The sequence below is a fragment of the Streptomyces aurantiaciflavus genome (assembly GCF_049808595.1).
GTDB lineage: Bacteria > Actinomycetota > Actinomycetes > Streptomycetales > Streptomycetaceae > Streptomyces.
This window is the reverse complement of the sequence record NZ_JBNCAQ010000009.1, coordinates 245,303-289,685: the sequence shown is the minus strand read 5'-3', so window position 1 is coordinate 289,685 and position 44,383 is coordinate 245,303. Positions and strand designations below refer to the sequence as shown.

The 44,383-nt window shown below is 71.7% G+C and carries 34 protein-coding genes and 3 pseudogenes (1 of these 37 only partly in view); 19 read left to right on the top strand and 18 right to left on the bottom strand.

The window, feature by feature from the left end; genetic code table 11:
• Positions 1 to 35 precede the first annotated feature (35 nt).
• A complete protein-coding gene (locus ACPT94_RS13480; protein ID WP_360335152.1) occupies positions 36 to 1,142 on the top strand; it encodes a DUF5937 family protein in 1,107 nt (368 codons plus the stop codon).
• 38 nt (positions 1,143 to 1,180) lie between these two features.
• Here ACPT94_RS13480 and ACPT94_RS13475 read toward each other — a convergent pair whose 3' ends face one another.
• The 3 genes from ACPT94_RS13475 to ACPT94_RS13465 form a co-directional block, all read right to left on the bottom strand.
• On the bottom strand, positions 1,181 to 1,813 hold the full coding sequence (locus ACPT94_RS13475) for an AAA family ATPase (RefSeq protein ID WP_360335151.1): 633 nt from the start codon (positions 1,811 to 1,813) through the stop codon (positions 1,181 to 1,183).
• Between the two features lie 50 nt (positions 1,814 to 1,863).
• Positions 1,864 to 2,532, bottom strand: coding sequence for a response regulator transcription factor (locus tag ACPT94_RS13470; protein WP_360335149.1), 669 nt, complete (start codon positions 2,530 to 2,532; stop codon positions 1,864 to 1,866).
• A gap of 72 nt (positions 2,533 to 2,604) precedes the next feature.
• On the bottom strand, positions 2,605 to 3,807 hold the full coding sequence (locus ACPT94_RS13465) for a sensor histidine kinase (protein WP_360335147.1): 1,203 nt from the start codon (positions 3,805 to 3,807) through the stop codon (positions 2,605 to 2,607).
• Between the two features lie 118 nt (positions 3,808 to 3,925).
• Here ACPT94_RS13465 and ACPT94_RS13460 point away from each other — a divergent pair.
• A pseudogene (locus tag ACPT94_RS13460) lies at positions 3,926 to 4,715 on the top strand (SAM-dependent methyltransferase); the annotation flags it as partial.
• A 694-nt stretch (positions 4,716 to 5,409) separates the two neighbouring features.
• Here the strand turns inward: ACPT94_RS13460 and ACPT94_RS13455 are convergent.
• Positions 5,410 to 6,561, bottom strand: a complete 1,152-nt coding sequence (locus tag ACPT94_RS13455; RefSeq protein ID WP_360335143.1) for an NADH-quinone oxidoreductase subunit D — start codon at positions 6,559 to 6,561, stop codon at positions 5,410 to 5,412.
• Positions 6,562 to 6,592: 31 nt separating this feature from the next.
• Between ACPT94_RS13455 and ACPT94_RS13450 the strand changes: the two genes are divergently transcribed.
• The gene (locus tag ACPT94_RS13450) at positions 6,593 to 7,096 is read left to right on the top strand and encodes a PH domain-containing protein (RefSeq protein ID WP_360335141.1); all 504 of its coding nucleotides are present in this window, start codon (positions 6,593 to 6,595) and stop codon (positions 7,094 to 7,096) included.
• Positions 7,093 to 8,439 (top strand): PH domain-containing protein, encoded by a 1,347-nt coding sequence (locus ACPT94_RS13445; RefSeq protein ID WP_425245911.1) that lies wholly within the window; start codon positions 7,093 to 7,095, stop codon positions 8,437 to 8,439. Before ACPT94_RS13450 ends, ACPT94_RS13445 begins: the two co-directional genes overlap by 4 nt.
• A gap of 243 nt (positions 8,440 to 8,682) precedes the next feature.
• Here ACPT94_RS13445 and ACPT94_RS13440 read toward each other — a convergent pair whose 3' ends face one another.
• Positions 8,683 to 10,188 (bottom strand): prolipoprotein diacylglyceryl transferase, encoded by a 1,506-nt coding sequence (locus ACPT94_RS13440; protein WP_425245910.1) that lies wholly within the window; start codon positions 10,186 to 10,188, stop codon positions 8,683 to 8,685.
• 154 nt (positions 10,189 to 10,342) lie between these two features.
• Positions 10,343 to 11,467, bottom strand: a complete 1,125-nt coding sequence (locus ACPT94_RS13435) for an alpha/beta hydrolase (RefSeq protein ID WP_360335135.1) — start codon at positions 11,465 to 11,467, stop codon at positions 10,343 to 10,345.
• A 234-nt stretch (positions 11,468 to 11,701) separates the two neighbouring features.
• Here ACPT94_RS13435 and ACPT94_RS13430 point away from each other — a divergent pair, with 234 nt between their 5' ends.
• The 6 genes and pseudogenes from ACPT94_RS13430 (at position 11,702) to ACPT94_RS13405 (ending at position 16,998) form a co-directional block, all read left to right on the top strand.
• On the top strand, positions 11,702 to 13,513 hold the full coding sequence (locus tag ACPT94_RS13430; protein ID WP_360335133.1) for a phosphatidylglycerol lysyltransferase domain-containing protein: 1,812 nt from the start codon (positions 11,702 to 11,704) through the stop codon (positions 13,511 to 13,513).
• Positions 13,514 to 13,635: 122 nt separating this feature from the next.
• A pseudogene (folP, locus tag ACPT94_RS13425) lies at positions 13,636 to 14,493 on the top strand (dihydropteroate synthase); the annotation flags it as partial.
• Positions 14,494 to 14,708: 215 nt separating this feature from the next.
• The gene (locus ACPT94_RS13420; protein WP_360335129.1) at positions 14,709 to 15,212 is read left to right on the top strand and encodes a nuclear transport factor 2 family protein; all 504 of its coding nucleotides are present in this window, start codon (positions 14,709 to 14,711) and stop codon (positions 15,210 to 15,212) included.
• A 263-nt stretch (positions 15,213 to 15,475) separates the two neighbouring features.
• Positions 15,476 to 15,835 carry a dihydroneopterin aldolase gene (gene folB / locus ACPT94_RS13415; protein WP_360335127.1) on the top strand — a complete coding sequence of 120 codons (360 nt, stop codon included), beginning with the start codon at positions 15,476 to 15,478 and terminating at the stop codon, positions 15,833 to 15,835.
• Entirely contained in the window at positions 15,832 to 16,443 is a 612-nt protein-coding gene (gene folK / locus ACPT94_RS13410; protein ID WP_360335125.1) for a 2-amino-4-hydroxy-6-hydroxymethyldihydropteridine diphosphokinase, read from the top strand. The genes folB and folK overlap by 4 nt, the downstream gene beginning before the upstream one ends.
• A 69-nt stretch (positions 16,444 to 16,512) precedes the next feature.
• Positions 16,513 to 16,998 (top strand): DUF3180 domain-containing protein, encoded by a 486-nt coding sequence (locus ACPT94_RS13405; protein ID WP_360335123.1) that lies wholly within the window; start codon positions 16,513 to 16,515, stop codon positions 16,996 to 16,998.
• A gap of 21 nt (positions 16,999 to 17,019) precedes the next feature.
• Here ACPT94_RS13405 and folE read toward each other — a convergent pair whose 3' ends face one another.
• The 6 genes from folE to dacB all read right to left on the bottom strand — a co-directional run bounded on the left by folE (position 17,020) and on the right by dacB (position 25,147).
• Complete coding sequence (folE, locus tag ACPT94_RS13400; protein ID WP_360335121.1) at positions 17,020 to 17,625, bottom strand: GTP cyclohydrolase I FolE; 606 nt, start codon at positions 17,623 to 17,625, stop codon at positions 17,020 to 17,022.
• 144 nt (positions 17,626 to 17,769) lie between these two features.
• Complete coding sequence (gene ftsH, locus ACPT94_RS13395; protein ID WP_360335119.1) at positions 17,770 to 19,809, bottom strand: ATP-dependent zinc metalloprotease FtsH; 2,040 nt, start codon at positions 19,807 to 19,809, stop codon at positions 17,770 to 17,772.
• Between the two features lie 184 nt (positions 19,810 to 19,993).
• Positions 19,994 to 20,554, bottom strand: coding sequence for a hypoxanthine phosphoribosyltransferase (hpt, locus tag ACPT94_RS13390; RefSeq protein ID WP_189943676.1), 561 nt, complete (start codon positions 20,552 to 20,554; stop codon positions 19,994 to 19,996).
• Between the two features lie 60 nt (positions 20,555 to 20,614).
• Positions 20,615 to 21,652 carry a tRNA lysidine(34) synthetase TilS gene (gene tilS, locus ACPT94_RS13385; protein ID WP_360335117.1) on the bottom strand — a complete coding sequence of 346 codons (1,038 nt, stop codon included), beginning with the start codon at positions 21,650 to 21,652 and terminating at the stop codon, positions 20,615 to 20,617.
• Between the two features lie 223 nt (positions 21,653 to 21,875).
• Positions 21,876 to 23,006 (bottom strand): zinc-dependent metalloprotease, encoded by a 1,131-nt coding sequence (locus ACPT94_RS13380; protein ID WP_360335115.1) that lies wholly within the window; start codon positions 23,004 to 23,006, stop codon positions 21,876 to 21,878.
• Between the two features lie 494 nt (positions 23,007 to 23,500).
• A complete protein-coding gene (gene dacB / locus ACPT94_RS13375; RefSeq protein WP_425245909.1) occupies positions 23,501 to 25,147 on the bottom strand; it encodes a D-alanyl-D-alanine carboxypeptidase/D-alanyl-D-alanine endopeptidase in 1,647 nt (548 codons plus the stop codon).
• A gap of 79 nt (positions 25,148 to 25,226) precedes the next feature.
• Here dacB and ACPT94_RS13370 point away from each other — a divergent pair, with 79 nt between their 5' ends.
• Both ACPT94_RS13370 and ACPT94_RS13365 read left to right on the top strand, forming a co-directional pair.
• Positions 25,227 to 25,718, top strand: a complete 492-nt coding sequence (locus ACPT94_RS13370; protein WP_029394330.1) for an inorganic diphosphatase — start codon at positions 25,227 to 25,229, stop codon at positions 25,716 to 25,718.
• Between the two features lie 111 nt (positions 25,719 to 25,829).
• Positions 25,830 to 27,491: a threonine/serine exporter family protein gene (locus ACPT94_RS13365; RefSeq protein ID WP_360335111.1), complete on the top strand. Its 1,662-nt coding sequence runs from the start codon at positions 25,830 to 25,832 to the stop codon at positions 27,489 to 27,491.
• Positions 27,492 to 27,677: 186 nt separating this feature from the next.
• Here ACPT94_RS13365 and ACPT94_RS13360 read toward each other — a convergent pair whose 3' ends face one another.
• Positions 27,678 to 28,613: a DedA family protein gene (locus ACPT94_RS13360; RefSeq protein WP_425245908.1), complete on the bottom strand. Its 936-nt coding sequence runs from the start codon at positions 28,611 to 28,613 to the stop codon at positions 27,678 to 27,680.
• Positions 28,614 to 28,753: 140 nt separating this feature from the next.
• Here ACPT94_RS13360 and ACPT94_RS13355 point away from each other — a divergent pair.
• Positions 28,754 to 29,101 (top strand): annotated as a pseudogene (locus ACPT94_RS13355) (YbjQ family protein); the annotation flags it as partial.
• A 350-nt stretch (positions 29,102 to 29,451) separates the two neighbouring features.
• Here the strand turns inward: ACPT94_RS13355 and ACPT94_RS13350 are convergent.
• Positions 29,452 to 30,207 (bottom strand): GOLPH3/VPS74 family protein, encoded by a 756-nt coding sequence (locus ACPT94_RS13350; protein ID WP_360334627.1) that lies wholly within the window; start codon positions 30,205 to 30,207, stop codon positions 29,452 to 29,454.
• A gap of 238 nt (positions 30,208 to 30,445) precedes the next feature.
• Here ACPT94_RS13350 and ACPT94_RS13345 point away from each other — a divergent pair, with 238 nt between their 5' ends.
• Positions 30,446 to 33,436 (top strand): D-alanyl-D-alanine carboxypeptidase, encoded by a 2,991-nt coding sequence (locus tag ACPT94_RS13345; RefSeq protein ID WP_360334624.1) that lies wholly within the window; start codon positions 30,446 to 30,448, stop codon positions 33,434 to 33,436.
• A gap of 172 nt (positions 33,437 to 33,608) precedes the next feature.
• Entirely contained in the window at positions 33,609 to 35,489 is a 1,881-nt protein-coding gene (locus tag ACPT94_RS13340) for a DUF8823 domain-containing protein (RefSeq protein WP_360334621.1), read from the top strand.
• A gap of 90 nt (positions 35,490 to 35,579) precedes the next feature.
• On the opposite strand, the gene ACPT94_RS13335 is transcribed toward ACPT94_RS13340, so the two are convergent.
• On the bottom strand, positions 35,580 to 36,431 hold the full coding sequence (locus tag ACPT94_RS13335; RefSeq protein WP_360334618.1) for a hypothetical protein: 852 nt from the start codon (positions 36,429 to 36,431) through the stop codon (positions 35,580 to 35,582).
• Positions 36,432 to 36,526: 95 nt separating this feature from the next.
• On the opposite strand from ACPT94_RS13335, the gene ACPT94_RS13330 reads away from it, so the two are divergent.
• Positions 36,527 to 37,312 (top strand): SDR family oxidoreductase, encoded by a 786-nt coding sequence (locus ACPT94_RS13330; protein ID WP_425245907.1) that lies wholly within the window; start codon positions 36,527 to 36,529, stop codon positions 37,310 to 37,312.
• Positions 37,313 to 37,484: 172 nt separating this feature from the next.
• Positions 37,485 to 39,056, top strand: coding sequence for a sodium:solute symporter family protein (locus ACPT94_RS13325; protein WP_425245906.1), 1,572 nt, complete (start codon positions 37,485 to 37,487; stop codon positions 39,054 to 39,056).
• Between the two features lie 56 nt (positions 39,057 to 39,112).
• On the opposite strand, the gene ACPT94_RS13320 is transcribed toward ACPT94_RS13325, so the two are convergent.
• Entirely contained in the window at positions 39,113 to 40,231 is a 1,119-nt protein-coding gene (locus ACPT94_RS13320; RefSeq protein ID WP_360334610.1) for an ADP-ribosylglycohydrolase family protein, read from the bottom strand.
• 333 nt (positions 40,232 to 40,564) lie between these two features.
• Between ACPT94_RS13320 and ACPT94_RS13315 the strand changes: the two genes are divergently transcribed.
• Both ACPT94_RS13315 and ACPT94_RS13310 read left to right on the top strand, forming a co-directional pair.
• The gene (locus ACPT94_RS13315; protein WP_425245905.1) at positions 40,565 to 41,185 is read left to right on the top strand and encodes a DUF4352 domain-containing protein; all 621 of its coding nucleotides are present in this window, start codon (positions 40,565 to 40,567) and stop codon (positions 41,183 to 41,185) included.
• A gap of 146 nt (positions 41,186 to 41,331) precedes the next feature.
• Positions 41,332 to 41,844 carry a DUF2165 domain-containing protein gene (locus ACPT94_RS13310; RefSeq protein WP_425245904.1) on the top strand — a complete coding sequence of 171 codons (513 nt, stop codon included), beginning with the start codon at positions 41,332 to 41,334 and terminating at the stop codon, positions 41,842 to 41,844.
• A 37-nt stretch (positions 41,845 to 41,881) separates the two neighbouring features.
• Here the strand turns inward: ACPT94_RS13310 and ACPT94_RS13305 are convergent, their stop codons facing one another.
• Positions 41,882 to 42,463 carry a hypothetical protein gene (locus ACPT94_RS13305; protein ID WP_360334601.1) on the bottom strand — a complete coding sequence of 194 codons (582 nt, stop codon included), beginning with the start codon at positions 42,461 to 42,463 and terminating at the stop codon, positions 41,882 to 41,884.
• A 73-nt stretch (positions 42,464 to 42,536) separates the two neighbouring features.
• Positions 42,537 to 44,383 carry the 3' portion of a bifunctional FO biosynthesis protein CofGH gene (locus ACPT94_RS13300; RefSeq protein ID WP_425245903.1) on the bottom strand. The gene runs 766 nt beyond the window's last position, so the window shows 1,847 of its 2,613 coding nt (coding positions 767–2,613); its start codon lies off the right edge, out of view — the gene reads right to left on this strand; it ends in the stop codon at positions 42,537 to 42,539.

Here is a 44,383-nt window from a genome sequence, read left to right as displayed (position 1 = left end):
ACGGCGTTGTCAGTGGTGGGGTGCACCATGAGGGCATGAGCGTGAGCATCGACATCGCGGGGCTGCGGCCGGAGAGGGTCGCGATCGTGCCCTCGCCCCTGGCCGAGCTCGGTATGGCGCTGCACGCGCTGTCCGAGCCGGGGCACCACCCCGGCCTGCAGGGCTGGGTCACGAGCGTCACCGCGCGCCTGGACCCGCACCTGGCCGACCGGATGTGCGAGGCCGACTTCCTGTGGCGGACGTCGTTCTCCGACACCTTCCTGCCCTGCGCAGGCATTGCCGGCGGAAGCACGCTCCCCGGCGCGACGCTCGCCGAGGAGCTGGACCTCCTGGACAAGCTGACGGACGAACAGTTCGTGGACGCGGCCCTGGAGTTCACCTGCACGTTCGCCTACGACGCCCATGCGCCGAACGCCCTGTCGGACGAGGCCGTGCGCCGCCGCGCCCTGGAGGTCGCCGCCTCCCGCGGCCCCCAGCAGGTGCGGTTCACGCGGCGTCTCCTCGACGATCCGCCGAGCGTCCGCGGGTGGCTGAGACGCTTTCTGGAGGACTGCGACGAAGCCTTCTTCGCGGACACCTGGTCCCGGCTGAGCCACCAGCTCACGGCGGACGCCCGGCACAAGACGGAACTGCTGCGGCACCGGGGGCTCGCGGAGGCGCTGGCCGCGGTCTCCCCCGCGGTCACGCTGGACGAGGCCGCCGGGCGGATCGTCGTCGACAAGCTGATCGGGGGCCGCACCACCACCGCGGGCGGCGGCCTGCTCCTCGTCCCCACGAGCCTGGGCCGGCCGCATCTGAACGTGCTGCACCGCCATGGCTGGCAGCCGCTCCTGCACTATCCCGTCGGCGCCCCGGAGCCCGCCTCGCCGCCGTCCGTCGAGCAGCTCGCGCTGCGGATGACGGCCCTGTCCCACCCCGTCCGCATGCGGATCTGCCGCCACTTGGCCCGCAGCACGTACACCACCACCGAGCTGGCCCAGGTGCACGGCATGTCGGCCCCCGAGATATCCCGGCACCTCGCCGTCCTGAAGAAGGCGGGGCTGATCACCACCCGCCGACGCGGGCGGTACGTGCTGCACCAGCTCGACGTGTCGACAGTGGCGCGGCTCGGGAGCGACTTCCTGGAGGGAATCCTCAGATAGGCCCGGCGGGGGTTCCGGGTGGCGCCGCGCGGTGGCCGTCAGTCGAAGCGGATGTGTTTCAGGCCCACGCGGGCCTGGCGCAGCCGTGTCCGCAGAGTGCCCTCGTTGTTCGGCTCCAGTGTCAGACCGGCCAGGACGGCGATGCGGTCCGCCGTCTTCGGCACGGTCGAGTGGTCGGTCCACAGGTGCTCGGCGAACTCCGGTTCACGCAGCCGCTCCAGGCAGTGGTCGAGCTGCTGAACGGCCCAGCTCTCCCAGCGCAGAGGGGCGTTCTTTCCGGCGACGTACCGAAGGAGGTGTCCGAAGCCGCGCTCGCGCAGCCGCCGCAGGACGGTCTCCCGCTCGGCGAGAAGGGCGAAGTGCCGTACGTCGTGGCCGAGTGCGCGCAACCGGCCCACGGTCTCCTCGAAGTAGCCGGAGTCCGTGACCGTCATGGGCGCGATGACCACGCCGTCGTGACGGGTGAGGGCGAGGTCGAGGACCTCGACGACGCCCTGCCGCCAGGACGTCAGATCCTGGAAGTCACCACGGAGTCCGGGCGGCAGCATGCGGTGCAGGCCGAAGCCGACGTGCTCGGGGTCGCAGACGACGCTGCCGGGCAGGCGGCGCTGGATCTCGTGTGCGGTCTGTGTCTTGCCGCCCCCGAAGGGGCCGTTGATCCACAGGAGCATGCGCAGACCCTAGTGCGCGCCGGGCGCGCGCGGGGCGCGTTCCCCGCGGTTCAGTGCCCGCCGGCCCGCACCAGGCCCGTCTCGTACGCGAGGACCACGACCTGCACCCGGTCCCGCAACCCCAGCTTGGTCAGGATGCGGCCCACGTGGGTCTTGACGGTCGCCTCGGACAGCACCAGCCGGGCCGCGATCTCGCCGTTCGACAGGCCCTGGGCGACCAGCACCATCACCTCGCGCTCCCGCTCGGTGAGCCGCTCCAGCTCCTTGTGCTGAGGCTCCTTTCCGGTGCTGGGCAGCATCGGTGCGAACCGGTCGAGGAGGCGGCGGGTGGTGGAGGGGGCGACCACCGCGTCACCGCTGTGCACGGAGCGGATGGCGGCGAGAAGCTCGCCGGGCGGCACGTCCTTGAGCATGAAGCCGGAGGCGCCCGCCTTCAGCCCGGAGAAGGCGTACTCGTCGAGGTCGAAGGTGGTCAGGATCAGCACCTTCGGCGGGTCGGTCTCCGCACAGATGCGGCGAGTGGCCTCCACGCCGTCCAGCTTCGGCATGCGAACGTCCATGAGCACGACGTCGACCGCCGTCGAGCGCACGATCTGCAGGGCCTCGACGCCGTCACCCGCCTCCGCCACGACCTCCATGTCCGGCTGGGCGGCGAGCACCATCCGGAACCCGGTGCGCAGCAGCACCTGGTCGTCGACGAGCATCACGCGGATCGTCATCGGGTCCTCTTCCGTGGGTCCTGGTGGGGCTTTGGGGGCGTGACAGGTGTCAACAGGGGGCGTGCGTCGGCGTCAATGCGCCGGTTTGAGCGGGAGCAGGGCGCTGATGCGGAATCCTCCGCCGGGTCGTGGGCCCGCGTCCAGGGTGCCGCCGACCATGCCGACCCGCTCGCGCATACCGATCAGGCCATGGCCCTGGCCGTCGGCGCCGCCCTCCTCGTACAGCTCGTGCGGGGCGCCCTTGCCGTCGTCCTCGACGAGCAGACCGAGGCCGTCGTCGAAGTAGACCAGGCGCACGCTGGCGCCCGCGTTCGGCCCGCCGTGCTTGCGCGTGTTGGTCAGCGCCTCCTGCACGATGCGGTACGCGGTCAGCTCCACGCCGCTGGGCAGCGGGCGCGGGGTGCCCTCGATCTTGAAGTCCACGGGCAGTCCCGAGCCGCGGCACTGCTCGACGAGGTCCTCGATCTGCTCGACGTCCGGCTGCGGCACGTACTCCCCGCCCTCCTGGTGCTCGCCGGTGCGCAGCACACCCAGCAGGCGGCGCATCTCGGCGAGGGCCTGGCGACCGGTGGACGAGATCGTCTCCAGGGCCTTCTTCGCCTGGTCGGGGGCGGCGTCGAGGACGTAGGCGGCGCCGTCGGCCTGGACCACCATCACCGACACGTTGTGCGCGACGACGTCGTGCAACTCGCGCGCGATGCGGGCGCGCTCGGCGGCGACCGCGACCTTCGCCTGCGCCTCGCGCTCCTTCTCCAGGCGCGCCGCGCGCTCCTCCAACTGCGCGAAGTAGGCGCGACGGGTGCGGATCGAGTCGCCGAGCACCCAGGCCAGGGCGAACGGAATCGTCAGGAAGACCATCTGCGCGAGGTTGCCCAGCACGCTCGCGTCGTCGTTCGGCCAGCGCAGCTGCGCCAGGGGGGCCGCGCACAGGCCGATGCCCAGCGCGAGCCGGGAAGCCCAGCGGGCGCCGGTCGCGGCGACCGTGTAGACGATCACCAGCAGGGCGAAGTCGGCGGCCGTCTTCGTCACGTCCAGCACCAGCTGAGCCAGTCCGAGCACGACGGCCAGCAGCAGCATCTTCTCGGGCATGCGGCGACGCAGCGCGATCACCAGGCAGAGCAGGAACAGGATCGGGACGATCAGTGCCGGGGCGTCCGTGCCCGTGGCCTCCTGTCGCGCCGTCTCCGCGAGAAGCGAGAGCCCGAACAGGACGAAGGCCCAGAAGCCGTCGACCCCGGTCGGGTGTCTGCGAAGGAAGTCATAGAGGCGCTGCACGTAACCCAGCGTAGGGAAGCGGGATGCGTGCAGGGGTCAACCGGAGGGCCGATCCGGCGTCGCCGCGTGTACTCCGCAAGGTGGAGGCCGTGATCACCTGTACGCCTAGTCTGGCCGGGTGGTGAAAACGGTGACGGGCTCCGGCGAATGGCGCGGCTGGCGGGCGGCGACGGAGTCCGCCCTGTACGGAACGGACGGCTTCTACCGCCGCCCCGAGGGCCCGGCCGGCCACTTCCGCACGTCCGTGCACGCCTCCCCGCTCTTCGCCGACGCCGTGGCCCGGCTGCTGTGCCGCGTCGACCAGGCGCTCGGCCGGCCCGCGTCCCTCGACTTCGTCGACATGGCCGCCGGACGCGGCGAACTGGTCACCGGCGTCCTCGCCGCACTCCCCGCCGACGTGGCCGCCCGCACGCGTGCGTACGCCGTCGAGATCGCCGCCCGCCCGGAGGGACTCGCCCACCGGATCGAGTGGCTTCCCGAGCCGCCGCCGCAGGTCACCGGGCTGCTGTTCGCCAACGAGTGGCTGGACAACGTGCCCGTCGAGGTAGCCGAGGTCGACTCCGCGGGCGTGGTTCGGCTGGTGCTCGTCCGCGACGACGGCACCGAGCGGCTCGGCGAACCGGTGTCCGGCGCGGAGGCGCAGTGGCTCGCCCGCTGGTGGCCGCTCGCCCACGAGCAGGGCCTGCGCGCGGAGATCGGCCTCCCTCGCGACAGCGCGTGGGCCTCCGCCGTCTCCCGTGTCGCGCGCGGGCTCGCCGTGGCGGTGGACTACGCCCACACGGCGGATGCGCGCCCCCCGTTCGGGACACTCACCGGCTTCCGCGAGGGCCGCGAGACACCGCCCGTGCCGGACGGGTCGTGCGACATCACGGCCCACGTGGCGCTGGACGCGTGCGCGGAGGCGGGCGCGCACGCGACGCCGAACGCGCGCGCGGGAGCGGAAGCGGCGGTCAGGGGGGTGGGGGCGGACGCGGCACCCGGCGTCGGAGCCGGGACAGGCGCGGAGGTGGCGGGTGCGCCGGTGGGCGCGCGAGCCGATGCGCTGACGGGCGCGGAGGTCGGCACTTCCGCCGGCGCGCACGACAACGCCCCAGCTCGCGCGGAGCCCGATCCGGAAGCAGCGACGGGCGCACAAGCCGGCGCGGAGCCGGGCACGCCGGCGCGCGCGAAAACCGATGCGCTGGCGAGCACGGAGACCGGCGCGCCCCCCAGCGCGCACAACGACACCCCAGCCGGCGCGGAGTCGGACGCGCCGGCGGGCACACAAGCCGGCGCGGAGCCGGGCACGCCGGCGCGCGCGAGTGTCGACGTGCCGGCGGCCGGTGGTGATGGGACGGCGGGTGGGGCGGCATGTGCGCCTCCCGGCGTGCGGCTGCTCAGTCAGCGGGACGCGCTGCGCGCGCTGGGGATCGTCGGCGTGCGCCCCCCGCTCGCGCTCGCGGGCACGGACCCCTCCGCGTACGTGCGCGCCCTGGCGCGCGCCGGGGAGGCCGCCGAGCTCACGGCGCCGGGCGGGTTGGGCGACTTCGGGTGGCTGGTCCAGCTGGTTGGAATTCCGAACCCGCTCGGTCTGCCCGACCCGACCGGCTGACCTGCGTCTCCCTACTTGTCGATGTCCCCGACCACGAAGAACATCGACCCCAGGATCGCCACCATGTCCGCGACGAGCGTGCCCGGCAGCAGCTCGGTGAGCGCCTGGATGTTGTTGTACGAGGCCGAGCGCAGCTTCAGGCGGTACGGGGTCTTCTCGCCCTTGCTGACGAGGTAGTAACCGTTGATGCCGAGGGGGTTCTCGGTCCACGCGTACGTGTGCCCCTCGGGTGCCTTGAGGACCTTGGGGAGCCGCTGGTTGATCGGGCCGGGCGGGAGGTCGGCGAGGCGGTCCAGGCAGGCGTCCGCGAGGTCGAGCGCGTTGTGCGTCTGCTCCAGGAGGCATTCGAAGCGGGCCAGGCAGTCGCCCTCGGACCGGCTCACCACCTTCAGGGTGTCCTGCAGTTCGCCGTACGCCAGGTAGGGCTCGTCACGGCGCAGGTCGAAGTCGACGCCGGAGGCGCGCGCGATCGGCCCGCTCACGCCGTACGCGTGCACGGCCGCCGGCGTGAGGGTGCCCACGCCGCGCGTGCGGCCCCGGAAGATCTCGTTGCCCAGCACGAGGTCGTCGAAGACGTCCATGCGCGAGCGCACGGCGGAAACGGCGCCACGCGCGCGTGAGGCCCATCCGGCCGGCAAGTCCTCCTTGAGGCCGCCGACCCGGTTGAACATGTAGTGCATGCGCCCGCCGGAGACCTCCTCCATGACGTTCTGGAGGACCTCGCGCTCGCGGAAGGCGTAGAAGACCGGAGTGATGCCGCCCAGCTCCAGCGGGTACGAGCCCAGGAACATCAGGTGGTTGAGCACCCGGTTCAGCTCGGCGAGGAGCGTGCGTGTCCACACCGCGCGCGGGGGGACCTCCATGCCGAGCATCCGCTCCACGGCGAGGACCACGCCCAGCTCGTTCGAGAAGGCCGAGAGCCAGTCGTGGCGGTTGGCCAGCATGACGATCTGGCGGTAGTCGCGCGCCTCGAACAGCTTCTCCGCGCCGCGGTGCATGTAGCCGATCACCGGCTCCGCACGCATGATGCGCTCACCGTCCAGCACGAGCCGCAGCCGCAGCACACCGTGCGTGGAGGGGTGCTGCGGGCCGATGTTGAGCACCATGTCGGTGCTCTCCGCGGCACCGCCGATCCCGACCGTGGTCTCCGTCGTAGGAGTCATGGCCCCAGTCTCCCCTACGTACGCTGGCCGTATGGAAACGGGGAGCCCGGGGGGCGTGGAGACGACGGGGACCGAGGCGGCGTGGACCGGACTACCTCCGGGGCTGCTGCGGATGCGCCGGCTGTTGCTGGTGGTGTGGCTGGGGCCTGCGGCCGTGGGCCTCGGAGTACTGCTCGGCCTGTTCGCCGGCCCGGCGTGGTCCGCGTTCGCGCTGCTGCCGCTGGCGGGGATCGGCTGGGGCTGGGTCATGCTGGGCCGCAACTGGCGCTCCTGGCGGTACGCCGAGCGCGCCGACGACCTGCTGATCAGCCGGGGGGTGCTGTGGCGTGAGGAGACGGTGGTGCCGTACGGGCGGATGCAGCTCGTCGAGGTGACGTCCGGTCCCGTGGAGCGGCACTTCGGGCTGGCCAGCGTCCAGCTGCACACGGCGGCCGCCGCGACCGACGCGACCATCCCGGGCCTGGACCCGGCCGAGGCGGAACGGCTGCGCGACCGGCTCACCGAGCTCGGTGAGGCCCGATCGGCGGGGCTGTGACGGCGCCGGGCGTCGACGACGGCGTACGCGGCGACCTCCCGCAGCGGGCCGACGTCACCGAGCGCCGACTGCACCCCGTCACGCCGTTCCGGCGGGCGTGGGCGCCCGTCGCGGTGATCGTCGGCTGGGCGGCGCACGACCCGAACCAGACGCAGGAGCAGCTGACGCGGCTGACCACGACGACGCTGCTGATCGCGCTCGCCGTGATCGTCCCGGCAGCCGCCCTGTACGGGTTCCTGTCCTGGTGGTTCACGCACTTCGCGGTCACGGACGCCGAACTGCGCATACGGACCGGGCTGTTGTTCCGCCGCACCGCGCACATCAGGCTGGAGCGCATCCAGGCCGTCGACGTCACTCAGCCGCTGCTCGCGCGGATCACCGGTGTGGCGAAGCTGCGGCTGGACGTGGTCGGCGCGGACAAGAAGGACGAGCTCGCCTTCCTGGGCGAGGCGGAGGCGCGCGCGCTGCGGGCGGAGCTGCTCGCGCGCGCGGCGGGTTTCGCACCCGAGACGGCGCGCGAAGTCGGTGAAGCGCCGGCGCGCGAACTGGTCCGCGTACCGGCGCGCGAGCTGGCGATCGCGCTGGTGCTGACCGGCGCGACCTGGGGCACGCTCGCCGCCGCGCTCGTCGTACCGCCGGTGCTGTGGCTGGCCACCCACAGCGTGTGGACGGTTCTCGCGACCGGCGTGCCCCTGCTGGGTGCAGCGGGCGCGAGCAGCGTGGGGCGGTTCGTCGGCGAGTACGACTGGACGGTCGGCGAGTCGCCGGACGGGCTGCGGATCGACCACGGTCTGCTGGACCGCACGCATGAGACGGTGCCGCCCGGGCGTGTGCAGACCGTGCGCGTCGTCGAGCCGTTGCTGTGGCGGCGGCGCGGCTGGGTACGGGTGGAGCTGGACGTGGCCGGTTCGGCCAACTCGGTGCTCGTGCCGGTCGCCCCGCGCGCGGTGGCGGAAGCGGTCGTCGCGCGCGTGCTGCCCGGGGTGGCGGTGCCGACGGCGGCCGCCCTGTCCCGGCCCCCGCGCCGGGCCGGGCGCTGCCTCCCGCTGTGGTGGCGGGGCTACGGCATCGCCGTCACGGAGACGGTGTTCGCCGCCCGGCACGGACTGCTGCGCCGGAAGCTGGCGCTCGTGCCGCACGCCAAGGTGCAGAGCGTGCGCCTCGCGCAGGGGCCCTGGCAGCGGCTCTGGCGCCTCGCCGACGTCCACGTGGACACGGGGGCCAACCAAACGGTGACGGCCCGTCTACGGGACGTACAGGAGGCTGCGGACCTGCTGCGGGGTCAGGCGGAGCGCTCACGGACCGGGCGCCGCGACGCGCGACCCGATCGGTGGATGGCGTAACGCGGCCGGACGGAGGGAGCCGGCCTTTCGCGAACCGGCCTTTTCGCGAGCCGGCCTTTCGCGCGTCGGCCGGGAAGCCGCCGTGCGATGGTTCGCCGGACGTCGCACCGCGGCCCGCCGGACGTCGTTCGACGGCTCGCCGTCCCGTACCGGCCGCTCGCCTGCATGGCAAAGGGCCTGCCCGCCGTACCGGAGGCGGCGGGACAGGCCCTGTCGGAGCGTTCAGGAAGACCAGTGGGGCGTTCAGGAGGCGGCGGTGCGCAGGCTCTGGAGGTCGATCTGCTCGGTCTCGTCGTGCGCGGTCAGGTCGATCACCTGGCCGACGGCGCGCGCCTGCTCGTCCGCCGGCTTGAACTCCGCCTCTGACTCGGCCTTGTGCAGCGCGAGCGCCTCCTCGCCGACGACATCGGCGAGGTCCTCGTTCTGCACCGCCTCGAGCGCGTCGGACGCCGACGACTGCTTCGTACCGAAGAAGTCGAACCCGCCCTCGGCCGCCGGGGGCCGCACCGGCTGCGCGGCCGGTACGACGGCCACGGCGGTCGGCACGGTGAAGTGCCCGGAGGGGCGCTGCACGGGGGCGGCGGGGCGCGGGACGAGCGTTCCCGTCTCGGCGGCGGTGGGCTCGGCGGGCTGCGAAGCCCCTGCGGACCGCGCGGCTTCCGAGGCCTCCGGGGCCCGGTCGGCTTCCGCTTCCGGGGCCCGGGTGCCTTCCGGAGCTTCCGGCGTCTGCCCGGCGTGCGTGCTCTCCGCGTCCTCGGTCCGGGCGGTGGCCTCTTCCGGAGTGGCCTGCTGCGCCGGGGTCTCGTTCTCCTCGGTGGCCGTGTGGGGGGCGGCCGCGCGCGTGTGCTCGTCGACCGCCTCGGGCTTCCCCTTCGCCTCGTCCTCCTGCGCGGCCTCCGCGTCGCCGTCGGCCTGCGCGGGGGCGGCCTGCGCGGGCTCGGCCTCGGCGGGCTCGTCGCTCTTCACCGGCTTCGCCGGCTTGGCGGCGTCGACGTCGAACCGGGCCAGTGCCGCCTGGGCGCGCAGGTACAGCTGGGAGCCCTCCGGGGAGAAGGCCGCGGGAGCCTTCGGCTCGTCCTCGGCGGTCTCGGTGTCCGCAGTGGCGGCCTCGGCCTCGGCGAGCTCGGTCTCGGGTGCCTCGCCTTTGGGTGCCTCGCCTTTGGGTGCCTCGCCCTTGGGCGCCTCGGTCTCGGCGGTGTCGGCCGTGGTGGCCTCCCGCGTGGCGACCGCCCCCGTCTCCGCCTCGGACGCCTCCTCGGCGGCCCGCGCGGGCGGCAGGGCGCGCGAGGGGGTCGTGCTCTCTATCTCGAGCAGACGACGGCCTTCCAGGGCGCTCGCCCGCTCGGTCTCCGCCGTGGCGTAGCGGCGCAGCAGTGCCGCGTGCTCGTTGCGCAGGCCGGCCAGTTCGGTGCGCTTGGCCCGTAGGCGCTGCTCCAGCTTGACGCGCAGCTCACGCGACTCGTCGAGGTCGCTCTCCAGTTCGGCGACGCGCTCCTCGAAGCGCCACTCGTCGCCCGCACGCGCGCGCGTGAGGTCGGCGACCTGTTTGCCGGCCTGGATGTCCCAGCGGCGCATGACGACCGCGCCGACGATCGCCGTCACCGCGGCGGCCGCGGCCAGCACGCGGAGCACCAGTGGCTCCGTGAACACCCAGGGGCCGAGGGCGCAGACGAGGGAGACGCCTGCGATCGCCGAAGGAGGCAGCAGCCTGTGCAAAGGCGGGGAATGGCGGTGACGTCCACGTGGCATGGCCAGAAACTTACCGCGCGTAGGCGAATGTTGGCGCCCCGCCCCGTAAAAACACAGCCATACCGAAGCCTCCACAGGACATCAGGAAACAGACCGGTCGCCGAATTCCACCGGAATCAAGATCATTTCTGGCCGGTGCGGCCGTACCCCGACGTCACCGGCCGCTCAGCCGCCGGCTGATCCACTCCAGCGTCGGCGGTATCTCGCGCCGCCATGTGTTGAAGTTGTGTCCGCCGCTTTCGAGGGTGATCGACGAGATCCTGGTCCTGTTCGTCGCCTTCACCTGTTCTATGAACTTCAGCGTGGCCTTGTAGTTGGTTTCTCCGGCCTTGCTGCTGGTGACCAGTAGCGAGGTGTCCGGCGCGGGCCGGTGCTTCAGGAACCACCGCAGGTCGGCCTCGTTGCGCCGGGTCTGGTCGCCGTGGAAGAGGTCGCCGGTGGTCGGGTCGGTCGGCGCCTTGTAGTACGCCGACAGACCGGCGCCCGCTGCGTAGACGTCGGGGTGGTGCATCGCCAGCTTCAGCGCGCAGTAGCCGCCCGTGGAGTTCCCGATGATGCCCCAGCTGCCCGGCTTGCGGTCCACCCTGTAGTGGGCCGTCACGGCCTGGGGCAGGTCCTTGGCGAAGAACGACTCGGTCTGCGGCCCGCCCGGGATGTCCACGCACTCCGTGTCCCGCGGCGGCGCCACCGTCGGCCGCAGCATCACCAGGATCATCGGCCGCATCCGCCCGTCCTCGGCGAGCTCCCGCGCGGTGCGCGGGTAGTCCAGCTTGGTCACGAGCGCCTGCGCCGTACCGGGGTAGCCCGTGAGGATCACGGCCGCCGGGAACGTCCGCGTGCGGTAGCGCGGATCGAAGTACTCCGGCGGCAGGTACACGTACGCGGGCGTGGCGATCCGCGTCGTACGACCGGTGATGGCGACCTTCTGTATCTGCCCGCCGGACCGCGGTCCTCCGCCCGCGCCCTCCACGCGCCGTGTGTCGACCACCTGCAGCGGTCCAGCCGGGCCGCCACCCGCGGCGTGGTCGACGACGACGCCCTGGTCGGTCTCCCGACCGAAGAGGTCCGCCCAGCTGGCGTAGAAGCCGAAGGCCTGGTTGGCGGCCAGCCCGACGGCCGCGAATAGCGCCAACTGGGTGGCGAGCAGCAGGCCGACGCGCCCACTGACGGCCCGCCAGCCCCGCCCGGCGAGACGCGGCCACTGCCACACCGTGCCGGCGAACAGCAGTACGGCGGACAGGACTGCCAGCAGCAGCACTGTGTTGCTCGTGAGACCCATGCGGTGTTCCTGCCTGCGCTCTCCGCCCGGGATTCCCGTCTGCCTCGCTATCCTTCGCGAGGGCTTGTCCCGGACTTTCCTTGGCCTTTTCAGCGGCTTTGAGGAGTCGAGTGAACCTCTCTCCCCGAGACACCGTCCTAGAGGGCGCAATGTCGCCGGATGCCCGAATCGGCACCGGGTTCAAGGTCTCTCGCGGAACTACGGGATGCGATGTCTGTCACGGTAGATGGGGAAATGTCGGGCGGGGTTCCGAGCCGATCAAGCCGGGTGCGTCAGCTGGTCCGGGGCCCGCGCCCCGAATCCGTACCCGCCCTCGTCGGAAGAGCCTGCGCCCTCGTGGGACTGGTGGACGTCGCCGCCGGCGTCTTTCCCCGGTTCCGGCACAGCCGTATGCACACCATGGCCGAAGTGCTGCCCGGCGCGCTCGGCCCGTTCGCGGCCGCGCTCTCGCTCAGCGCCGGCGTCCTGCTGCTGCTTCTCGCGCACGGACTCAAGCGCGGCAAGCGGCGCGCGTGGCGCGCGGCGGTCGCACTCCTCCCGGCGGGCGCCGTCGCGCAGTTCACCTACCGGCACTCGATCGTCGGCGCGCTGATCTCCGTCGCGCTCCTGGTGCCCCTGCTGGTCCATCGCGACCAGTTCAGGGCCCTGCCCGACCCGCGCAGCCGCTGGCGCGCCCTCGCCAACTTCGTCCTCATGGGCGCCGGTTCGCTCGGCCTGGGGCTGGTCATCGTCAGCGCCCACCCCGGGCGCATGGTCGGCGACCCGAGCCTGGCCGACCGCATCACCCACGTCCTGTACGGCCTGTTCGGCTTCGAGGGACCGGTCGACTACCAGGGCAACACCTCCTGGACGGTCGCCTTCTCCCTCGGCGCCCTCGGCTGGATCACCGCGGTCACCACCATCTACCTCGCCTTCCGCCCCGAACACCCGGCCGCCCACCTCACCGAGGAGGACGAGACCAGGCTGCGGGCCCTGCTGGAGAAGCACGGCGGCCGCGACTCCCTCGGCCACTTCGCCCTGCGCCGTGACAAGGCCGTCGTCTTCTCCCCCAGCGGCAAGGCGGCCGTGACCTACCGCGTCGTCTCCGGTGTGATGCTGGCCAGCGGCGACCCCATCGGCGACGTCGAGGCCTGGCCGGGCGCCATCGAGCGCTTCATGGACGAGGCCAAGGCCCACTCCTGGACCCCCGCCGTCATGGGCTGCTCGGAGACGGGCGGCGAGGTGTGGACCCGCGAGACCGGCCTCGACGCCCTCGAACTGGGCGACGAGGCGGTGGTGGACGTCGCGGATTTCTCGCTCGCCGGCCGCGCGATGCGCAACGTGCGCCAGATGGTCAAGCGCATCGAGCGCGCCGGTTACGAGACCCGGGTCCGACGTGTCCGTGACCTCGGCGAGGCCGAACTGGAGCGCATCCGGCGCGCCGCGGAGGACTGGCGCGGCACCGACACCGAGCGCGGGTTCTCCATGGCCCTGGGCCGCGTGGGCGATCCCGCCGACGGCGACTGTCTCATCGCCACCGCCCACAAGGCCGACCCCGAACCCGGCCCGTACGGGGATCTCAAGGCGATCCTGCACTTCGTGCCCTGGGGCACGGACGGCGCCTCCCTGGACCTGATGCGCCGCGACCGCTCGGCCGACCCGGGCATGAACGAACTGCTGATCGTCGCCGCCCTCCAGGCGGCCCCGAAGTTCGGCATCGCGCGCGTGTCGCTGAACTTCGCGATGTTCCGCGCGGCGCTGGCGCGTGGCGAGAAGATCGGCGCGGGGCCGGTGCTGCGCGCCTGGCGCGGGCTGCTGGTGTTCCTGTCGCGCTGGTTCCAGATCGAGTCGCTGTACAAGTTCAACGCCAAGTTCCAGCCCCGCTGGGAACCGCGCTTCGTCGTCTACCGCGCCTCGGCCGACCTGCCCCGCATCGGCTTCGCCGCCATGCAGGCCGAGGGCTTCGTCAACCTCGCTCTCCCCCTGCCGCGGTTCCTGCGCCGCAAGCCCGCCGCCGCACGCGTGTGTGCCCACCAGGTGGCGGAGAGAGACGTACGGGCCGCCTAGCGGCGACGACCTGTGGACCGGGCCACCGAGACCGCCCGGGCGGAAACCTCGCCCCCTCAGCCCTGGGGCTTCCGCCCGGGCCGCACGGCATCGCGGCCCCCTCCTGGGCCTACGCTGAACGTATGAGCAAGCAGAGCGGACGCGGGCGCGTCGCCGGTCTTCCGGAATGGGACCGCTGCGCGGTCATGGGAGTCGTCAACGTGACCCCCGACTCCTTCTCCGACGGCGGCCGCTGGTTCGACACGACGGCCGCCGTCAAACACGGCCTCCAGCTCGTCGCCGAGGGCGCGGACCTCGTCGACGTCGGCGGCGAGTCCACCCGCCCCGGCGCGACCCGCGTCGACGAGGCCGAGGAACTCCGCCGTGTCATCCCCGTCGTCCGTGGCCTCGCCTCCGAGGGCGTCGTCGTCTCCGTCGACACCATGCGGGCCTCCGTCGCCGCCCAGGCCCTCGCGGCCGGCGCCGCCCTCGTCAACGACGTCAGCGGCGGCCTCGCCGACCCGGAGATGATCCCCGTGGTCGCCGACTCGGGGTCCCCCTTCGTCGTCATGCACTGGCGCGGCTTCCTCGACGGCGGCAACGTCAAGGGCGTGTACGACGACGTCGTCCGCGAAGTCGTCGACGAACTGCACGCGCGCGTGGACGCCGTCCTGGCCGGCGGCGTCGCCCCCGACCGCATCGTCGTCGACCCCGGTCTCGGCTTCTCCAAGGAGGCCGACCACGACCTCAGCCTGCTCGCCCACCTCGACCGGCTGCACGCCCTGGGTCACCCCCTGCTCGTCGCCGCCTCCCGCAAGCGGTTCCTCGGCCGCGTGCTGGCCGGCCCGCAGGGCGCACCGCCGCCCGCGCGCGAGCGCGACCCCGCCACGGCCGCCGTCTCCGCACTCGCGGCGCACTCCGGCGCGTGGGCGGTCCGCGTGCACGAGGTGCGCGCGACGGCGGACGCGGTACGGGTCGCGCGTGCCGTGGAAGGGGCGCGTGCGGGCGACAACACGCCGGGCACGCGCACTCAGCGCCAGGCGCGCACTTCCACGAACACACCCATGTCCGCCCCCGTGCCCGCACCGACACCGGCACCGGCGCCGGCACCCGACGCCACACCGGGGGCGCACGCCGCGACCGACACGCCCGGCGCGCACGGCCCTCACGACGCCCCCCGGCCCCCGCACACCCCCGACGGCGCAGAAGGAGCCCGGTGAGCGCCCCCCACACCGACGTCGAGCAGGTCGAGGCCGCCAACACCGCCTTCTACGAGGCGCTGGAACAGGGCGACTTCGAAGCGGTGTCCTCGTTCTGGCTCACCCCGTCCGACCTGGGCGTCGACGAGGAGTACCACGACCCGGCGGACGTGGGTGTGGTCTCCTGCGTGCACCCGGGCTGGCCCGTGCTCACCGGCCGCGGCGAGGTACTGAGGTCCTATGCGTTGATCATGGCGAACACCGACTACATCCAGTTCTTCCTCACCGACGTGCACGTGTCCGTCACCGGCGACACCGCCCTCGTGACCTGCACCGAGAACATCCTCAGCGGCGGGCCCGCCCCGGAGGCCGGCGAGGAGCTGGGGCCCCTCGTGGGCCAGCTGGTGGTCGCCACGAACGTGTTCCGCCGCACCCCCGACGGCTGGAAACTGTGGTCCCACCACGCCTCCCCGGTTCTGGCCGAAACCGAGGAGGACGAGGACGAGGACACCCCGTCCTGAGTGGGTAGGCGCCCCGGTGGACGGGTGACGCACAGGGACCGGGAAGTGGTTGGAATCACGGAGCGCGGGTAGAGGCGGCTACCAGCCCGTGAGCCGCCGGGTTCCCCAGGGGAAACGCACGGTGAAAACCTCTTGGCGCCCGCCGGGCCGAAGCCCCCTTGGCCCGGCCCTGTCAGTGCTCGCAGGTAGATTCGTTCGAGGCCGGTGTGCCGTCCCCGCACGGTACGGACCGGCCGTCACCGACGATTGCAGGAGTGATTCGCGTGGATCGTGTCGCGCTGCGCGGCTTGAAGGCCCGCGGGTACCACGGGGTGTTCCCCAAGGAGCGCGAGGAGGGCCAGACCTTCATCGTGGACCTCGTCCTGGGCCTCGACACCCGTCCGGCCGCGGCCGACGACGACCTGGCGAAGACCGTGCACTACGGCATCGTGGCGGAGGAGGTCGTGGCCGTCGTGGAAGGCGAGCCCGTCAACCTCATCGAGACGCTCGCCGAGCGCATCGCCCAGGCCTGTCTGAAGCACGAAGGGGTCCGGGAGGTCGAGGTCTGCGTCCACAAACCGGACGCACCGATCACGGTCCCCTTCGACGACGTGACCGTCACCATCACCCGGAGCCGAGTATGACCGCGTCCTTCACCGAGGGTCACAGCGACCCGACCGTTCAGCCGGTACCCGCCTCCGTCGTCGAGAAGGTCGACGCCGCCGACACCACCCTCCACAATCCGAAACGGGCCGTGATCTCCATCGGTTCGAACCTCGGCAACCGCCTGGAGACCCTCCAGGGCGCCATCGACGCCCTCGAGGACACCCCGGGCGTGCGCGTCAAGGCCGTCTCCCCCGTCTACGAGACCGAGCCGTGGGGCGTCGAGCCCGGCAGCCAGCCGTCCTACTTCAACGCGGTCGTCGTCCTGAAGACGACGCTCCCGCCGTCCTCGCTCCTGGAGCGGGCGCACGCGGTCGAGGAAGCCTTCCACCGCGTACGGGACGAGCGCTGGGGCGCGCGCACCCTGGACGTCGACATCGTCGCGTACGCCGACGTCGTCTCCGACGACCCGCACCTCACGCTCCCTCACCCGCGCGCCCATGAGCGCGCCTTCGTCCTCGCCCCGTGGCACGACGTGGAGCCCGGCGCCCAGCTGCCCGGCCGCGGCACGGTCGCCGACCTCCTCGGCGCCGTCACCCGCGACGGTGTGGAAGCCCGCAAGGACCTGGAACTCCGGCTGCCCGAATAGTCGTTAAGGTCAAACGACGACAGTCCCACGGCCACAGCCCGTGGGATCCGGGGGAACCGAAGGGACACCGTGAGAGAGCTGCGCATCAGGTTGCTGGCCGGCGTCTTCGTTGTGGCCGGCGTCCTGTCCTGGGCGGGCGCCCGCCTCTGGAACTCGATCGGGACCCTCCCCAGCGTCCCGCTGGCCGCCCCCATCGTCCTCGCCGTGATCGCCGTGATCCTGCTGGCCACGGCGCTCTCGCTGCGCGCCCGCCTCAAGGCTCAGCGCGAGCGCCGCCCCGAGGCCAAGGGCGTCGACCCCCTGATGGCGGCCCGCGCGGTCGTTTTCGGCCAGTCCAGCGCCCTGGTCGCCGCCCTGGTCGCCGGCATGTACGGCGGCACGGGCGTCTTCCTCCTGGAGTCTCTCGACATCCCGGCCCGCCGCGACCAGGCCATCTACGCCGGCTTCTCGGTCCTGGCCGGGGTCGCCGTCATAGCGGCGGCGCTCTTCCTGGAACGGGTCTGCAGGCTCCCGGAGGACGACGACAACAACACGGGGGCGGCTTCCACAGCATGACGCCGAAGGGATCCGGATCGCTCAGCGCGCCATGATCAGGCTCATCGCCTCGTTGCGCGTCGCCGCGTCCCGCAGCTGACCGCGCACTGCCGAGGTGATGGTCTTCGCACCGGGCTTGCGGATGCCCCGCATCGACATGCACATGTGCTCGCACTCCACGACGACGATGACACCGCGCGGCTCGAGGATTTCCATCAGGGAGTCCGCTATCTGCGTGGTGAGTCGTTCCTGCACCTGCGGACGGCGGGCATAGACGTCCACGAGACGGGCCAGCTTGGACAGACCCGTGATCTTGCCGCTGGTGGACGGAATGTACCCGACGTGAGCGACCCCCCGGAACGGCACCAGATGGTGCTCACACGTCGAGTACACCTCGATGTCCTTGACGAGCACCATCTCGTCGTGACCGAGGTCGAACGTCGTCGTGAGCACGTCCTTCGGCTGCTGCCAGAGCCCCGCGAAGATCTCCTTGTACGCCCGGGCCACCCGCGCCGGCGTCTCCCTGAGCCCCTCCCGGTCAGGGTCCTCACCGACCGCGATCAGCAGTTCGCGAATGGCGTTCTCGGCCCGCTTCTCGTCGAACTCGCCGATCGGGCCCTCGCCGTCCAGCGTCACGGGGTCGGTCATTCTGGTGCCTCGTTCCTGTACGGGGTCGCGTGTGGATCACGCGTGATGCGTGCGGCATGACCAAAACGCCGCGCCCCCCAGGCTAGAACCTGGGGGGCGCGGCGTTCATTCCGGGCCTGGTGAGGCCTCCGTAGGGCCGGATCGTCAGCTCTCCGGGCGGTCCTCGGGGGCCGGCTCGGTCACCGGGGCGGGGTCCGTCGCGGTGGACTTGGCGGTGCTGATCGCCGGGGTCGCGCCGTTCGCACCGTTGGTCAGTGCGAGCTCCTTCGGGGAGAGCACCGGCGGGCGGGTGGACGGGGTGCGCCGCGAGGAGCCGGTCCAGGCGGGCCGCGGCGGGCGCTTGACGATCGGAGCGAAGATCTCGGCGATCTCCTCCTTGCCGAGGGTCTCCTTCTCCAGCAGCTGGAGCACCAGGTTGTCGAGGACGTCGCGGTTCTCGACCAGGATCTCCCAGGCTTCGTTGTGCGCGTTCTCGATGAGCTTCTTGACCTCTTCGTCGACCAGCGCGGCGACCTCTTCCGAATAGTCGCGCTGGTGAGCCATCTCACGGCCGAGGAAGGGCTCGGTGTTGTCGCCGCCGAACTTGATGGCGCCGAGACGCTCGGTCATGCCGTACTGGGTGACCATCGCGCGGGCCGTGGCGGTGGCCTTCTCGATGTCGTTCGCGGCGCCCGTGGTCGGGTCGTGGAAGACCAGTTCCTCGGCGGCGCGACCGCCCAGCATGTAGGCGAGCTGGTCGAGCATCTCGTTGCGGGTGGTCGAGTACTTGTCCTCGTCCGGGAGGACCATCGTGTAGCCCAGAGCACGGCCTCGCGAGAGGATCGTGATCTTGTGGACCGGGTCGGAGTTCGGGGAGGCCGCCGCGACCAGGGCGTGACCGCCCTCGTGGTACGCGGTGATCTTCTTCTCCTTGTCCGACATGATCCGGGTCCGCTTCTGCGGGCCCGCCACGACACGGTCGATGGCCTCGTCCAGCATCTGGTTGTCGATCAGCTTCTTGTCCGAGCGGGCCGTGAGCAGCGCCGCCTCGTTCAGCACGTTCGACAGATCGGCGCCCGTGAAGCCGGGGGTGCGGCGGGCGACCGCCGACAGGTCGACGTCGGGCGCGACCGGCTTGCCCTTCTGGTGGACCTTGAGGATCTCCAGGCGGCCCTGCATGTCCGGGCGGTCGACGGCGATCTGGCGGTCGAAGCGGCCGGGGCGCAACAGCGCCGGGTCGAGGATGTCGGGCCGGTTGGTGGCGGCGATGAGGATCACACCGCCCTTGACGTCGAAGCCGTCCATCTCGACGAGCAGCTGGTTCAGGGTCTGCTCGCGCTCGTCGTGACCGCCGCCGAGGCCGGCGCCGCGGTGGCGGCCGACCGCGTCGATCTCGTCGACGAAGACGATCGCCGGGGCGTTCGCCTTGGCCTGCTCGAAGAGGTCACGGACTCGGGAGGCACCGACACCGACGAACATCTCGACGAAGTCGGAACCGGAGATCGAGTAGAAGGGGACGCCCGCCTCGCCGGCGACGGCGCGCGCGAGCAGGGTCTTGCCGGTGCCGGGAGGCCCGTAGAGCAGGACGCCCTTGGGGATCTTGGCGCCGACGGCCTGGAACTTCGCCGGTTCCTGCAGGAACTCCTTGATCTCCTGGAGCTCCTCGACGGCCTCGTCCGAGCCGGCGACGTCCGAGAACGTCGTCTTCGGGGTGTCCTTGGTGATGAGCTTCGCCTTGGACTTCCCGAAGTTCATGACCCGGGAGCCGCCGCCCTGCATCTGGTTCATCAGGAACAGGAAGACGACCACGATGAGGACGAAGGGGAGCAGGGAGAGCAGGATGCCCACGAAGGGGTTCTGCTTGGACGGCGACACGGTGTAGCCGTCCGGGATCTGCTTGTCCTGGAACTTGGTCTGCAGCGTGTTGGCGATGGTCACGCCCTGGTCGCCGATGTAGCTCGCCTGGATCTTCGAGCTGCCCTCGACCTTTGTGCCGTCCTTGAGCGTGACCTTGATGGTCTGCTCGTCACCGGTGGTGAGCTTGGCCGACTCGACCTTGTTGTCGTTGATCGCTGCCACGACCTGGCCGGTGTCCACCGTCTTGTAGCCGCCGGACGAGCCGACGACCTGCATCAACACGACCACGGCAAGGACGGCCAGCACGATCCACATGACCGGCCCACGGAAGTATCGCTTCACGTCCATCCATACGGAGCGGTGTCGCCCCGTCCCTCCTGCCATAGTGAGTTTGATAAGACAGTTCTTCTGACGGTACCCCAGCTTCGCTGCCCGAAGCCGCACGGGACGGCTGGCAAGCCCGTCTGCATGCTTCAACGGAGCGGAACCCGCTGGGGTTCCCGATCGTCCTACTGGCCTTGGCCTGTCTGGCTCAACCGCCGTAGACGTGGGGCGCGAGCGTACCGACGAACGGGAGGTTGCGGTACTTCTCGGCGTAGTCGAGGCCGTAGCCCACGACGAACTCGTTGGGGATGTCGAAGCCGACCCATTCGACGTCGATGGCGACCTTGGCGGCCTCGGGCTTGCGCAGCAGCGTGCACACCTTGAGGGAGGCGGGCTCGCGGGAACCGAGGTTGGACAGCAGCCAGGACAGGGTCAGGCCCGAGTCGATGATGTCCTCGACGATGAGGACGTGCTTGCCCTTGATGTCGGTGTCGAGGTCCTTGAGGATCCGCACGACGCCGGAGGACTGGGTGCCCGCACCGTAGGACGACACGGCCATCCAGTCCATGGTGACGGGGGTGGACAGCGCCCGGGCGAGGTCGGCCATGACCATCACCGCGCCCTTGAGGACGCCGACGATCAGCAGGTCCTTGCCCTCGTACTCAGCGTCGATCTTCGCGGCCAGCTCGGCCAGCTTCGCGTCGATCTCTTCCTTGGTGATGAGTACCTGCTTGAGGTCGGCACCCATGTCTTTCGCGTCCACCCACATCACTTTCGGTCGTCCCACCGGCCGGCCGGCCCCTCCGTGGAGTGCGGGGAGGGCCCGGATTCAGCCTTGCCGAATCACCAGTCTGCCACCCTGCCGCTGGGCGACGACTTTGCCGGGGAGATTGATGGCTCCCTGACCGCGCCAGCCGGTGATCAGCCGGTCGACCTCCTCGATGTGCCGGGCGAACAGCGAACCGGCCGGGGCGCCCGCCTCGATGGCGGCGCGGCGCAGGATGCGGCGGCGTACGGCGGGCGGCAGGGCGTAGAGCTTGGCGCACTCCAGCAGGCCCGCGGAGTCCCGTACGGCGGCCTCGGCCTGGCGGGCCCAGGCGTCGAGGGCGTCGGCGTCGTCGCGGGAGAGCTGGGCGGTGCGGGCGAGGGCTTCGACGACGCCCTTGCCGAGGGCCTTCTCCAGGGCGGGCAGGCCTTCGTGGCGCAGCCGGGAGCGGGTGTAGGCGGGGTCGGCGTTGTGCGGGTCGTCCCAGACGGGCAGGGACTGGACCATGCAGGCCTTGCGGGCGGTCTGCCGGTCGAGTTCGAGGAAGGGGCGGCGGTAACGGCCGCCGGCCCCCGAGACCGCGGCCATTCCGGACAGGGAGCGGATGCCGGAGCCGCGGGCGAGGCCGAGGAGGACGGTTTCGGCCTGGTCGTCCCGGGTGTGGCCGAGGAGGATCGCGGCGGCGCCGTGGCGTTCGGCGGCGGCGTCGAGGGCGGCGTAGCGGGCGTCGCGGGCGGCGGCCTCGGGGCCGCCTTCGCGGCCGACGGTGACGGCGGTGGACTCGACGGGGTCGAGGCCGAGTTCACGCAGGCGCAGGACGACTTCTTCGGCGCGGAGGTCGGAGCCGGGCTGCAGGCCGTGGTCGACGGTGATGCCGCCGGCACGGATGGCGAGTTTGGGGGCCTCGAAGGCGAGGGCGGAGGCGAGTGCCATGGAGTCGGCGCCGCCGGAGCACGCCACGAGCACGAGCGGCGACGGGGGGCGCTCGTGCGGGGGGACGCCCGGGGAGGCGTCGGGGGTGCCGGTGTGTGCGGTGAGGATGTCGTGGAGGACGCGGCGGACCGCCAGGCGTATCGCCGCGACCGCTGGATGGGGACCCATGTCCGGTTCCCTTCATGAAGTTTTCGGGGGGTGAGCCCGAGTCCGGTCACGCAGAGTGTGTAGATGGTGACAGAACCGGGCCGTTCCCCGAGCATTGCACGCCTGCCGTGGGCTCACGGTCCCTCGGACGGGTGATTGGAGGGACGTTCGCCTGCCGTCGGCCGTTTTCGGTTCACGAGGGATCACAGCGGATCACGGGGGATCACCGCGGGGCTGCCCGGATTCACGACTCCGCCTTGCGGTGCACCCGTGCGACCCAGTCCGCCGGTTTGGCGATCTCGGCCTTGGTGGGGAGGGTGTTCGGGGAGGTCCACACGCGGTTGAAGCCGTCCATGCCGACCTGGTCGACGACGGCCCGTACGAACCGTTCGCCGTCCTTGTACTGCCGGAGTTTGGCATCCAGACCGAGCAGCTTGCGCAGGGCCATGTCCAGGCGGGAGGCGCCCTTGGCGCGGCGCTGCTGGAACTTCTCGCGGATCTCGGAGACGGTCGGTACGACGTCCGGTCCCACTCCGTCCATGACGAAGTCGGCGTGGCCCTCCAGGAGGGACATCACGGCGGTGAGGCGGGCGAGGATCTCCCGCTGGGCGGGGCTCTGCACGAGTTCGACCAGGGAGTGGCCGCCGTCGTCCTCCTCGCCCTCGGGGCGGCCGCCGGCGAGGGACTGGGCGGCGTCGCGGACGCGTTCCAGGAAGGTCATGGGGTCGACGTCGGTCTCCGCCAGGAACGACTGGATCTCGCCCTCGAGGTGGTCGCGCAGCCAGGGCACCGAGGAGAACTGGGTGCGGTGCGTCTCCTCGTGCAGGCACACCCAGAGGCGGAAGTCGTGCGGGGCGACGTCGAGTTCGCGCTCCACGTGGACGATGTTCGGCGCGACGAGGAGGAGGCGGCCGCCGCCGTTCGCGCCCGCCGGCAGGTCGCGCGTGGGCGGGGCGAAGGTCTCGTACTGGCCGAGGACGCGGGAGGCCAGGAACGACAGCAGCATGCCGAGTTCGACACCGGTGACCTTGCCGCCGACGGCGCCGAGGACCGCGCCGCCGGGGCTGTTGCCGCGGCGTTCCTGCATCTTGTCGAGGAGGGGTTTGAGGATTTCCCGGAAGCCGGCGACGTTCGCCCGGATCCAGCCGGGGCGGTCGACGACGAGGACGGGAGTGTCGTGGATCTCGTCGGTGCCCATACGAGTGAAGCCCCGGACGTGTCCCTCCGAGGCTTTGGCGTGCCGGCGCAGTTCGGCGACGACGGCACGGGCCTCGTCGCGGCTCACCTCGGGGCCCGGCCGTACGAGCCGGGTCGCGGTCGCGACCGCGAGATTCCAGTCGACCATCCCGGAAGAGGCACCACCGATGCTCGTCATGTGTCAACCGTACGTGAGCGGGGCTGCTGGGGGCAGGTCGCGGGGGTCGGTCGCCGGCGTCGGGGCTGAGGGGCGGGTCGCGCGGCCCGGCGCTCGCGGGGCGCCGCCGCGGCCACCCGTGCCGCCCCGGCGGCACGACTGCCCGAGGCCGGACGACGGGGCGGGCCGAGGTGCGCGGCCGCTCCCGCGGACGGACGACGAGGCTGGCCGACCCGGATGGGCGACAGGGCGGCGGACCAGCAGGGCGGCGGACCAGCCTGCGCATCCGCCCGCGCGGAAGAACAACGAGGCCGACCAGCAGGCGCAGTCGCCCCGGCGGGCGGTCGTTGGAGCGAGTCGGCATGCACAGCTGCCGCCGGAAATGGACGGCGAGAGCAGTCCGTATGCGCACCCTTCGTCCCGTGGGTGAACAGCGACGCGAGTACGCCCGCGCACCCGCCCCCGTGAACACCGCACCGCACCGTCGCGGTCCCGTGTGATCTGCGGGCCCGGGTTCATCGGCAGCCGCACTCCGCCAGGGCCGTGGCCGTGCGGTCGAGGGCTGACTGGGCTGCTGTGGGGTCTGTGGTGTTCGAGGTGAGGAGGGCGAAGGCGAGGAGGCGGCCGGTTCGGTCGACGACTGTGCCGGCGAGGGTGTTGACGCCGGTCAGAGTGCCGGTCTTGGCGCGGACGATGCCGGCGGCGCCCTTGGTGTAGCGGGTGGTGAGGGTGCCGGTGAACCCGGCGACGGGGAGGCCGGTGAGGGTCGGGCGGAGGTCGGGGTGGGCCGGGTCGCCGGCCTTGGCGAGGAGGGCGGTCAGGAGGTTCGGCGTCAGGCGGTCCTGGCGGTCGAGGCCGCTGCCGTCCTTGAAACGGGCGCCGGACAGCGGCAGTCCCAGCTTCCGCAACTGGTCGTGGATCGCCCTGCCCGCGCCTGCGAAGTCCGCCCGCACGCCCGTCGCGACGGCGGTCTGACGGGCGAGGGCCTCGGCGATGTCGTTGTCGCTGTTGGTCAGCATGCGTTCGACCAGGGTGGCGATCGGGGGTGAGGAGACCGTGGCGAGGGTCACCGCGCGCGGGGTCGCCTTCGACGGGCCCGGGGGCGTGGTCTTGACGCCCTGCGCCCGCAGGAAGTCCGCGAACTTGCCGGCCGCGTCGGCCGCCGGGTCCGCCACGCGGGGTGCCGGACCGCTCGTCGAGCCGTCCGTGCGGCCCTCGTCGGCGGTCAGGGCGGTGACACGGGCGAGGTTGGGGTTGACCCCGATGGGGTGAACTTCGGAACCGGCGTACAGGGTGGTGTCGTAGGAGAGCGTCGCCTGGGTGATGCCGCGTTGTTTCAGGGCCGCGGCGGTCGAGGCGGCGAGGGGGCGCAGGCCGGCGAAGCCCTCGGTTTTCTCGCGGGCGGTGAGGGTGGGGTCGCCGCCGCCGACGAGGACGACTTTCGTGGTCCCGGGTTCCAGCGCGACGCGGGTGGTGAGGCGGTGGTCGGCGCCCATCGCGGAGAGCGCGGCGACCGCGGTGGCGATCTTCGTGGTGGAGGCCGGGGTGAGCGCCTGGTCGGCTCCGGCGCCGTAGAGGCGCTTGCCGGTGGCGACGTCGACCACCGCGGCCCTGGGGCTGGTGCCGAGGGCCGGGACGGCGAGAAGTGGGTTCAGGACACGTGCGAGGGCGGCGGAGCCGGGGGCCGACTTCACCGGGGTCGTGGCGCCGCCGAGGCCCGTGAGGACGGAGGCCGCGCTGGGGGCGGGCCGCGGCGCCCCGGCCACGGTGCCGGACGTATCGGACCCTTCGCCCGGACGGCCGTGATCTGTGCCACCCGTCCGCTCCAGTGCGGCGGCCCGGTCCCGCTCGGCCGTACGCTGACCGGTGGAGTCCCAGGGGCCGGCGGCGGTCACCACGCCGACGGCCAGTGCCAGTCCGGCGGTCGCCGCGCCCGCGGTGTACTGCCAGGTCCGGTCGGCCTTCGGCCTCGTGATCCGCGCCAGCTGCGGTTTCGCCGCCTGCGTGAGCCGTGCGACCTGCGGCTTCGCGGCTGCCGCGACGCGCGCGAGACGTGGTCGTACGATCCCTGCGGCCCGTGCCAGATGCGGTCGTACGGCGTCCGCGGCCCGCGCCACATGCGGTCTCGCGGCCCGCCAAGGCCTCAGCTCTGGCACGACCACCAGCCCCTTTCGCGATCACACACCTGCGTGAGGGACACTTAATCACCAGAACTATGTGCTGATCATGGAGGAGCCACCGGTGGAGTTCGACGTCACGATCGAGATCCCGAAGGGTTCGCGGAACAAGTACGAGGTGGACCACGAGACCGGTCGGATCCGCCTGGACCGTCGACTCTTCACCTCGACCGCCTACCCGACCGACTACGGCTTCGTCGAGAACACGCTCGGCGAGGACGGCGACCCGCTGGACGCGCTGGTCATCCTGGACGAGCCGACCTTCCCGGGCTGCCTCATCCGCTGCCGCGCGATCGGCATGTTCCGTATGACGGACGAGGCCGGCGGCGACGACAAGCTGCTGTGCGTCCCGTCGACGGACCCGCGCGTGGAGCACCTGCGGGACATCCACCACGTGTCGGAGTTCGACCGCCTGGAGATCCAGCACTTCTTCGAGGTCTACAAGGACCTGGAGCCCGGCAAGTCCGTCGAGGGTGCCAACTGGGTGGGCCGCACCGACGCCGAGGCGGAGATCGAGCGGTCGTACAAGCGCTTCAAGGAGCAGGGCGGTCACTGACCTCCCGTAGCCGAGGGGCCGCACGCGCGCGTGCGGCCCTTTGGCATGTCCCCGGACGGGGTCTGCGCATACTGAGGCCTACGGGATGTGTCGTTCAGGGAGCGTTGCTCAGTGACGGAGGCGGAGTACCGCAAGCCGCAGTCGGACGAGGCGAGGGGCACGTTCGATTCCGAGATCACCTCGGAGTTCGCGATTCCGGCGGGGCTGGCCGTCCCCAGGGTCGGGGGCGAGTCGGAGACCACGTCGGAGTTCGCCGTTCCGGAGGGGCTGGACACCCCGCAGCCGGTCTCGGGCGAGGCGGAGGGGTCGGCGTTCAGTCCGCCGAGCACCTACAGCGCCCGGCACGCCCCGGCCGCGTTCACCCCGCCCGAGGGCATACCGGTGGTCAGTCTGACCAAGGACGTGCCCTGGCAGGACCGGATGCGCACGATGCTGCGGATGCCGGTGGCCGAGCGGCCCGCGCCGGAGCGCGTGCCCAAGGCGGAGGACGAGGGTCCGGCCGTTCCGCGCGTGCTCGACCTGACCCTGCGGATCGGCGAGTTGCTGCTGGCGGGCGGAGAGGGCGCCGAGGACGTGGAGGCCGCGATGTTCGCGGTCTGCCGCTCCTACGGGCTGGACCGCTGCGAGCCGAACGTCACCTTCACGCTGCTGTCGATCTCCTACCAGCCGTCGCTGGTGGAGGACCCGGTGACGGCGTCGCGGACCGTGCGACGGCGGGGCACCGACTACACGCGGCTGGCGGCCGTGTTCCAGCTCGTCGACGACCTCAGTGACCCGGAGACGCACATCTCCCTGGAGGAGGCCTACCGGCGGCTCGCGGAGATCCGGCGCAACCGGCACCCGTACCCCACCTGGGTGCTGACCTCGGCGAGCGGGCTGCTCGCGGGCGCGGCGTCGATGCTCGTGGGCGGTGACCTGATCGTGTTCGTGGCGGCCGCGGTCGGCGCGATGCTCGGCGACCGGCTCGCCTGGCTGTGCGCGGGGCGCGGGCTGCCGGAGTTCTACCAGTTCCTGGTGGCCGCCATGCCGCCGGCCGCGATAGGGATCGCGCTGACGCTGGCGCACGTCGACGTGAAGGCGTCCGCGGTCATCACCGGCGGACTGTTCGCGCTGCTGCCCGGGCGGGCGCTGGTGGCCGGCGTGCAGGACGGACTGACGGGCTTCTACATCACCGCGGCGGCGCGGCTGCTGGAGGTCACGTACTTCTTCGTGGGCATCGTCGTCGGCGTGCTGGTGATGCTCTACCTCGGTGTGCAGCTCGGCGCCCACCTCAATCCCGACGCCGCGCTGGGCATCAGCCAGCGGCCGCTGTGGCAGATCGGCGCGTCGATGCTGCTGTCGCTGACCTTCGCGGTCCTGCTCCAGCAGGAACGGTCCACCGTGCTGGCCGTGACCCTGAACGGCGGGGTCGCCTGGTCGGTGTACGGCGCGATGCACTACGCCGGCGGGATCTCGCCGGTCGCCTCCACCGCCGTGGCGGCGGGGGTGGTGGGGCTGTTCGGGCAACTGCTGTCGCGGTACCGGTTCGTGTCGGCGTTGCCCTACACGACCGCGGCGATCGGGCCCCTGTTGCCGGGGTCGGCGACCTATTTCGGGCTGCTGGCGATCGCCCAGAACGAGGTGGACGCCGGGTTGGTCTCGCTGAGCAAGGCGGCGGCGCTGGCCATGGCCATCGCCATCGGGGTGAACCTGGGATCGGAGATCTCGCGGATGTTCCTGCGGATCGGGTCCGCGGAGAAGCGGCGTGCCGCCAAGAGGACGCGGGGCTTCTGAGCGGGGGTTTCGAGCGGGGGCGCCTTCCGACTCGGCGGGTTCCGTCGTCCGGCGGCCGCGGGTCCGTTGCGGTTGGTCGCTCCCCCACGCTCGGCGTCGCTCGAGCGGGAGGGACCCCCATCGCGGCGGAGCCGCGCACCGGCACTGCCCCGCGCCCCTTGGGGACTGCGCCCCGAGGGGCGCGTTCTAGTAACCCTGGTTGTAGGGGTACTGGCCGTTCTGGTACTGGCCGTTCTGCTGCTGCGGGTTGCCGTACGGCTGCTGCTGGGGCTGCCAGTCCTGCTGCGGATACTGCTGGCCGGGGTACTGCTGCTCGGGATACTGCTGCTGCGGGTGCTGCTGGCCGTAGTACTCGTTCTGGTACTCGTTCTGGTACTCGTTCTGGCTCTGCCGGCCGTACGGGTCGTGCTGCTCGTGCTGGTCGATGCGGCGGAGCTGGGTGGTGGCGTCGTCCATGACCGGGGGCTGCTGGGCGGGGGCCTCGGACTGCGGCGGGTTCTTCTTGGACTGGGAGCGGGCGCGCAGGAACTCGATGATGATCGGGACCACCGAGAGGAGGACGATCAGCAGCAGGATCGGCTCGATGTTGGTCTTGACGAAGTCGATGTTGCCCAGCCAGGAGCCGAGCAGGGTGACACCGGCGCCCCACAGGATGCCGCCGACGACGTTGAAGATCAGGAACGAGCGGTAGCGCATGCCGCTGACGCCGGCGATGATCGGCGTGAACGTGCGCACGATGGGCACGAAGCGGGCCAGGACGAGGGACTTCGGGCCGTACTTCTCGAAGAACTCGTGGGCCTTGGTGACGTTCTCCTGCTTGAAGAGGCGGGAGTCCGGACGCTTGAAGAGCGACGGGCCGACCTTCTTGCCGAACATGTAACCGGCCTGGTCGCCGAGGATCGCGGCGACGCAGATCAGGGCGATCGCACCCCACAGCGGGAAGTCCAGCTGGTCGGAGGTGATCAGCAGGCCGGCGGTGAACAGCAGGGAGTCACCGGGCAGGAAGAAGCCGATGAGCAGGCCCGACTCCGCGAAGACGATGAGCAGCAGGCCCCAGATGCCGAAGGTGTCGAGCAGATAGTCGGGGTCCAGCCAGCTCGGTCCGAGGGCAAGGGTCGTCACGGTTCCGGGCTCCTGACGGGGTGGGGAGAGATACGGCGTCCTTCTGTGGCCGCACAAAGCTATCAACGCAACGGGGCCTCCCCAGGTTCCATGGGGTACCCCGGGATGCGCTGTGCCCCCGCTCGGGGAAACCTTTGAGCATGGGTATCGAGGACTACGGCGGCGGGCAGGGCCCACAGCCGGACGTACTGGTCGTCACCACGAACGACGTGCCCGGACACCGGGTCGAGCAGGTCATCGGCGAGGTCTTCGGGCTGACGGTGCGCTCGCGGCACCTCGGCAGCCAGATCGGTGCCGGGCTGAAATCGATGATCGGCGGTGAGCTCAAGGGGCTCACCAAGACGCTCGTCCAGACCCGCAACCAGGCCATGGAGCGGCTGGTCGAGCAGGCACGCGTGCGTGGAGCCAATGCCGTACTGGCGTTCCGGTTCGACGTGACGGAGGCGGCGGACGTGGGCACGGAAGTGTGCGCGTACGGGACGGCGGTGGGGGGGGGGGCGGGGGGGGGCGGCGGCCCCCCCCCCCCCCCCCCCCGGGGGCGGCCCCCCCCCCGCCGGGCCCCCCCGGGGGGGGGGGGGGGGGGGGCCCCCGGGGGGGCCCCGGGGGGGGGGGGGCGCCCCCCCCCCCCGCGGTCCGCGGCGGCTCCCGAACGGGTCTCGCGGGTCTTACGGGGGCGCAAGGGGCCCAGGGAACACACCCCTTACGGGTCGTACGGGTCGTGCAGGCCCGACGGTCGCGCGCATGGCCGTGCGAGCCGTACGGGTCGTACGGGCCGTGCACGTGGTCGTACGGGTCTTACGGGTCTTACGGGTCGTCCGGGGCGTCGTGGGACTGCGGCTCAGTGGGCCACGACGCGTGCCATGGAGCCTCGGTGCGGCTGCGCCGGAACACCACGGGCGGGTTCCGGAGCGGTCCTGCCTCCCGGTCCGGCCGGGCGGCCGGCCTGTGCCGGGCTGCGACGCGGCTGTGCCACCGCGCCGTTCTGGACGTCCATGACGGCGTGCGCCACGAGTCCGCCCATGGGGTCGTGCCTGATGAGATCCCGCAACCGGGAGCGGGACGAACGTCCCTCGTTCCCCGGGTACAGGTGCTTGCCGAGGCCGACCGCGTGCGCCAACGCGGCGAGCGCCGCGGTCCGCGGGTCCGGCGGTACGCCGGTGCGGATCGCGGAGTCCAGACGGGCTCTGATCTCCCGGCTGATCTCGGTGTCCGTCGCCTGGTAGCGAGTCGTCGGCAGCACTCCGCACATCTGGCCCGCCACGGCATGCACCATGCCGCACCGCTCCAGATGCGAGAGGTAGGTCTGGCGCAGCCCGAGACGCGGCCCGCCGATCCAGTGGACGGCCCGTACGGGAGCGCCACGCCTTCGCAGCAACTCCAACGCGCAGTCCAGAGTTGGATCTCCAGTCGGCCGTGGGGACACCACGGCGATACGATCCCCGTCTGGGGCTATCCGTCCGGCCAGCGCCAGCTCCACTAGCTGTGCTCCGGCCAGACCAAGGTCGAGCGACTGCGGCTGTGCAGTGGTACCCGTGGCCGGGTCCAGTGCCAGCAGCAGAAGCTCCTCCGGAAGTGTTCTGCGGCTCCTGCCCATCCATGCCTCCCCGCGTGGATGAATGACAGGGTGACCCCTCTCACATTCATCTGTCGAGGGTGCGTGACCGGTTCGTAGTGGAACCAGTAGGTATGTCGTTCTCGTCTACCGCAGGAGCCAAGGCCACTACACAGGACACTGGTACATGGTTCGGACAGTGCCGTGAAGCAGGTCCCGGGTGGGCGGTTCATGGTTCGACAGGCGCGCGGTGGGCGTGCGGCACATGGAGGAGGCATCGGTGGCGGGCGAGTCCCCCGACAGGTCGAAGCAGCGCGAGTCGTCGGCAGAACCGACGCCGGGGAGCGCGGGGGCGGTTCCCGAGGCGCGGGATCCGCGGGTCGCGCAGACGCGCGGTGGGGTGGATACGGCGACTCGGGTGTTCTCCGTACGGCAGTTGAAGACGGACGGCTCCACCGAGGACTCCGCGGAGCCCGCCGGGGGCGAGGAGCCCGAGGAGGCCGCCCAGGACGCCGCTGAGCGGGGCGAGGCCTCCGGGAGCGCCGAGAGCCCCGGGAAGCGCGTCGGCACCTCCGAGAGCCGCGACGAGCGGCTGCGGGCGGCTGTGGCCCAGTGGGTGGCCTCGGCGGACGAGAAGGCGACCGGCGAGACGGGCGAGGACTCGGGGGAGGGGCCCGGGAAGGGTTCCGGTAAGTCCCGCGGCTCCAAGGGAGAGTCCGCGCGGGACGAAGCCGAGGACACCGGCGACTCCCCTGCCGACGCCACCGAGCCGGAAGGCGGCCGGGAGCCCGCCGCGAAGACCGACGCGAAGCGCGAGCCCAAGTCCGCGAAGACCACGCCCAAGTGGGCGACGAGCACCTCCACCGACGCGGAGGACGAGCCCGGCGGGGACGACACGGCCACCGAGGACGCCCGGGGCGACGACGCCGAGCCCGGCGAGGCTGACGCGCGCGGCAGGGGCGAGCAGGCCCCGCGGTCGCGTGAGTCCGAGGACGAGGCCGCGGACGGAGCCGCCCCGGCCGACACGGACGGCAGGGGCGCCGACGCAGCCCCGGCCGTGGCGCTCGACAGGACCGGCTCCGCCGCCGAGGACGACAAGGCCGACGAGAGCGACAAGTCCGGCAAGGGCGACGCACCCGGCGACGGCGACACCGCCACCAAGTCCGAGGCGCCCGAGAAGGCCGGGTCCGCCGGCGACGTCCGCCCGTCCGGTACGGCCGTCGCCGCTGACGCAGGCGACGAGCCGAAGGCCGACACGACCGCCACGGCCGACAAGACCGGCTCCACCGACAAGACCGACGAGGCCGGCAGGACCGCCACGGCCGACGAAGGCGACGAGCCGAAGGCCGACAAGACCGGCGCCGATGACAAGACCGACGAGGCCGGCAGGACCGCCACCGCCGACGAAGGCGACGAGCCGAAGGCCGACGGGGCCGGCGCCGATGACAGCGGCGCCGAGGCCGACCCGGACGACAAGCCCGGTACGGCCGGCGCGCCCGCCGAGTCGGCCGTGTCCGACGTCCCCTCCGACACCCCCGTCGACCAGCCCACCGCCGTCTTCAAGGCTCCCCGGCCCACCAAGCCCGCCGTCGATCAGCCGACGACCATGCTGAAGCTGGGCGGCGCCGCCAAGGCGGGCGACAAGGACAAGAAGGACGCCGAGGGCGAGAAGCCGCAGACGGACGCCAAGGCCCAGCCGGGCGACAAGCCTTCGGACGCCACGACGCAACTCGGCGGCAAGGCACGGCCGGGCGCGAAGGCACAGCCGGACGTGAAGCCGCAGCCCGATGGCAAGGGCGAGGCCGAGGACGACAAGGCGGAGCCCGCAGCGGCCGAGCGGACCAGTAAGTTCGTCGCGCTCAAGCCGCTCGACGATCCGTCCACCCGTCAGCCGAAGCCCCCCGTGGAACCGGCGAAGCCCGTCGCACCGGCGGACTCCACCGCCGTCATTCCGCAGATCGGTCCCGAGCGGACCACGCAGCAGCCGTTGCCGCCGAAGCCGCCGCTGGATCTGCTGGCCGAGCTGACGAACACGCCGCCGCCTCCGCCGACGCCGCTGCGGACGCTGGCCCGCCGGGTGAAGATCTGGACGCCGCTGGTCGTGCTGCTGGCGGTCGTGTTTGCGATCGTGCAGGCCATGCGACCGCTGCCGGCGACCGCGCTGACGCTCACCGCGAAGGACTCGTACACCTTCGAGGGCGGCAAGCTGTCGCTGCCGTGGCCGGACGAGGGCCAGGGCTGGATGGACGTCGACGGCGTCGGCGCGATGGGCAGCTTCGGCAAGCAGACGCCCGTCGCCATCGGCTCGGTGGCCAAGACGATGACCGCGTACATCGTCCTCAAGGACCACCCGCTCAAGACGGGCGAGGAGGGTCCGAGCATCACCGTCGACGCCACCGCCGAGAAGGAGGGCGGCTACAACCTGGCCGGCGAGTCCACCCTCGACACCGTCAAGGCCGGCGACAAGCTCACGCTGAAGCAGGCCCTCTCGGCGGTCATGATCCCGTCGGCGAACAACATCGCCCGGCTGCTGGCCCGCTGGGACGCGGGCTCGGAGGCGGCGTTCATCGAGAAGATGAACGCGACCGCCAAGCAGCTCGGGATGACGAACACGACGTACACCGACCCCTCAGGGCTGAAGGAGACCACCGTCTCCACGGCCGAGGACCAGGTGAAGCTGGGCAACGCGGTCGTGAAGATCCCGGCTCTCGTCGCGATCACCAGCGCGGCCAGCTGGACGGACCCCTCCGGGCGCTACTACTCGAACTACAACGAGCTGCCCTACCTCATGGGCGCGATCGGCATCAAGACCGGCTCCACCACCAAGGCCGGCGGCAACCTGCTCTTCGCCGCCCGCAAGGAGGTCGGCGGCGAGACGGTCACCGTCGTCGGCGCGGTCCTCGGACAGCACAAGCCGGGCATCCTCAAGACGGTCAACACCGTCAGCAGGACGGCACTGACCGCCGCCGAGTCCGAGCTGACCTCGGCGAAGATCGTGAAGAAGGGCGACGTCGTCGGGTATGTGGACGACGGTCTCGGCGGCCGCACCCCCGTCGTCGTCACCAAGGACGTCACCGCCGTCGGCTGGGCCGGGCTGACGGTGAAGCTGTCCTTCGCCGCCGGAGAGGTCCCGCACACCGCGAAGGCGGGCACCCAGGTGGGCACGCTCACCGTCGGCGACGGCTCGGGCAGTGCGGTCAAGGTGCCGGTCGCCCTTCAGGACGAGTTGGTCGAACCGGGCTTCATGGACAAGCTGACGCGCGTCGGCTGAGCCGCGCGTCCCGTCCGCACCCGTCCCGCACCCCGCCAGGGCAGCCGCCCGGCGGGGTGCGTGCTAGCGTCACGAAACGGGACAGGTCGGCGGCCGCGGGGAAGCGGCCGTGAAGCGGGCGCGAACGGGACGCGACCGAGAGCAGAAGACGGGACACGGGGAGTGCCTTCAGGTGGCCACTGCGGAGCCGACACGCGCCGACGACACCGGTCCGGGCCCGGACACCGGCCCGCGGGTACACGTGCCCGCGCCGCAGTCCGGTGACCACGACCGCGACCGCGCACCGAAGACGGGTGAGCGGGAAGCCGTCGCGGAGGTGTCCCGCGTGAGAGCCGTCGCCCGCCGGGCCGGCGAGTGGCTCCGGCGGCATCTCGTGTTCTCCGTGACGGCCCTGTCGGGCGCCCTGCACCTCATCTGGTTCTTCGCCTTCGCGAACAGCGGCGGGGACCTGGCGGCGCAGGACGCGTGGGCCGAGTTCGTCGGCCGGCACCCGGACTCCGCGTACAACCTCGCCTGGTACGGCGGTATGCACCCGGTGTCGTACAGCGTGGTGTCGCCGTATCTGATGTCCGTCCTCGGTGTCCGGACGACGATGATGATCGCCGGGACGCTGTCGGCGGGGCTGCTGACGCTGATCCTGCTGCGCTGCCGGCCGGTGCGGAACCCGGTGTGGCCGGCGCTGGCGGGGGTCTTCGCGCTGCTGTGCAACGCGGCCTCGGGGCGGGTGACGTTCGGGCTGGGCAACATGTTCGCGCTGGCCGCCGTCGCCGTCGTGTTCTGCTGGCCGTACCGCTGGCGCTACAAACGGTGGGCGAAGGCGCTGTGCGCGGCGCCGCTCGCCGCGCTCGCCACCATGGGCTCACCGGTCGCGGGGCTCTTCGTGGGGCTGGTGGCCGCCGCGCTGTTCCTGCAGAAGCGGCGGCCGGGCGCCTGGGCACTGGGGCTCGCCCCGACCGCCGTCGTCGCCGTCTCCGCCTGGCTGTTCCCGTTCTCCGGCACCCAGCCGATGTCCTTCGGCTCCGCGTCCCTGCCGCTGCTGTTCTCGGCGGTCGTCTACGCCGTCGTGCCGCGCGACTGGAAGACCGTACGGATCACGGCGGCCGTGTACGGGCTCGGCGTGCTGCTGGTGTGGATCATCAGCTCGCAGATCGGGTCCAACATCACACGGCTGGCCATGCTGTTCGCGGGTGTGGTGCTGATGGCCGCGCTGCCGTTCGCGGTGCCGCGCAGCCGCAAGTGGTACGTGATCGTCCTGTCGTCCGCCCTCTTCGTCGGCTGGATCGGCTTCAAGTCGGTCGACGACATCGTCCGTACGACGCCGGCGGCGTCCTGGGCGCGTGAGCTGGCGCCGCTGGTGAACCAGTTGCAGGAGGTCGGCGCCGAGAAGGGCCGGGTGGAGGTCGTCCCGGCCCGCTCCCACCGCGAGGCCTCCGCGCTCGCGCCCTACGTGAACCTGGCCCGCGGCTGGAACCGGCAGGCCGACATGGAGCGCAACCCCCTCTTCTACGACGACACCCTCAACTCCGCGAACTACCACGAGTGGCTTCAGCGGTGGGCCGTGCACTTCGTGGTCGTGCCCAAGGACGCGCCCGACGGGGACGGCGGGGAGCGGGAGCGGGAGCTGGTGCAGCGGGGGCTGCCGTATCTGACGCAGATATGGGGCGACGCCAACTGGCAGCTGTTCCGGGTGACGGATCCGGCCCCGCTCGCCGAGCCGAACGCGGTCGTGCAGCGGGCCGCGCAGGGCGAGATGACGATCGACGTGAAGAAGGCCGGGCGGATCCTGATCCGGATCCCGTACTCGCCGTGGCTGAGCATCGTCGACGCGGAGGGCAAGAGCCTGAAGCCGCCGCAGGAGACACAGGCGTCCAAGGACCGGCCGGAGGGCCGGCCGAAGACGTACGAGAACGTCAACGGCTGCCTGTTCGAGACGCAGGAGGACGCGGACGGCGACAAGTGGACGATGCTGGTCGCGCCGAAGGCGGGGACGTATCGGCTGGCCGCGCCTTATCAGTGGCGTCGGGGCACCCCGTGTCCGGACGAACTGAAGTGAACGTGGGCTGAGGGCGGGCCCGGCCCGAGGCGGGCGTTGCCGGGGGCCGCCACCCCCGGACGGGCCCGGGTGTCGCCCGCCCGTGCCGTGTCAGCGCAGGTCGGCCACATACCGGTCCGTGCCCGGCACCGTCGGGATGAACGGCGCCACCAGTTCCACCCTGCCCAGCCCCGACTCCCCCACCGCCTCCCCGAGGCCCGTGAAGTGGGCCTCCCAGCACTCCCTCGGGTCGGTCTCCAGGAACCACAGCAGGGTCAGGCGGGTGTCGACGCCCTCGACCTGCTTGACGTAGGTCATGCGGTCGCCGGGGAGGGGGGTGGGGCGGAAGACGGTCACCATCGCCGTCGGGGAACCCGCGAGGCGCCTGGGGAGGTGGCGGGTGCGCAGCCACTCGAGGAGGTCGGCGCGTTGCTGCGGCGACTCCGCGTCGACGACCTGGAGGACCAGGCCCCGGTAGGGGTGGTCCAGGGCGTGGAAGTCGCGGGGGCCCGCCGCGCCGTCGCGGTACACCGTCGTCTCGTGGTCCTGGAACGCCGTGAAGACGTGGGTGCGGTCGCGGTAGACGCGGGCGTCGCGGTTGAGGCGCTTGTTGATGGAGACCGTCCAGCGCATGTGGTCGTCGTAGCGGCCGGCGGTGATCCAGTAGGTGGAGAGGTAGCAGCCGGCGGTGACGGGCTCGGCAAGGGCCGACTTCTCGGGGGAGCGGAGGAGTTGGAGGTCGCGGGTCGCGACCCAGCGGCGGCCGGCGTACATCCAGGGCATGGCCATCGCGCCGGCGTAGTAGTGGTCGTCCTCGTACCAGCGGTTGTAGGCGTACTCGTGGCCGGGGTGCGGTTCGACCATGGTGATCAGGGCGTGGCCGGGGTGGACCCCGTAGGGGCCGACGGCGGCCAGTTCGGCGTACGTCTCGCTGCGGGTCTCCTCGCGGGGCTCCTCGCTCATGGCCTTCCCTTCCGTCTTCCTCTTCCTCTTCCTCGGCGGGTCGCCCATACTCTGACGCTCCGTCAGATAATGCGCCAGAGGCAAGGAGAGTCGTCATGTCACTGCTCACCGGCAGGACCGTCGTCGTCTCGGGAGTCGGCGCCGGGCTCGGTCACCAGGTCGCCGCGGCGGTCGTACGGGACGGCGGGAACGCGGTGCTGGGGGCGCGGACGGAGGCGAACCTCGCCAAGAGCGCGGCCGAGATCGATCCGGACGGCACGCACACGGCGTACCGGGCGACCGACATCACCGACGAGGGGCAGTGCGCGGCGTTGGCGGGGCTGGCGAGGGAGCGGTTCGGGGGGATCGACGCGGTGGTGCATGTGGCGGCCTGGGACTCCTACTTCGGCGGGCTGGAGGACGCGGACTTCGCCACCTGGCAGTCGGTGCTCGACGTGAACCTGCTGGGGTCGCTGCGGATGACACGGGCCTGCCTGGACGGGCTGCGGGTGCGGGGCGGTTCGGTGGTGTTCATCGGCACGCAGTCGGCGGTGGCGGCTCCGTCCCAGGTGCGGCAGGCGGCGTACGCGGCCTCGAAGGGGGCGCTGACCAGCGCGATGTACTCGCTGGCGCGGGAGCTCGGGCCGTACCGGATCCGGGTGAACACCGTGCTGCCGGGGTGGATGTGGGGGCCGCCGGTGCGGGCGTACGTGCAGTTCACGGCGGCGACGGAGGGGGTGCCGGAGGAGGTGGTCCTGGGGCGGCTGGCCGAGCGGATGGCGCTGCCCGAGCTGGCCACGGACGGGGACGTGGCCGACGCGGCTGTCTTTCTCGCCTCGGACCGGGCGCGGGCGATCACCGGACAGTCCTTGCTGGTGAATGCCGGGGAGTTGATGCGATGAGGGGCTGATTCCGGCCAATTTCCACTCCGAGTGGCTGTTCAGATTTATGAACTGAAGTCATCACGGAGAACTTTTTTACGTGCTCTTGACCTTCCGCTTGCTTGCCGTGGGCATGCCGCCGAACTCAGAGTTCACATGCCTGACCCTGGCGGCGGACCCTGGAAGGGGGCACATGAACGGTCTCGACTGGGCCGTGCTCATCGGCTACTTCGGCGTGATGGTCGCCATCGGCGTCTGGTCCCACAAACGGGTCGACAACGTCAGCGACTTCTTCACCGCGGGCGGCAAGATGCCCTGGTGGCTGTCCGGCATCTCGCACCACATGTCGGGCTACAGCGCGGTGATGTTCACCGGGTACGCCGGCATCGCCTACAGCCACGGCGTCACCTCCTTCGTCACCTGGTCCTTCCCCATCGCCCTCGGCATCGCCATCGGCTCCAAGCTGTTCGCGCCCCGCATCAACCGGCTCCGCTCACGCCTCCATGTCGCTTCCCCGCTGGAGTATCTGAAGAACCGGTACGACCTGAAGACGCAGCAGGCGCTGGCCTGGTCGGGGATGCTGCTGAAGATCGTGGACGTGGGCGCCAAGTGGGCCGCGATCGCGACCCTGCTGTCGGTGTTCACCGGCATCTCGCTGAACCAGGGCATCCTCATCACCGGCACGATCACCGCCGTCTACTGCACGATCGGCGGGCTGTGGGCGGACGCGCTCACCGAGTTGGGCCAGTTCGTCATCCAGCTGCTCGCCGGTGTCGCGATGCTCGTCGCCGTGCTGATGGAACTCGGCGACAAGGGCCTCGGGCCCATCAGCGCCTGGGACGAGCCGGCGCTGCAGGGCCACGACAGGCCGCTGGTCGCCGACTACGGCACGGTGTTCCTCCTGGCGTTCCTGTTCATCAAGCTCTTCGAGTACAACGGCGGCATGCTCAACCAGGCCCAGCGCTACATGGCCACGCCCAACGCGAAGGAGGCCGAGCGGTCGGCCCGGCTGTCGGCGGTGCTGTGGCTGGTGTGGCCGCTGGTCCTGTTCTTCCCGATGTGGATGTCGCCGCTGCTGGTCGAGTCGCACAAGCCGGACGGGTCGGACTCGTACGCGTTGATGACCGAACAGCTGCTGCCGCACGGACTGCTGGGCCTCGTCATCGTCGGGTTCTTCTCCCACACGATGGCCATGTGCTCGTCGGACGCGAACGCCATCGCCGCCGTCTTCACCCGGGACTGCGCGCCGGTGGTGTGGCCCAGGGCGCGGACCTGGAGCCAGGGGCAGGGGCTGCGCGTGGCCCGGGTCGCGACCGTCGTCTTCCTCGGGTTGTCCATGGCGGCGGCCACGCAGGTCAACTCGCCCGCGTTCAAGGACATCATCACCGTCGTCATCAAGTGGGTGGCCGGGCTGATGGGCCCGATGGCGATCCCGATGATGCTGGGCCTGCTGCGGCCCTTCCGCCGCTCCGGGCCGACGGCCGCCCTGACCAGCTGGTCGATGGGTCTGCTCGCCTTCTGGCTGGTCAACTACCCCATCAACTGGAACGTCGAGGGCGGGGTGCCGCTGCAGTACCAGGTGTCCGTGCCGCTGGCGGTGTCGCTGGTGCTGTACGTCCTCGTCGGCTTCCTGAAGCCGGAGGACACACCGGAGCGGCTCGCGATCATCGACCGCATCAACTCGGACGGGGACGGCGACTCCTCGGGCGCGGCAGCCGCCGTACCGGAGCCGCGGGACGTGATGCCGACGCCCGCGAAGGACTAGCCCTCGAGGGACCGGCCGGAGACGGACCGGCCGGGGACGGACCGGCCCGCGAGGGACTAGACGCCCCTGGGGTAGCGGGCCATCCATCCCGGTGATGCCCCGGCGGGGCTGTGCAGGGCCGGGCCCTGGGTCATCTCCATCGCGAAGTCGTCGGCCAGTTCCAGGATCGTGGGGCGGCCCTCCAGCTCGGCCAGCCAGGCCGGCGGGAGGGCCGTCTCGCCGTGCAGGGCGCCGAGCAGACCGCCGGTCAGGGCGCCGGTGGAGGCGGAGGGCGCGCCGTGGTTCACGGCGAGGCGCAGGCCGTGGCGGACGTCCTCGGCGACGAGCGCGCAGTAGACGGCGGCGGCGAGGACGCCTTCCGCGGTCCCCCGCCCCGCCAGCTCCTCCACCCTCGTCGGCCCGGGCAGCCCCTGCCGTACGGCGCCCAGCGCGTGCTGCAACGCCTCCGACACCGGCTCGTGCCCCGGCCGCGCCGCCAGCAGGGCGAGCGCCCGCTGCACCGCGCCGTCGAGACTCTCGCCACGGGCCAGCGCGTGCACGGTCACCGCGTACGCGCCCGCCGAGAGGTACGCCGTGGGGTGGCCGTGGGTCTGGGCCGCGCACTCGACGGCGAGCTGGACGACGAGCTGCGGCTCCCAGCCGACCAGCAGCCCGAAGGGCGCCGAACGGGCGGTGGCCTCCGGCCCGGCCTCCCCCGGGCTCTTGGGCGACTCCAGCGTGCCCATCGTGTCGTCACCGAGCCCGAGCAGCAGGGCGCGGGTCGGGTCGCGGCGGGCGTACAGCCATTCCTCGCGGGCCAGCCAGCCGTCTTCCTTGCGGCGCAGGTCGGGGCCCCAGTCGCGCTGGGTGGCCGCCCATCTCAGATACGCCCGGTGCAGATCGGTCGGCGGATGCCAGGCGCCGGTGTCCCGGCGGACCTGGGCGCGGATGAGGCCGTCCACGGTGAAGAGGGTGAGCTGGGTGAGATGCGTGACGGCGCCCCGGCGACCGTAGGCGGGGGCCAGGTCGACGAGCCCCTCGGGGCCGCCCACCTGCCGGATCTCCTCCAGCCCCAGCCCGTCGACGGGCGCTCCGAGCGCGTCCCCCACCGCCGCGCCCAGCAATGCGCCCCGCACCCGGCTACGGAAGTCCTGCTGTTCGGTACGGCCCCAGACGGCGCCGGCTGTCGCACCCACCAAGCCCTCCTGGCACCGTCCGTATGTACGACGTTCGTCACTGTAATCGACGGAGGCCGGGGCGTTGAGGGCCGAGCGGCGCGGGTGTCTCGGCGGCGGCCACTATGCCCGGTCTGCGCCCGCTCTGCACCGGGGCTGCGGGGTGGAGACCTGATGGAGGGCCGGTAAAGACGAAGGCGCGGCGAGTCGGGCGACTCCCCGAGCCCGGATCGAGCCCAGGAGCACCTCTGCCCAGAACCTCACTTTCGGGTGAATCTCCTCAATCGCCGCAACTGCCACCGCCTCATCCCGGGTCGTACACCCACACGTCGTCATTCACGCCTCGGGGAGACCATGACCCAGCAGTACCCACAGCACCAGCCCGGATTCGCAGCCCCGCAGCAGCCCGGATGGGGTCCGCCGCCTCCGCCGAAGAAGAGCCCCACCGGGAAGATCGTCGGTCTCGGCTGCCTCGGCGTCGTCGCCCTGTTCGTCGTCATCGGCATCATCGGCGCCCTCGTCAGCGGCGGCGACGACGGCATGGACGCCGCCGCCACCGGCGCCAGGAGCAGTGCGCCCGCCGCCCAGGAAGAGGGCGCGGCGCCGGAGCAGGACGAGTCGGTGACCGACGCGGAACCGAAGGCGAAGGCCCCCGTGGCCGTCACGGCGAAGACGACGTCGTTCGCGAAGAGCATCCTCGCCGACGGCGGCGACTACACCAGCGTCCTCGTCACGATCACGAACAACGGCGACGAGCCGATCGACGTGAACCCGCTGTACTTCACGATCACGGGCACCGACGGCACCAAGCACACCGCCGAACTCGCCGTCGACGAGAACCAGATCGACACCGTCACCCTCGCCCGCGGCGAGAACGTCGCCGGCACCGTCACCGGCAAGGGCGCCTTCACCGCGAAGTACGTGACCTACACCGACGGCCTCCTGGGCGACTCGGTACGCGCCGACGTCTCCTGACCCCGGAGCGAACAGTGCCCCGCGCCCGCCGCGCGGAGGGTGCGGGCCCCGCCGCGGAAACCACCCGCGGCGGGGCCTTCGTCATTCTGGCGCGATGTGTGCGGGAGCGGACGGCCGTCGCGGGCAGACCTCTCACCATGACTGCCATGACCTCAACTGCCCCAACCGCCCGCGCCGTTACTCTGACAGCCACCCTCCTCACCGCCGCCGTCGCCCTCTACACCGCTCTCGTCGCCTTCGGGAACATCACCGACTTCGGGACCAACCAGCAGTTCGTGAGACATGTCCTCGCCATGGACACGACGTTCAAGGACGACGATCTGATGTGGCGGGCGATCACCAGCAAGCCACTTCAGGACGCGGCGTACGTCGCGATCATCGTGTGGGAGACCGTCGCCGCGCTGGTGCTGATCGCCGGGACGTGGCTGTGGACACGGCGCGACCTGGACCGCGCGCGGCGCGTGTCCACGTACGGACTGCTCATGCTGATGCTGCTGTTCGGGGGCGGGTTCATCGCGATCGGCGGGGAGTGGTTCGCGATGTGGCAGTCCGGGGACTGGAACGGGCTCGACGCGGCGACCCGGGTGTTCGTCTTCAGCGGGATCGTGCTGCTCGTGCAGTACCTGCCGCTCGGCCGGACGGCAGGGAACGACGACTGACGGGAGCCTGTCCGCGGACCGCTTCCGTTCGGTCGGCTCAGTCGACCACCCGTACGTTCGTCCCCGTCGCCCCGAACGCCCACAGTGCGGAGCCGTCGGCCTTGGCCATGCGGATGCCGCCGGTCCGGGTGCCCGAGGCGGGTGGCGGGGACGAGCCGTCGACCGCGTTGGAGAAGGCGATGTTGACGCCCGACTTGGCCGAGAAGTAGATGATGTGCTCGATCTGGACGCCGTCCGAGCCCGTGGTGGCGTCCTTGCGCAGGGACACCGTGTAGCTGCCCGGGTCGGGGTCGACCGTGCCCGGCCAGACGACGAATGTGCGACGGGCCTCGTCGTCCGCGTCGACCAGCCAGACCCGCTTCTGCCCCAGCGAGTAGACGACACGGCGGCCCGTGCCCGAGCCGTCCGGGACGGGCGCCGCCGCCGGAGTCGCGGAGGGGGACGGCGAGGGCTTGGAACCCGCACCCGCCGGGGCCGACGCGGTCGGCTTGACGGCCGTCGCCGTCGGATGCGGGCCCTTGTCGGCCTGCACCGTCAGTACGGCGACCGCCACGATCGCGCCGGCCGTCAGACCGGTGACCCAGGCCCACGAGGGAAGCCGTCGGGCAGCCACGGGCACGCATCTCCTCAGTCTCCAGCCCCCGATATCGGGGGTCGGATCATCGTACTGTGAGGCGCCTGTCGCCCGGCCCTCAGTCCAGCACCGGCAGCAGCTCCGGCAGATGCCCGTCCGAGGCCGCCGCCGCCCGCCGGCGTTCCTCCGGGACCTCGCCGTAGAGGGTCGTGCGGGGCTTCGCGGGGCGGCCCGCCGCCTGAGCCACGGCGATCAGGTCCTTGACGGACTTGTAGGAGCCGTAGGAGGAGCCGGCCATGCGGGAGATGGTCTCCTCCATCAGCGTGCCGCCGAGGTCGTTGGCGCCGGAGCGGAGCATTTCCGCCGCGCCCTCCGCGCCCAGCTTCACCCAACTGGTCTGGATGTTCGGGATCCAGGGGTGGAGCAGCAGACGGGCCATCGCCGTGACCGCCCGGTTGTCCCTCGTCGTCGGGCCGGGGCGCGCGATGCCCGCCAGGTACACCGGCGCGTTGGTGTGGATGAACGGGAGCGTCACGAACTCCGTGAAGCCGCCCGTGCGTTGCTGGATTCCCGCGAGCGTCCGCAGGTGGGCCAGCCAGTGCCGCGGCTGGTCCACGTGGCCGTACATCATCGTCGACGACGAGCGGATGCCCAGTTCGTGCGCCGTGGTGACGACCTCGATCCAGGTCGCCGTCGGCAGCTTGCCCTTGGTGAGGATCCACCGCACCTCGTCGTCGAGGATCTCCGCCGCCGTGCCGGGGATGGAGTCGAGGCCGGCCTCCTTCGCGGCCGTCAGCCACTCGCGGACGGACAGGCCGGTGCGGGTGGCGCCGTTGACGACCTCCATGGGGGAGAAGGCGTGGACGTGCATGCCGGGGACGCGCTCCTTCACCGCCTTGGCGATGTCGAAGCAGGCCGTGCCCGGCAGGTCGGGGTGGATGCCGCCCTGCATGCAGACCTCCACCGCGCCCACGTCCCAGGCCTGTTGGGCGCGGTCGGCGACCTGGTCCAGGGAGAGGGTGTAGGCGTCGGCGTCGGTGCGGCGCTGGGCGAAGGCGCAGAAACGGCAGCCCGTGTAGCAGACGTTGGTGAAGTTGATGTTGCGGGTGACGATGTAGGTGACGTCGTCGCCGACCGCCGACCTGCGGACGTCGTCCGCGATCCGGGTGAGGGCGTCCAGGGCGGGGCCGTCGGCGTGGAGGAGGGCCAGGGCCTCGGCGTCGGTCAGGCGCGTCGGGTCGTCGGCCGCCGTGCGCAGGGCCTCGCGTACGTCGGTGTCGATGCGCTCGGGCCGCATGCCGGGGACGGCTGCCTCGCGCAGGGCGCCCCAGTCGCCGTACACCTCGTCGAAGTCGTCGCGGCGGTCGGACGTGCGGCCCTCGGTGTCGATGGTGTGGTGCAGGTCCGTGCGGCCGGACGCCTCGAACGCCTCCTCCGGCTCCTGCCACGGATGCCCCTCGACCACGGCGTCGGGCCGCGCCAGGCCCGTCTCCGGGTCGGCGAGGGCGCGCACGTGCGGCAGGAGGCGCGGGTCCAGCCAGGGTTCGCCGCGGGTGACGAACTCCGGGTACACGCAGAGACGTTCCCGCAGGCTGAAGCCGGCCGCCTCCGAGCGCGCGGCCAGCTCCTCGATCTGCGGCCAGGGGCGCTCGGGGTTGACGTGGTCGATGGTGAGGGGGGAGACGCCGCCCCAGTCGTCGATGCCGGCGCCGATGAGGCGTTCGTACTCGCTGTCGACCAGGTTCGGCGGGGCCTGGAGGCAGGCGGACGGGCCCATGATGAGGCGGGCCACCGCCACCGTGGCGACCAGTTCGTCGAGTTCCGCGTCGGGCATGCCGCGCATCGCGGTGTCCGGCTTGGCGCGGAAGTTCTGGATGATCAGTTCCTGGATGCCGTGGTAGGCGCGGGAGATCCTGCGGAGCGCGAACAGGGACTCCGCGCGCTCCTCGTACGTCTCACCGATGC

Excerpts from the sequence above, each read along its gene's own strand:
- ftsH (WP_360335119.1), bottom strand. The coding sequence starts at position 19,809 with ATGGACGTGAAGCGATACTTCCGTGGGCCGGTCATGTGGATCGTGCTG.
- ACPT94_RS13325 (WP_425245906.1), top strand. The coding sequence starts at position 37,485 with ATGAACGGTCTCGACTGGGCCGTGCTCATCGGCTACTTCGGCGTGATG.
- ACPT94_RS13430 (WP_360335133.1), top strand. The coding sequence starts at position 11,702 with ATGTCGGGCGGGGTTCCGAGCCGATCAAGCCGGGTGCGTCAGCTGGTC.
- folK (WP_360335125.1), top strand. The coding sequence starts at position 15,832 with ATGACCGCGTCCTTCACCGAGGGTCACAGCGACCCGACCGTTCAGCCG.
- ACPT94_RS13450 (WP_360335141.1), top strand. The coding sequence starts at position 6,593 with ATGGAAACGGGGAGCCCGGGGGGCGTGGAGACGACGGGGACCGAGGCG.
- ACPT94_RS13435 (WP_360335135.1), bottom strand. The coding sequence starts at position 11,467 with ATGGGTCTCACGAGCAACACAGTGCTGCTGCTGGCAGTCCTGTCCGCC.
- tilS (WP_360335117.1), bottom strand. The coding sequence starts at position 21,652 with ATGGGTCCCCATCCAGCGGTCGCGGCGATACGCCTGGCGGTCCGCCGC.
- ACPT94_RS13350 (WP_360334627.1), bottom strand. The coding sequence starts at position 30,207 with ATGGGCAGGAGCCGCAGAACACTTCCGGAGGAGCTTCTGCTGCTGGCA.
- ACPT94_RS13480 (WP_360335152.1), top strand. The coding sequence starts at position 36 with ATGAGCGTGAGCATCGACATCGCGGGGCTGCGGCCGGAGAGGGTCGCG.
- ACPT94_RS13440 (WP_425245910.1), bottom strand. The coding sequence starts at position 10,188 with ATGCCACGTGGACGTCACCGCCATTCCCCGCCTTTGCACAGGCTGCTG.
- hpt (WP_189943676.1), bottom strand. The coding sequence starts at position 20,554 with ATGTGGGTGGACGCGAAAGACATGGGTGCCGACCTCAAGCAGGTACTC.
- ACPT94_RS13470 (WP_360335149.1), bottom strand. The coding sequence starts at position 2,532 with ATGACGATCCGCGTGATGCTCGTCGACGACCAGGTGCTGCTGCGCACC.
- ACPT94_RS13475 (WP_360335151.1), bottom strand. The coding sequence starts at position 1,813 with ATGCTCCTGTGGATCAACGGCCCCTTCGGGGGCGGCAAGACACAGACC.
- ACPT94_RS13315 (WP_425245905.1), top strand. The coding sequence starts at position 40,565 with ATGACCCAGCAGTACCCACAGCACCAGCCCGGATTCGCAGCCCCGCAG.
- folE (WP_360335121.1), bottom strand. The coding sequence starts at position 17,625 with ATGACCGACCCCGTGACGCTGGACGGCGAGGGCCCGATCGGCGAGTTC.
- ACPT94_RS13380 (WP_360335115.1), bottom strand. The coding sequence starts at position 23,006 with ATGACGAGCATCGGTGGTGCCTCTTCCGGGATGGTCGACTGGAATCTC.
- ACPT94_RS13310 (WP_425245904.1), top strand. The coding sequence starts at position 41,332 with ATGACCTCAACTGCCCCAACCGCCCGCGCCGTTACTCTGACAGCCACC.
- ACPT94_RS13335 (WP_360334618.1), bottom strand. The coding sequence starts at position 36,431 with ATGAGCGAGGAGCCCCGCGAGGAGACCCGCAGCGAGACGTACGCCGAA.
- ACPT94_RS13330 (WP_425245907.1), top strand. The coding sequence starts at position 36,527 with ATGTCACTGCTCACCGGCAGGACCGTCGTCGTCTCGGGAGTCGGCGCC.
- ACPT94_RS13455 (WP_360335143.1), bottom strand. The coding sequence starts at position 6,561 with ATGACTCCTACGACGGAGACCACGGTCGGGATCGGCGGTGCCGCGGAG.